The sequence below is a fragment of the Legionellales bacterium genome, assembly GCA_026125385.1.
GTDB lineage: Bacteria > Pseudomonadota > Gammaproteobacteria > JAHCLG01 > JAHCLG01 > JAHCLG01.
Genome location: JAHCLG010000002.1, coordinates 57,672 through 115,342 on the forward strand (window position 1 = coordinate 57,672; position 57,671 = coordinate 115,342).

Genomic DNA, 57,671 nt, shown 5'->3' on the forward strand with positions numbered 1-57,671 from the left:
CACCTGGGAAGGTTTAATTTTAACTCAACGTCAAGGTGACTATGGATTTGGTTACGATCCGATTTTTTGGGTACCCTCTCATGAGTGTTCTGCCGCAGAATTATCGCCCGAAATTAAAAATGCCATCAGCCATCGCGCTCAAGCATTACAACAGTTAAAATGCCACTTGGATCGGATGTAGCCTGGAACGGAGCGCAGACGTAGCCTGGAACTTCGCTGCGCGGAGATCCAGGATCGGAGTTTTAAAATTTCACCGATCCTGGATCTCCGCTGCGCTCCGTTCCAGGCTACAACGCTCCGTTCCAGGCTACAACGCTGCGTTCCAGGCTACAGTTAGAGTGAAATAACATTGACTAACCCTGCTCAACAGATTTTACAAGATGCGCTGTATTTTCATCAAATTGGTGATTATGAAAATGCGCGTGCGAGTTATCACACGTTTTTAGCACACTACCCAGAAAAAATAACGAGTGAGGTTTATCATTATCTCGCCAATATTTATTTTCGCTTGCACGATTATTCCGCGGCTTTTAATTATTCCCAAGAAGCATTAAAAAAAGAACCTCTGCGCACCGAAATTTTATACAACCATGCACTTATTTTACAAAAATTAAATCGATGTGATGAAGCCTGCAACACCTTCAAACAAATTTTAAGCATTCAACCGAATAATACTGCCACTTTGCATCAATTGGGCAATTTGATGATGCAACAAAATGATTTACTTTCAGCCCGTGACTATTATCATCAATTAATCGCTCTCCATACCAATGATTTTTTTGGATGGTATAATTTAGCCATGTGTTATCTTCGTCTAAATGAAAAGTTAATCGCACTGGACTATTTAAATCAAGCACAGTCAATAAAACCCAATGACCTAGACTGCTTATATAATTTAGGCGTTTTACACTTAGAATTTAATAATTATGAAAAAGCGATTGATTATTTTCAATTATTATTAACAATAAATCCCGAACACTTAGCAAGCTTAGTCAATCTTGCCGTGGTTTTTATTCGTCAACAAAATCCTCAATCAGCATTACCCTATATTAAACGCGGTCTTGCTCTTCAGCCACACCAGCCTACTTTATTATTTTTACAGTCTGTTTTTAGCAATCATCCGCCACCCGCACAAGCGCCCAACGATTATTTAATCGAATTATTCGATTATTATGCAGAACACTACGATCAGCATTTACACCTGCATTTAAATTATCAACTGCCTCAACAAATTCATGACGTAGTTGTATCCTTGCCCAACGTTGCGTTGGCACGGGTTATCGATTTAGGCTGTGGTACGGGTTTATGTGGCGAGAAGTTGCGTCCACTTGTCAAGCAGTTAACCGGCGTAGATTTATCAGTCAACATGCTCGCACAAGCACGCCAAAAAAATTGTTATGATGAATTAATTCATACCGATATCCTGAATTATCTTTCTACTCAACCCGCAGCGTTTACTTTAATGTTAGCCGCTGATGTAGTCGTCTATCAGGGCGATTTAGCGGAATTTTTAAAACACTGTTATCACGCGTTAGCGCATCAAGGTTACGTGATTTTTAATTACGAGCTTAGCAAACATTATCCTTATCAACTGGATAATACCGCGCGTTACTCCCATCATCCGAATTATATTAAAACCTTATTACAACAAACAGGATTCCAACTTCGCCAATGCACGTCGATTATTCCTCGCTTACAACAAGCACAAGCCGTGAAGTGTCATTTAATCCTAGCCCAAAAAAAGGCGACATTTTGAAGAAATTTTTCGAGGAAGACTTGCCTAGCGCAAAGACTTGCTCTAAGGTTGAAAACCATGACAACTCATTCATAAGGTACGGGTGTGAAACGCTTAATCTCATTGATATTCTTGGCGTTATTATTAACGGGCTGTTGGCATCGTCCCCTCGATACCAATATCGCTGCTAATCATACTTATGCAACATTACCTACTTTTTCACAGGTAGTCGTGCAAGGTGCGGTGCGAGTTAATATTACTGATGGTTTAAAACATCAATTTGTTAGCGTGCAAAGTAATAGCGCGACCATGGCTGGCTTAAAACTTTATGTAAAAAATTCTACGTTATTTATTATCAGCCCCTCGCAAGGTAATCCGAATAATAGGATAGTGAATGTTGAAATGGAGCGGTTGCAACAATTGCAGCAATTAAATAATGCGCTGATTAGCGTGCGCAAACTTAACTCACAGCCCTGGGATCTTTCTTCTCGTTTTGCGTCAGGATTAACTGTCACGGGTAAAAAAGTGGCTTTACATAATATCAGTATTAGCGCGAGCGCAACCCCGATAATGATTAATAATCTTACGACGGATAATCTCAATATCACTGTGAATGATGATCAAGCGGTTACGTTGCAAGGTAATAACATCAATGCTGCAATGATTTTGCATGCGGGTAAAGGCAATTTAACCCTACTCGGCTTAAGCAATCGTAATCATTTAGTGGTGAATAATTCAGCCAGTGGCAATACACTGTTACGTGGCAAAAAAATCAATTTACATCAACTCATTACCAATGGCATCGGGCATATTGATATCAATAATATCGTGACGGATTATTTAGATGTCACCAATAATTCGATCGGCCAAACGCAATTAGTGGGAGATATGGATCTTCATCACCTGACGAATGGCAATGGCACATTAATTATGAAAGGGGTAAATAGTAGCGGTTTGATGTTAACAGCGCCTTATGGAAAAGGCATTATTCATTTATCAGGTAATATTACGTTACAAAATTTAAGTGCAGGCGGTTTTGAAACCGTTTACCTTGCGGGCATTAATAGCGGTGAAGCGATGATCGATTTATCGGCACACGCTAAAGCCCATTTACAGGGTCAAGCAAGCATTGTAAACGCTCGCCTAAGCAATCAGGCCATGCTGGATGCGTATTATTTTAAGGTCAATAAATTTTACGTAAAAACCCTGAATAATTCACAAGCCAATGTGCGTGCGCTCGATACGTTAATTGCCAACGCCACCGGCAATAGTAATATTTATTATTATCAACAACCAAAATTTATTGCGCCTTATATGTCGGATGCAGGCAGTGTCTTACCCATTTTCAAGCAAGCACCGCCTTATCCCATCTTTTGGCGAAATGCCAGCGACTATGGAAATCCGCCATTGTTGGTTCGCTAAAGAAGTTTGGCTAATAACAGGGCAAAAGTTGATTTTATTGATTATTAGTATTAATATAATTAATACTAATTAGCTTGAAAACCAACATTCCATGAGCTTTGAATCATTTTTTAAAAAATATCCCTTATTTCACTATAACGAACTAGTGGCATATTTATCGTCTTCAGGTAATTTCAATAAAAATACACTAAAAGCAGCTTTGCACTATCATCTTTCCAAAAAGCACCTGGCCCGCATACGACGCGGTTATTATCTAGTAACAAATGATTATTTGCCTGGCACTCATATAGAAAGTGATTATTTACTCATTGCAGGCCGGATGACAGATGATGCTGTTATTAGTTATCACACAGCAATGGAATTTCATGCCCTCGCTTATTCGGTTGCTTCAATCGTTTACTTCAATTCAGATGAAAGAATTGGCCTTTTAGTTTGTGAACAAGGACAATATCAGCAACTAAACCATCCAACTCAATTAAAACCAGATAACCTATTCTTAGAAACCAAATTGCATGACCGTATGGGGATAGATATACGAGTAACAAGCATAGAACGCACGTTAGTTGATTGTCTTCATCGTCCGGAGCTATCAGGTGGTTGGGAAGAAATATGGCGATCTTTTGAATCCATTAATTTTTTAGACATTAAACGCGTCATAAATTATGTCGTACAACTAGGGAATGCCACAACGGTAGCAAAGGTAGGATTTTTTTTAGAACAGCACCAAGAGCAATTTGCTGTCAAAGAAGAACAACTTAACCAGCTTGCGCACCATAAACCCAAATCGCGGCACTATATGGAAAAAGCTCATAAAGGTCCGGTTAAAAGTTTACAACGGTGGAACTTAGTTGTTCCTCTTGCCGTGATCAATAAAATCTGGGAGGAACCCAGTAATGATACTCTCTAAAGAACGCTTATTAAAAGAAAAACAAATCTCTGGCTATCGACAAGAAATTATTGAAAAAGTCATTTGGCTCATGGAGATCTTAAATGCAATTGCAAATGATAGCTATTTGTCAACACGATTGGCGTTAAAAGGTGGTACCGCACTCAATCTTTTCCACTTTGGTTTACCAAGGTTATCTGTAGACGCTGACTTAAACTACATTGGTGCTATTGACCGCAGCACCATGTTGAGTGAAAGACCTGAAGTAGAAAATAGGATCAGAAGTTTATTTGAACGCATGAAGTTAAAAATGTTAAGAAACCCAAAAGAACATGCCGGTGGGAAAATGGTTTGGCGTTATCCAAGCGCATTAGGAAATCAGGGAAACATCGAAGTTGATATCAATTTCATGTATCGAGTCCCACTACTGTCAACTGAAAAACGAGATAGTATTACCATAGCAGGCAAAAGAATCACGAATTTGCAAATCCTGGATATTCATGAACTTGCCGCTGGAAAATTAACGGCATTACTTGAGCGCCAAACCGGCAGAGATTTTTTCGACGCCAATGAGTTGTTTCAATACGCTAAAATAAATCAAAAAAAACTTCGTATCATTTTCGTTTTATATTCGGCAATGTGTTCTAAAAAAGACATGCTAAGCTTAACTATCGATGATATTACAGTCAATCACAGCGACTTGAAAAATAAATTAATCCCTGTGCTGAAAAATAATTTCTGCGATGGATTTAGCTCTACTGAGGAATGGACAGCAACAATTATCAAAAATGTTCAAAAAGGATTTAATGCTTTATTGCCTTATACTCCATCGGAAACTGAATTTATTCGTTCTGTTATAAATGGCACGGGTGTCAATCCTGAATTATTTATCGATAACGAGAACTTGTTAGATTTTAGTTTGATTAAAAAACATCCTGCGCTATTATGGGCTAAAATGAGAATAAAAAAGTAGTCACGAATGAAACTCCCAGAAAAATTCTTTTTTATTTGATTCAAACTTGATATTTTTTCATAATTAATTAACTATCCTGTTCATATTGCCAAACCTGCTTTTTCGTGAGAAATTGCGCGAGTGCGGGGCAATTAGCAAAACGCGTGATATTAGGGTTGGTGGTAATTTCGATCATACGATTATGAAAACTTCCCATCACATAACGATTACTCGCTAACTGATCCGTTTCTCCATAGGCGCTAGGATATAAACGCCACGCATTAACACCTTGACGATATAAATAAGAGGCCACACGTTCTGCTTGTCTTGAAGTTAATAAGGCATTATCGTTTGCTCCACCAATATCATCGGTACTCACCGCGACTTTAATCGCAGACTGACCGTATTTATTTAATAAACGCGCGGTTAAATTTAAAATAGGTTCACGCCCATAAAGTAACTCATATTTGAGTAAATCATTTTTAGGATTAAAAACATAATCGGCGGGAATTAATATCGACGTGGTGTCACCCACTTGCACGATCTGCGCCCCCATCGCTTGCAAACGCGATGCTAAAAAGGTTTTGCTATTGGCATAACCACCCACAATTCCACCAAGCACAGCACCAGGCGGATTTCCCAAAGCGGTTGCAGCACCTGCTAACGTACCGCCCGCGCCACCGCTGACCAGCGACGCCGTCGTTTCACTATTGGTGATCACCGGATGATTAACACTTTGCGCGCACGCACTCAATAATAATCCACTGGTTAACCATAACATATGATTAGCAAATGATTTAAAAATTCCTTTTAACACCTGACACCTCTTACTCTTTATCATCTTCTGCGGGCGAAGATAAATACTCTTTAACAGCTTCTTTGGTTAATGATTTTAATTCTAGCACTTGGGCTTTGAACAATTGCCAAGATTCAATTTGATTGTGTTGCTCTTGAATAAAAAAATCAACCATTGCGGCAAGATGATCGACATATTGTTGCAAATTTTCAGAACCCTGCAGTTCTGCAACGATTTTACTTAACTCTTCGGGATTCGCCTTATCGGGATCGGCCAACATTTTGGCTTTATTCAATACGTTTGCCATGCCCATTTTTTGGGATAATTCATTCAATTTCTTTTTGAATGACATAATCAATTGTCCTGTTGGTGACTCAGGGGTGAAAATTCATCGATGACAGAAAATTCTCGTTTTTCATCCAGCCTGATGCTATAGTGCGTAAAAATCCTATAGTACTACATTAATCCCTTTAATGAAAAAATTAAGCTGGTCTCTCATCCTATTATTATTACTCGGGGTAATTTGGGGTTCGGGGTATTCCATTGCACGCTTTGCAATGACGCATGGTGTATCCCCACTCGGTTATTCCTTTTGGCAAGCACTCGGGCCTGCTTTCTTAACCTTAATCTTGGCATTGCCTAAACGACTCCACCACCTGCAAAACAACAATACGATTTTATTTTTCTTAATTTGTGGCCTTATTGGCATAGCCTTACCTAACGTTAATATGTATTACGCTGCCGCGCACTTACCCGCTGGAATTTTAGCGGTTATCGTCAACACCGTTCCTCTTCTTATTTATCCCTTAGCACTCGTCTTTCGTTTAGAAATTTTTCAACCGCTGCGCATGATGGGGGTTTTATTGGGATTTGCGGGATTAATGTGTTTGCTACTTCCCCACTCTGCATTACCCACTCCGAACATGATGGGGCACGTACTATTTGCCTTATTATCGCCGCTGTGTTTTGCTTTATGCGCACTATACTGTTCACGCTATCAACCGCAAGATTGCGACTCACTCTTAGCCGCAGCTGGCATGTTATTTTTTGCAGCCGTGCTGTTAACGCCCATCATAATCATTACGCATGAGTTTTATTTTTTTCATTGGCCGTTGATAAATACCGATTATGCGATTTTATTAGAAATTGTATTATCAAGTATTGGATACGTGATTTTCTTTAAATTAATTCATCTCGCTGGCGCGGTATTTTATAGTTTAGTCAGCGGAGTCGTGGCCCTAACAGGCCTGGTCTGGGGAAAATTCATTTTTCATGAAGTGTTGACCACTTGGGAATTCACCGCCATTAGTTTTATTTTAAGTGGTATTGTGCTGGTTACGCTAAAACAACCCTAATCATTCTAGGGCGTGTTGACAATTCGCTATGCTGAGACGTAGCTTGTTGATTTTTGAGCACTAGCGCGGCAGTTTACACGAAGTAAATGAGCAGCGGAGCACAAAAAATCAACGAGATACGGCCAGCAGAGTAGAATTGTCAACACGCCCTATTCTACCGTCACCGATTTGGCTAAATTACGGGGTTGATCAACATCCGTTCCTTTTATTACCGCTGCATGATAGGCTAATAATTGTAAGGGTACAGTATAAACAATGGGAGCAATTGCATAGCCTACCGTGGGCATTTCTAAAATATGAATGCCTTTACCATTACTCAAATTGGCATGATGATCAGCAAACACATAAAGCTCGCCACCCCGCGCACGCACTTCTTGTAAATTGGATTTTAATTTTTCTAATAATTCATCATTAGGCGCTACTGTCACCACAGGCATGTCATTATCCACCAACGCCAATGGCCCATGTTTTAACTCACCCGCTGGATACGCTTCGGCATGAATATAAGAAATTTCTTTTAATTTTAATGCGCCCTCTAAAGCAATGGGATATTGCACACCACGTCCTAAAAATAAGGCATGATGTTTATCGGCAAAATGATTGGCGATTTTTTCAATCTGTGGATTTAATTCTAAAACATGATTGATTGCTGCCGGTAAGCTCGTTAATTGTTGAATTAATTCTGCCTCTAAAGTTTCATTAATATTTTTTTTACGTCCAAGCACAATCGTTAACATTAATAATGCCGTTAATTGTGTGGTAAACGCTTTCGTAGAGGCAACCCCAATTTCGCGTCCCGCCCGCGTCATAAAAACTAAATCGGCTTCTCGTACTAAAGAACTTTCTGGCACATTACAAATTGCTAAACTTGCTAAAAAGGGTTGTTGTTTTGAAGCACGTAAGGCCGCTAACGTATCGGCGGTTTCTCCTGATTGAGAAATACACACTAAGAGAGTGCCCTCTTCAATCACGGCTTTGCGATAACGAAACTCACTGGCAATTTCCACATTACAAGGAATGCCAGCAATACTTTCTAACCAACAACGCGCCACCATTCCTGCATGATAACTGGTTCCACAGGCAATAATTAAGACGCGCCTTACTGCTTGAAAAAGAGACTCTGCTTGTTCGCCAAATATTTGCGGAAAAATATGTTGTTTATTTAAACGTCCTTCGATGGTTTGTAAAATCGCTTCTGGTTGAGCATAAATTTCTTTTTCCATAAAGTGACGATATTTTCCCCGATCGGATTCGTCTTGCGTTAATTGTGACTCAATCACATTCCGCGTAATCACCTGGCCTTCTAGATCGTAAATTGTAAAGCCATCGCGACGAATATCGGCGATATCACCTTCTTCTAAAAAAATAAATCGTTGGGTAACGGGCAATAAGGCAAGATGATCGGACGCGAGAAAATGTTCATCAATTCCAATCCCAATCACTAATGGACTGCCCCGCCGAATAGCGATAATGTGTTCAGGTTCTTCGCTGTTTAAAATGGCTAAGGCAAATGCGCCGTGTAAACTTTCTGCTGTGGTAAATGCCGCTTGCATGGGATCATGCGATTGTTGATACGCGTGATGATATAGATGAGCAATCACCTCGGTATCTGTATCGGATTCGAATTGATAACCCTGTTGAATTAATTGTTTTTTTAAGGCATCGTGATTTTCAATAATGCCGTTATGAACGACGGCTAAGGTATTTTTAGAAATATGCGGATGCGCATTGCCTTCATTGGGTTCGCCATGCGTAGCCCAACGCGTGTGGGCAATTCCCACACTGCCCGCTAAAAAGTTTTTTTGTAAATTTTCTTCGATATTGCGAACTTTCCCTTTAGCGCGAATACGTTGCAGTTGGTGGTGATTTAAAATTGCAATACCTGCGGAATCATAACCCCGATATTCTAATCGCTTTAAACCTTCGACTAAAATATTAGCGACATCCCGTTGCGCAATTGCACCGACTATTCCGCACATACTGATCCCCTCATTCTTTTTTCTCGTCGTTGAGTTTACCAGGACGTTGCCAATCTTCAATGACGGTTTGCTTAATCGAATTAATAGTAAGCTTGTGAGCGGGCGCATCTTTGGTAATCGTACTACCCGCACCAATGGTTGCTCCTTCACCAATTCTGACCGGTGCTATTAATTGTGAATTGGAACCAATAAAAGCCTCATTACCAATCACCGTACGATGTTTATTCGCGCCATCGTAATTACAGGTAATCGTACCAGCACCAATATTAACTTTTTTACCTAATGTGGCATCGCCCACATAACTTAAATGCGGGACTTTACTACCTTCACCAATTTCAGTGTTTTTAATTTCCACAAAATTACCTATTCGTGCGCCTTTGGCTAAATGTGTGCCAGGGCGGATGCGGGCAAAAGGCCCCACATGACAATCACTATCAATGATGGCATCTTCAATCACCGAGTTTGCTTTAATTTCAACATTTTCGCCAATGCGAACATTCCGTAATAGCGTATTAGGGCCAATATAGGTATTATTCCCAATAATAACCTCACCTTCAATGACGACATTGACATCGATGACGACATCATGACCCACCTCAATATGACCTCGCACATCAAAGCGCGCGGGATCTCGCAAACTTGCTCCCGCTAACATCACGCGTTGCGCCATTTGCGCTTGGTAATAACGTTCTAAATCGGCGAGTTGAAAACGATCGTTCACACCTTCCACTTCGCGCGAGCACGGTGCAATCACCGCGATGACGGGACATTTTTCTTTGACGGCGAGATGAATGACTTCGGTAAGATAATATTCTTTTTGCGCATTATTATTTTTTAACCGCGGTAACCAAATTTCTAATGAGTGCGCAGGAATAGTGAGAATTCCACTGAAAATTTCGGTGATTTGTAATTCTTTTTCATTGGCATCACGGTGTTCGACAATCCCTAAAATATTTCCACTGTGATCGCGTAGCACCCGCCCAAGACCTGTAGGATCGGGAAATTCTGCCGAAATAATTCCAACGCCATTGGTGGGTGTGCTTTCTAATAAATTTTGTAACGTATTAAGTGAGATTAAAGGAACATCACCATATAACACGAGAATTTGATCTTGTGGGTTAATATGGGGAAGCGCTTGCATTACCGCGTGTCCCGTACCCAAGCGTTGACTTTGTTCCACCCAATTCACATCTAAATGCTGCAAATTACCCCGCACTAAATCACCGCCGTGCCCATAAACAATGTGAATATTCACTGGATTTAATGCTTTTGCGGTTTTCACCACATGTTCTAAGAGTGCCGTTCCCGCTAAACGATGCAATACTTTGGGAATGGCGGAATTCATGCGTTTGCCTTCACCTGCAGCTAAGATAACGACGTGTAATCCCATGCTATGACCTTCCTTGGCTGATTATTTATTTTTTAATTTGCGAATTGCACGTAATTGGGCGACGGCTTCCGCAAGTTCTGCTGCAGCTCTGGTATAATCCATTTTTGATTTTTGATCTAATAAGGCGCGTTCCGCTTGATTTTTTGCTTCGAGTGCAGCCGCTTCATCGATATCGCCAGCCCGCATTGCGGTATCGGCCAGCACATTCACTTCACTCGGTTGAATTTCGAGAAGTCCGCCTGAAATATAAAAAACCTCTTCCTGATTATTTTCTTTCAGCGCTCGCACTTGTCCTGGTTTTAAGGTGGTAAGCAATGGCGTGTGTCCTGGATAAACACCCAATTCGCCTTGGCTACCGGTCACAAATACCGCTTGCACGCGCCCGTGGAAAATCGATTCTTCCGCACTAACGATGTGTAATTCAATTGTGTTCATGCGTTATTCCTATAATGATTTAGCGCGTTCCTCGACTTCTTCAATCGTACCCACCATGTAAAAAGCTTGTTCTGGAATATGATCATATTCACCATTAATAATGGCTTTGAATCCACGGATGGTTTCTTTTAATGGCACATATTTACCCGATTGTCCTGTAAACACTTCGGCCACGAAGAACGGTTGCGACAAGAAGCGCTGAATTCTTCTTGCCCGCATCACGGTTAATTTATCTTCTTCCGATAATTCATCCATCCCTAAAATCGCAATAATATCTTTTAATTCTTTATTGCGTTGTAAAATGCCTTGAACTTTACGCGCTACATCGTAATGTTCTTGTCCAACGATTAATGGATCAAGCTGACGCGAGGTCGAGTCAAGCGGATCGATTGCCGGATAAATTCCCAACTCAGCAATTTGACGTGAAAGCACGACCGTTGCATCTAAGTGAGCAAACGTAGTAGCCGGAGAAGGATCGGTTAAATCGTCAGCAGGCACATAAACCGCTTGCACCGAAGTAATCGAACCAGTTTTAGTCGAGGTGATACGCTCTTGCAATGCCCCCATTTCATCGGCCAATGTAGGCTGATAACCCACAGCCGAAGGCATGCGCCCTAATAATGCCGAAACTTCAGTTCCGGCTAAGGTATAACGATAAATATTATCGATAAATAATAATACGTCGCGTCCTTCATCGCGGAAATTTTCGGCGATGGTTAATCCGGTTAAGGCGACTCGTAAACGGTTACCTGGGGGCTCATTCATTTGTCCGTAAACTAAGGACACTTTATCTAGCACGTTAGAGTCTTTCATTTCGTGATAAAAGTCATTGCCTTCACGAGTCCGCTCGCCGACCCCGGCAAACACAGAATAGCCACTATGTTCAATCGCGATGTTACGAATTAATTCCAACATGTTAACGGTTTTGCCCACACCAGCACCACCAAATAATCCAACTTTACCGCCTTTAGCAAAGGGGCAAATTAAGTCGATCACTTTAATACCGGTTTCTAATAAATCATTATTGGCTGCTTGTTCAGCATAACTGGGTGCTTTACGGTGAATTGGCATCATTTGTTTGGCTTCAATCGCGCCAGCTTCATCAATGGGATTGCCAAGCACATCCATGATTCGCCCTAAGGTTTCTTTACCCACGGGGACAGTAATGGGATGCCCGGTATTTTCCACTTGCATACCACGTTTACAACCATCGGTGGAACCCATGGCAATACAACGCACAATGCCATCACCTAATTGTTGTTGCACTTCTAAAATTAAACCCGTGTCGTTAACACGTAAGGCATCGTAAACTTTAGGAACGTGATCGCGTGGAAATTCAACGTCAACCACTGCACCAATAATTTCAATAATTTCACCCAATTTCATACCTTTTCCTCATTCCACGCGTGTTATACAGCAGCAGCACCGGCAACGATTTCGGCTAATTCTTGCGTAATCGAAGCTTGGCGTGCTTTGTTATAAATTAATTGGAGACGTTCGATTAAATCACCGGCATTTTCCGTTGCACTCTTCATGGCGACCATGCGTGATGCATGTTCGGAGGCAATATTTTCAACTATGGCTTGATACGCTTGTGATTCAACATAACGACGTAATAAAAAATCAATTAACATTTTAGCATCGGGTTCGTAAATATAATCCCAATGATGTTTGGCCATTTGGTGCTCGCCTGGCTCAATTGGCAATAATTTTTTTATGGTAGGTCGTTGCACCATGGTATTTTCAAAGGTGTTATAAGCAATATTTAATTCATCAATTTTTTCAGATTGATATAAATCAAACATGACTTTCACCGCACCAATAATATCTTTAACGCCAGGATTATCGCCAAGATGTGTGGCTTGCGCGATAACTTTACCTTGCACGCGATGAAAAAAACTCGTGGATTTTTGTCCTAGTGTGCAAAAATCCACTTCCACGTTTTGTTCATGGTAACGTTTGGCTTCTTGCATGACTTTTTTAAATAAACCGTTATTCAACGCACCACACAAACCACGATCGGTACTCACGATAATGTAGGCCGCACGTTTAACCGGTCTGACGTCTAAAAAAGCCGGTTTATATTCTGGATTCGCTTCACCTAAATGCGCAATCACCGCTAAAATTTGCTCGGCATAAGGACGAGTTTTTAACATGCGATCTTGTGCTTTTCGCACTTTCGATGCCGATACCATTTCCATTGCCCGCGTAATTTTTTGCGTTTGTTTAATGCTTTGGATTTTGGTACGAATTTCTTTTGCGTTACCCATGTGAATTTACCACGTTTGTGTTTGTTTAAATTCTTCGATCATGGCTTTTAATGCGTGATCAATTTTTTCATTAAATTGACCTTCGCGATTAATTTCGTTCACCAAATCACGATATTTTGCTAAGGCAAATCCATGTAATTCTTTTTCAAACGACGAAATTTTTATCACATCGACATCATCCAAATGACCTTTATCCACGGCATATAAAGAAATAATCATGAGGGCTACACTTAATGGCGCATATTGTTTTTGCTTCATGATTTCCACAAAACGTTTTCCGCGCTCGAGTTGCCGACGCGTAACATCGTCTAGATCAGAAGCAAATTGAGCAAACGCTTCCAGTTCACGATATTGCGCCAGTGAAATTCGCACGCTACCCGCTAATCGCTTCATGATTTTCGTTTGCGCAGCACCACCCACGCGCGATACAGAAAGCCCCGCATTCACTGCAGGACGAATACCCGCATTGAATAAATCGGTTTCTAGATAAATTTGGCCATCGGTAATTGAAATCACGTTAGTGGGAACGAATGCCGAGACGTCGCCAGCTTGCGTTTCAATGATAGGCAGCGCAGTTAAAGAACCACATTTTCCTTTCACTGCTCCATTGGTTTTTTTCTCGACGTATTCCTCATTCACACAAGAAGCTCGTTCTAATAAGCGAGAATGTAAATAAAATACGTCTCCAGGATAAGCTTCACGACCTGGTGGGCGACGTAGTAACAAAGAAATTTGGCGATAAGCCCACGCTTGTTTGGTTAAGTCATCATAAATAATCAATGCATCTTCACCACGGTCACGGAAATATTCACCCATCGCACAGCCAGCGTAGGGAGCAATAAATTGTAATGAAGCAGAATCAGAAGCACTGGCGGCGACAATAATGGTGTGATTTAAGGCATCGTGCTCTTCAAGTTTACGCACCACACCAGCAATTGACGAGGCTTTTTGTCCAATAGCAACGTAAATACACTTCACGCCGGTATCACGTTGATTAATAATCGTATCAATCGCCAATGCAGTTTTACCGACTTGACGATCGCCGATAATTAATTCACGCTGACCACAGCCTACTGGCACCATCGAATCTACCGCTTTCATCCCCGTTTGCATGGGTTTACTGACGGATTGACGCGTGATAACCCCGGGTGCTACTTTTTCAATCGGCTCATAGCCTGCGGCTTCAATAGCGCCGCGGCCGTCAATGGGATTTCCCAACGCATCCACTACACGACCGAGTAAGTTTGGTCCCACGGGAACTTCTAAAATTCGGCCCGTACAACGAACTTTGTCGCCTTCGGATAAATCTTCATAAGGACCGAGCACCACCGCACCGACAGAATCACGTTCCAAATTTAAAGCTAGACCTACCGCGCCATTGCTAAAAGAAAGCATTTCACCATACATGACTTCGGTTAAACCATGGATACGCACGATTCCGTCTTTCAACGAAACAATCGTGCCTTCGTTACTCATTTCGGCGGTAGTTGCAAAATCGCTGATGCGATTTTTAATAATTTCACTAATTTCTGATGGACTTAATCCCATAACTTCGTTCCTATTTAAGCTATTAATTCAGCATGCATGCGTTGCAGTTGGCTGCGCACCGAACCATCAATCACGAAATCTCCAGCGCGAATGATCGCACCACCAATTAACTCAGCGTCGACTGAGCAACGTAAAAAAACGCCTAATTGCAAACGACGCTCGAGCGCTTGGCTGAGTTTGGCTTGCATGGATTCTGATAGCGGAAATGCGGAAGTCACCAACACATCAATCGTTTTTTCTTGTTGCGCAACGTATAAGGAAAATAATTGAGAAATCTCGGGCAATAATAATAAACGATGGTATTGCGCGAGCAATTGCACAAAATGGTGTAGTTCTTGGGTAAATTGTGCTCCCAAAACGTCTTGGATAATACCAAGAATCGCATTTAACTCAACAGCAGGAGAATTGACCACTTGCAACATGGTCGCATTACGCATTAAACAGCCTAATTGCAATAAACTTTTTTGCCAGTTCGGCAATTGCTTATGTTCATTAGCAAACTCAAAGGCGGCTTTTGCGTAAGGTCGTGCTAGGGTTAATTTTTCTGCCATAATTAAATCTCAGTGATGAGTTGATTGAGTAATTCATCATTAGCTGTTTGATCCATTCTTTTACGCAATAGTTTTTCCGTATTTTTAATGACAAGTTCAGCTAAATTTTCGCGTAATGCTTGCTTAGCTTGCTCGGTTTGTTGAGCAATTTCCGCGTTGGCGAGTTGAATTAAACGCTCACCTTCTAGACGTGCTTTGCCACGTGCTTCGTCAATAATATTACCTGCACGTTTATTCGCTTCATCAAGAATATCTGCCGATTTTATTTTGGTTGCACTTAATTCTTGATGCGCCTTGTGTTGCATGCTTTCTGCATCACGCACACGTTGTTCAGCATTGCTAATATCATGCGCAATTTTGCTTTGGCGTTCATCTAAAATTTTTGCAAACAATGGCCAAATATATTTGCAGGTGATCCAGATAAAGATCGCAAATGTAATCATTTGACCAAATAAAGTAGCATTAATATTCATTTAATGCGTTCCTCTTTAAAAATTAATGGGCTAATTGGGCGCCTTGTTTGGCTAATTCCAGCACCGCACTGACAAATGGGTTTGAGAAAATAAACCAAGCACTAATACCAATACCAATAAAGGTGACCGCGTCCACTAAACCGGCGACAAGAAACATACGTCCTTGCAACATCGAAGCCATTTCTGGTTGGCGTGCTGCACCTTCTAAAAATTTTCCACCTAGAATACCAAACCCGATAGCGGTTCCAAGTGCTCCCATACCAAGAATTAACGTCACACCTAATACGGTTAACCCTTGAATGTGGGCGATTAAACTAATAATTGAAGTTTCCATTGTTCCTCCGAAGATTTCACGTCGTTAAATTTACCCTAATGCGATTCATGAGCCATGCTTAGATAAACGATAGTTAATACCGTAAATACGTAAGCCTGGATCCAAATCACTAATATGTGAAAAATTGACCAAATTAATCCTGGAACTTGTTGGGTATACCAGGGCAATAGGGCAATTAACACAAAAATCAGTTCACCCGCAAAAATATTTCCAAATAACCGCAGCGAGAGTGATAATACTTTCGCAAATTCTTCGACAATCCGAAAAATTACGTTCACCGGAAATAACCAAACACCAAAGGGCGCAGTAAAAATTTCTTTCAAAAATCCACCCGCACCTTTTACTTTAAAACTATAAAAAATCACTAAAAAGAAAATGGTAATCGACATCGCAAAGGTAAGACCAGGATCGGTGGTGGGCACTACACGCAAATAGGGCACACCGGAATGCATCGCTGCAAGCGGAAGTAAATCCACCGGCACTAAGTCCATGCAGTTCATGATAAACACCCACATAAAAATGGTGAGCGCCAACGGTGCGATTAAGCGACTATCGCCATGAAAACAATCTTTCACTAAGGTACTAATAAAATCGTAAATGTATTCGATAAAATTTTGCAATTTACCCGGAACGCCACTGCTTGCTCGCACCCCAACCCACCGGAAAAGGATTAGAAAAATACTGCCTAAGACGATGGAAAAAATTAAAGTATCGAGATTGAGTGTCCAAAATCCACCATCGCCCAAAGTCATGGTGTGAAGATTTAATTGTAAATTCTGCAAGTGGTGACGAATATATTCTGCAGAGTTAGCGGGCATATGAACACTCATACCACTCTCCTTTTCGTCATCTGGTTATAAAACACTGGAGCAAGCCAAGAAAATTGTGTTGAAAGCATAAAGCTCAGCATAAATATAGGAATATTCACGGCGACACACTGCGCTATTAAAATTAATGAAAGTGTGATAGCGATAAGTTTTAACAGTTCGCCCAAGTAAAATCGTTTTAAAATAAGCGAAAGTTGGAATAGACCAGTTCTTGCAAAATAAAATTGCGCAAATAGGGCGTTTGGGATCACCCAAACTACGCCACCTAAAAAAATAGATAAAGCAATAGTCGATGACTGCAAAAAGCCACAAAATGTTGCACTGGCGATGATGATCAATTGCAATAAGGCAAATTGATATGCAGTGTTACGCATTGGGTGCTGGCGATATTTTCCCACGTTTTCCTTCCTGTCGTCGCACGAACAATGGTAGCTGAATAAATTAAAAATAATTTATTACAAAACCCCTCTCAACCCCTTGGCGGAGCGAAATGCGAGTATAATGATTATGAAGTCGCTTAGCAATCGTCAAGTGCAGGAATTTTTGCCGATTTATGCGCTAAATTTGACTAATAAAATACCTTGTATATACTATAAGCAATAATCATAATAAGAAGACCTAAAACATGCCAAGCCCTTTTACCACCTTCACTGAGCATTTCTTCACTTTGCCAAAGGAAACAGAAGAAACTAGTGCTAATAACACCCTCTTATTAAAATTGTATCGCGAGCACTTAGATAGGTCTGAAGCGGAATATGATCGTAAAGTCACTGCGGCGACTCCCGTGCAACCGCTTTACTTGTCTAAGACATCTTCCCATCAAGAAAAAAATGCCGTGATCGCACAAATGATTGCCTTATTAGAGGGATTAAAATCCATTAGTCAACAGCTATTTCCTGATGATGCGGAATATGATGTTATGTGGGATAGACTGGTGGAGTATGTTAGCAATCAGGGGTCATCTCGAGACAATCAAATCGTTTTATTATCGGACACCAAAAAAAGTCTTGAGAATGTGTATTTAGGTTTGGTCAGTGAGAATTTACCGGAAAGCACTAAAAAAATAACGTTAAGAAATTTGCGCAATCAAAATCACGACCATCAAGGAATTTGTGTTCCAGGACAGTTGAATAATATTTCTCTTGCCAGTTCGAGTATTAATGGCAGCTGGCAGGGGTTATTTCACGATTGGCGACGCACGGTGATTGCCAATTGCGCGCAGACCGTGGTAGCAAAAAACGGATATAGCGTTGAAACGCATTACACGGCTTGGCTCTGCAATTCCGTTCGATATGACTATAAAATCAAACCCTTTCCCGAAAATGGGATGGCCTGCTCGAACGAGGAATTGCAAGATTTTCTGACATTAATCGAACAAAATTTATCGATTAATTCTTTACTCGATCATCTTACTGGGGAAGTTATACTGCGCCTCGAAGACTGTGTGGGTTCGGCCAATTTAAATAAATTTAGCGAGTTCATGGCACAATTAGCACCTAACAACGAGGATGATCTTAATTGGTTAGAAAGATTAGCTGAAATTAAATATTCTGTTTCTGCTGATGATGATATTGATGAAACAACCGAAATAAGAATCACTCAAGTTAACTGCAAGCCAACACAAATTCGGTTTGAAATTCTTCAGCGACTACTAAAAACACATTATCTCCATGTACCGAATATCGTATTGCGTATTCCATTAAAGCGTAGTGAAACAGAGAACAATCCCTCAAATTCGTTAACACGTTCAACACTCCCGCAGCCCATTTCTTCATCTAATAATCACGTTTCTCCTGTAACGATAGGAAAAACTACGCGTTCCACCTTTCATGAGCTTATCATTCTAAATAATCATCCAGATTCAGCATTTGTGATCGATTATCTAGAGACAGAATCAGAGATTTATCGTAATAGTCAAAAAAGCACAAATTCACCATCTAACGACAACCCATCTACGCATACTGTTACTATTACGCGAAGCCATCAGCAACAAGTAGATTCACTGACTGATTATTTTGAAAAATTAGACGAGACACAACAAATCAATGTCTTTACTACGCTGAGTAAAGCTTTAGAAAAAAACAGTTATTTTTATTTTCTGATCTCATTACACCCTTATCTTAAACCATCCATCAAACCTCAATCCCTACGATGTTTTATCGAAAATCCTGTAAATTTTGCCTATTTTATTGAATTAATATTTGATGCGATGAATAATAATATTAATTTAGGAAAAATCCAGTTAGATATAGAGGTTGATTATGATAAAACTATTAAACAACTACCTGATTTAGAAAAAAATAAAATAGTAGATATTCTTTATCAGCTTGGCTGTTTAGATAGCAGTAATCAATATCTGAGAAAAATTATATTACCTGAAGAGCTTCGCTATACAGAACAAGTGAGTGTTTTATTTTGTAATAACAAGGGCGTTAACTTAGGGAAAATTTTAATCAAAACGGGCAGTGGTCCGTTGTGTTTTTTGCAAGATTACCTTAAGCAAAGAGCAGCAGCAACTTATCAGTCAACTCCCGCGCGTGAAAACTATGAATTTGATCAAAAACATAGCTCAGAAAAAGCCGAAGTCACCAATCATCAAACCTTAGAAAATTTTGCTAAAAATACATTTTTCACACCCTGTTCTCATCTGGGCTTAACGCAAAGAGAATGCGACAGAAGATTGTTAATTCATATTGCAAATGAAATTATTTACCCAGAATTTCTTAACGCAAAACAAAATTCTCAAGAAAAAAACACCCTGCAGGCAAACTATATTATCACCTTATGTTATGGTGTTTTGGGTGGATTATTTTCCGTGAATAAATTGTTTGAATCATTAAAAGACAACAGATTAAATCACGTCAAATCTTATGCGACTCGCTTTCTTATAAAGCACAAGCATAGAGATTTTAGAAATTTAAACTTAGCTCAGCTCGATCTAAGCTATGTTGATTTTTCTAATTGTGATTTTTCTAACACCGTATTTAAAAATATCAAGTTAGATTATGCTAAATTTTCAAACGCTAAGTTAACGGGGTGTCAGTTTAATGATATGCTGCTTTATAGTGTTAATTTTTCGCATGCGATTTTAGAGAGTGTTCAATTTAATAAGTGTTTAATCAGTTCTTCCATTTTTAATCACAGCAAAAAAATCACTTCAGTCACGTTAAATAAAACTACTGTCAAATGTGACAACCTTTTAAAGACCAGCTATCAGGATAATTTTGACACCATCCAGAAATCTTTATTTTCCCATACTCCCTATAAATATTTAGCAGATTTAATTAAACCAAGTACAACCGAATACCTCGCTGGTAGAATTTTTTTAGGCGATAATTTTATCACATCTCAATTTAATGGGCTTATTGTTACAATAACCCGCGCTGAGATAAACACAACACACGCGCAATGTTTGCAATTATTGTACTTTCAATTTTCAGGCGATCCACAAATTGATCCGATTCTCGATGGTTTAGCTAAATTATTAGGAACTTCATCTCAGCCGCTAGAAATCGATGTCATGAAAGAGTTTATAGAGCGCGTTCATCACCAGAACCCGGCATGGCTCGATAACCCAAACCATGCCAGCAGCCTAGAAGCCATCTTGAAGTTTTATCTCAGCGCGAAAGAAGAGATGAGTTATGAGGATTTGGATAATCCAGGATTGGTGGCGGGGATGATGGGTAGTTGGAGGACTAAAAAAGAGAACATCCTCACACTAACACATTGAAAATATTCAATAAAAATACAATTGGTAATTCCTATTTACTTCTCACATTATTATGATATAATCGCCGAAAAATAACCTACCGGATATATAGTCTATACTTAATACTATCCCGCGAACTGAATCCAAATAATTATAATAAAATTGAGAATACGTTATGAATTTTTCCAAAGATCAGATTATAAGTATTATTGAGGAAGCGCATTTTCCAGGGAGAGAACTTTCTGAAAATTATAAAAATAGTTTAGCAAATTTTATTGTGGTGACATTAAATAAAAACAAAAATCCATTATTAGAAAAACACCCTGAGGCGGTAAAACTTATTTTACTGGAGTTTATGGCATTATCTAATGAGGTTTACAAAGGATTTTATAACAATAATAACAATGTTATAAATGATTTAGATCGTAACCAACTAAAAAATAATTTAGATTCCATGTTAAATTGCTTTGAAATATCGGGAACATCCGCGTTTTATAAAAACTATTTTAATCTGGAGTTTCCAGGAACAACTTTAACCTCTACAGACGACAATCTTGATGACCTAAAAAGAATTGAATAATTTAGAACGGCAGAGAATATGAATCAAACATATGATATTTTTCAAAAAAATTTCGGATTAGAAAGTGATCATGCCAATCTTATAATACCATTTCTTAAACAAAACACAGGAGTTACTCTCCTTCACCACTTTACCGAAAAAATAATAAATGCAATTCAAGCTCGAAATTATGAATTTCTTAAAATGCCCACACCAGCTAACAATCACCTAATAACATTAGACAATAATAATGGCATCATCAATTTAACATTTCATGGGTTAATCTGTAATAACAATACTCCCGCTTTTTATTTCTCACAATCTTATTCTATTAACAGCAAAAAGAAATCTATCTGCGCTAACGAAACCACCCTACTTACTTCACAGAAAATTGCTAATCAAATATCACAAAAATACAAAAATGAATCCTATGTGGGTCAGATATTAAATTCTTATAATCAATACTCTGCTTCTAAACAGATAGCATTATCAGTATGCTATTTGCTAGCTATCATTGTTGCCTCAGTCTTAGACTCGTTTAAGTTTGGATCACCGCATCCCAAACTAGCACCCCAGCTATTAGAAAATGAAAAACATCGTCGTCGCCCTTCCTTTGGCGGCATGTAACCCATCGCGCGCCCTTGCCCCCACCCCAAAAATCCCGTATCCTCGCGATTCATTATTATATTTTAAGCGGAGACGCCACATGTCTAAAAAACCACTCGCAAAAAAACACCTGCCAGAAGAATTACCTGAATTTGATTTGTCCGATTTCTTTCAGAATGATATGCCGGAAGAGGAAGAAATGTTCAATATGATGAGCGGATTGGTGCAATTGCAACAACATCAACACAATATTGCGATTGAGCTGACTAAATTGGTTACCGCTAACAAAGCGGGTGCCAGCATGACGGAAAGTGAAATTTTTTCCATCTTCAAGCGCGCGATTCAAACCGTCAATGAAGTCACGCCACTCAATGCCCTTTTTGAAAAAATGCAGGAAATATAATTTACCGCTGTGGAAAAGTTTAGCAAGAGAGATCACTCACGCTGAGGCTTAGTTCACTCAGTGTTGCGTAATCAATAATAAGTTACGCGGAGCGCGGCTAAGTTGTGAACCAAAAAAATATTGAAAAACAAAATAGGGCGTGTTGACACTTCGCGATGGCTTAACGGGGCTTGTTGATGTTTGAGCACTAGCGCGCAGTTTACACGAAGTCAATGAGCAGCGGAGCAGAATTGTCAACACGCCCTACTCTTCACTCTTGCATGGTAGGCATTGGTGCTGTGCTAAAGCTACAAATGGATCTCAATATACTCCTTCCCATGTTTAACTCGGCGCTGCGCTTAATGATCATAAATACTGGTTTTTATGAAAGCACACGCCGCCCATTGATCAGCACTCCTTGAATTCAGCTCCACAGCAACTAAACTTAAAGTGTCAAAGATTTCAGTCTACGTTCATTTTTCTTTCATGTTAACCGAGTGTAAATTCTATGTTCAAAACAATGTTAGCTAGAAGACACTGTCCCAAACTAGCGCCAAAATTTGCAACCAATAAAGCCACCGCGGCCAATAACGATTATTATTATTCACCCTCACGTCAACCCCGCGTAAAATTAGTTGCAAACACTCCCGAATTAGAGTTACAAAAAGGTGATCATCTTTACGTTTATAAATCGTTTGGAACTTATACACACCATGCTTTATATATTGGTGGTGGGCATGTAGTGCAATATTCTGGATTTGCCAAAGAAATGAGTAGCGCGCCAGTGGAAATTGTCTCGCTCAAAGAATTTTCACAAGGCCATAAAATTTATTGTAAAAAACACGCTAAACGCTTTTACACCTTTTCACGGGAAGAAGCCATTCAACGTGGACTATCGCGCGTCGGCGAAAATGATTATTCTTTAATGAACAATAATTGCGAACATTTCGTGCAATGGTGTTTATCAGGTAAACATTATAGCCCACAAGTGCAATTGACGGTATTTAGTCTAAATACCAATTTAGCATTGTATTTAATTCATCATTTAGTAGGTGAAATTACCAGCGGATTTTCATTAACTGAAATTATTTTTCAGAATTTATTGTTAGCGATGTGTTTAGTTTTAGGATTAACGCTTAGCATGCAATTGGCCACTCATTTATTGAACCGAACTTTATTATCCTTTCGTCACGCTGATGTGGCTGGTGTTTGCGCCAGACATTTAAGCCGAACCGCCGCCATGATAGCGGGATTAATTGTTACTTTGTTGGTGGTTATTATGATTAATTTTTTTGCAAGCCAAATGGGCAACCCCACGCAGTCACTGTATTATGGTTTGGAATATTTAGGAAATTATTTTTCCAGTGATTATAAATTAGGAATTGTGCTATGTTTATGTTTACCCTTTATTGCCATTTTAGCCACAGGCAGTGCCTGTTATTATAGTTTACGAAATTATTTTAAATTCCAAAAACCAAAATCGCTTAAGACTAAAACCCCATCCGTAGTTAAGCGTTACGCGTTAAAAACCACAATAATACTCGCACCCTTTTCGATGATTTTAATTATGTATCAAACCATCGCTCAAATACTCTAATTAAAATTCGGCAGTTAAGCACGATTATCGATAATTATCGCCTAGAAATGATCACAAAACGTTTTGTCTATTTTTGTGATCAATTTCTTAGGTTAATAATCTCGCCAAACTTAAATGTCGATATTTTCGGCTTCTAACGCATTGGCTTCAATAAAGTTTCGTCGTGGATCGACTTGATCGCCCATGAGCGTAGTAAAAATCTCGTCTGCGGCAACGGCATCTTCAATCGTGACTTGCAGTAAACGCCGATTTTCAGGATCCATGGTAGTTTCCCACAATTGCGCAGGGTTCATTTCTCCTAATCCTTTATAACGCTGCAACGATAAGCCACGACGTGCTTCGTTATAAAGCCACTCTAAGGCTAAATCAAATTTATTCAGACCAAATTTTTTCTCGCCGCGTTGAATATAAGCGCCGCTTTGGATTAACCCCATTAATTTACTGCCCAATTTATTGATTTGTTCATACTCTTTCGATTCAAAAAATTCTTGGGTAAATAAATAGCGTTTAGCCATGCCGTGTTCAAGATGGGTGACAACGGGTAATAATAAGTGTTTTTCTTCAGCTTCGCCTAACGTCAGGGTAAAAGAACTACCATCGTTTAATTCACTACGAATTTGTTCTTCTAACAATACAATCCAGTTGGCCATAAATGTTCGATCGTTTAATTTTTCAACGGGTAATTTAGGAACGTAGGTTAAGGCTGATAGCGCATGTTTCGGGTAGCGCTTACTGAGGCGAGAAATAATTTTTTGCGTCAGACGAAATTCGCGAACCAATTGTTCCAAAGCCTGTGGACTGATGGCTGGCGCGTGCTCATTTGGGTACAACTCCGCACCATCCAACGCAATTGATAATAAGAATACATCCATAGCGTCATCGTCTTTGATGTATTGTTCTTGTTTACCTTTTTTAACTTTATACAAAGGAGGTTGAGCAATGTATATATGCCCCTTTTCAATGAGTTCTGGCATTTGGCGATAAAAAAAGGTTAATAATAATGTACGAATGTGAGCACCATCCACATCGGCGTCGGTCATGATGATAATTCGGTAATAGCGAATTTTAGTGGGATCGTATTCTTCTTTTCCAATTCCACACCCTAATGCCGTGATCAACGTTCCCACTTCTGCTGAAGACAACATTTTATCAAAACGCGCTTTTTCTACGTTTAAAATTTTTCCTTTTAAGGGCAAAATGGCTTGGAAGCGACGGTCGCGACCTTGTTTTGCCGAACCTCCTGCCGAATCTCCCTCGACGATAAATAATTCGGATAACGCTGGATCTTTTTCTTGGCAATCAGCCAATTTTCCAGGCAACCCCGCCATATCGAGCGCACCTTTGCGCCGTGTCATATCGCGCGCTTTACGAGCCGCTTCGCGCGCCCGCGCTGCATCCAACACTTTAGTAACGATGGCTTTGGCTTGTTGAGGTTTTTCTAATAAAAAATCTTGTAATTTTTCTGCAACAATCGATTCCACGATGGGTTTAACTTCCGATGAAACTAGTTTATCTTTAGTTTGCGATGAGAATTTGGGATCGGGCACTTTCACCGACAATACCGTGGTTAAGCCTTCGCGCACATCATCTCCGGTTAAAGCGATTTTATGTTTTTTCGTGTAACCTTCCTTTTCTAAATAAGTATTGATAGTTCGCGTGAGAGCGCCGCGAAAACCAGCTAAATGAGCTCCACCGTCACGTTGCGGAATATTGTTGGTAAAACAAAAAATATTTTCTTGGAATGAGTCATTCCACTGCATGGCGACTTCCACGGTAATATCATTTTTGGCCAGCGAAAAACTGATGACATTTTTATGAACAGGAATTTTATTGCGATTTAAGTGCTCAACAAATGCTTGGATCCCTCCTTCATATTGAAAGGTATCGCTCTTGCCGCTACGCTCATCCTCTAAATGAATGCAAACCCCAGAATTTAGAAAAGATAATTCACGTAAACGTTTGGCTAAAATATCGTAATGAAATTCTACATCGGTGAAAATCACCGGACTGGGCTTAAAGCGTACTTCCGTGCCGGTTTGCGTGGTATCGCCGGTAATCGCTAAAGGTTTTTCGGGCACACCGAGTTGATACACTTGTTCGTGAACTTTACCATCGCGACGAATGAGCAGCTTTAACTTTTCGGACAAGGCATTGACCACGGAAACCCCGACGCCATGCAAGCCACCGGATACTTTATAGGAGTTATCATCAAACTTACCCCCGGCATGCAGCACTGTCATAATCACTTCGGCAGCAGAGCAACCTTCTTCGGGGTGAATATCAACCGGTATCCCACGTCCATCGTCTTTAACAGTGACGGAGCCGTCGCTATGAATGGTTACGTGAACGTTTTTACAATATCCCGCTAACGCTTCGTCTATAGAATTATCGACGACTTCAAATACCATGTGATGAAGCCCCGTACCATCATCCGTGTCCCCAATATACATTCCAGGACGTTTGCGCACGGCATCTAGACCACGAAGAACTTTAATATTCGAGGAATCGTAAGTGGGTTGCGTACTCATGGGGTGTTATCGCTCCGTTATTAGTAATATGCAGAATTTCAACCCCACGATGATTAGGGTTGAACGCTAAACCAGGCGCACATTATAGCATTTTCTAGGCCAAATACGCCAAAATTAATCCGTATTCTGCAAGCCATTATTAGGGATTAGACAGAAAGTAGGGAAAAGTAAATTGTAAACAATTGTTTCATACTCACCCTTCTTATGCACAACCACAGGAGAAACTAAGTAATTGAATCATAACGCGCACTTAGGAAACAATAGCCCCTTGTTTCACGTGAAACGTTGTATAATTTTCGCGAGCAAGCGCCGTTATTTGTGGTAGATTCACGCTAGTTATAAACGCTTGCCCACCCAATTCATAAATAACCTCTAATAAAAATGCTTGATGATGGCTATCCAGTTCAGCAATTAAATCATCTAATAAATAGATGGCTGACAATGATTTTTCGCTTTGCAGTAGCTTACCTTGCGTTAATCGCAACACATTGATCAATACCTTCTGTTGCCCTCGCGACAGTATTTGATAGGCAGGAACATCATCGACTAAAATCGCAATGTCCGCTCGATGCGGTCCTAAGCGAGTATATCCGCATTCACAGTCTGTTTTGTAGTTGAGTTGTAAACACTCGTTAAAGTTTTGATCTTTAGGCCAGCCTTGGCGATAAGACAAGCTAAGATTGATCGTACTAAGCCATAGCGATTGGAAAGTTTGAAAGTATGTTAGAAATTTTGCAAAATACGCTTCACGATACTGATGAATAGCATTAGCATGAAAGGCCATCGCTTCATCCCAACCTTGCAATTGCGAGTAAGGTAACTGTTGCTTTAAACCGCTATTACGCTGATTAAGCGCCTTTTGATAACTCTGCCAATGATGGATAAAATTAGGTTCCACGTGAAACACTCCCCAATCCAAAAATTGGCGACGAAATTTTGGCCCATCATTGAGCAACTGATAACTATCTTGATTGATTAGTAATAAGGGTAATAGTTTTGCTGTTTCGATATTTGAACGTTGGTTAACGCCATTAATTTTAATGACAGACGCTTTTTCCGCTAACGCATATTGATAACCTAAGCGGTAATTCATTTGATTAATATTCACTTCGGCAAATAAAGTTAATTGACTAGCGTTAAAATTCACTAAACGCTTCGTTAAATGATGGCGAAACGAACGTCCAAAGGCTAATAAATAAATCGCTTCAAGAATACTGGATTTACCACTGCCATTATCACCATAAAAAAAATTAAACTGGGGGTGACATTCAATAAGAGTCTGTTGAATATTTCGCAGAGATTGAATATTGACTGAAGTAATCGTCATCGCATCTAACCCGCCTAAGGGTTTAAATTGTCATGGGCATCACTACAAAATAGCATTGTCTAGCTGATTCTATTTCTTTAACCAATAAACTACTGTTCGCATCGGCGAATAAAAAAGTAACTTGTTCACTGGGAAGGGTATTTAAAATATCGAGCAAATAATTAACGTTAAATGCAATATCCAAATCATCTCCCTCATAAAGCGCTTCCAGCTGTTCTTCTGCTTCTTCTTGTTCAGGATTGTGCGCAATGACGTTAATAAAACCCTGGCGAAGCTGTAAACACACGCCACGAAATTTCTCATTGGATAAAATTGCAGTGCGCATTAACGCCTCTTTAAATTTTTCGCGATCGACGGTTAAGGGTTTATTGCAATGTGCTGGAATAGCTGCATTATAATCGGGAAAACGTCCATCAATTAATTTGGAAATAAAAGAATAGTTATCGACTTGAATTTTTATGTGATTATTACTAATACAGATGTCGAGGGTATCGTCGTTGTCTTGTAAAAAGCGCATTAGTTCTAAAACCCCTTTACGAGGAATGATAATGCGATAATTTGTTAATTGCGGTTGTTTAGGCAAGGTATACTGAGAAATAGACATACGATGACCATCTGTTGCCGCAATAATGAGTTCCTGATCACGAATTTCAAAAAGCAACCCATTTAAAAAATAGCGGACATCTTGTTGCGCCATAGCAAAATACGTGTATTGAATTAACGAGTGCAATTGATGTTGCATAAGCTTAAACTCCACTAACCCAACCTCTTCTTCCACACGCGGGAAATCTTCAGCTGGCAAAGTCAGTAAAGTGAACTTGCTTTTCTCTGAGCGAATATTTAAACGTTGATCATCCGCTTGAAATTCAATTTGCGCTACTTCGGGTAGCGCGCGACAAATATCAAATAGTTTTCTTCCAGGAACGGTAATCGCCCCTTCCTCGCAATCACCGATTAATGTTAAGTTTGCATCCAATTCAATTTCAGTATCGGTTGCTACTAAACACAAACGCTTAGCATTCACTTGAATTAAGATATTCGCTAAAATGGGTAACGATTTTCGACGCTCAACCACCCCCGCAATAACTTGCAAGGGTTTAAGTAGTGTTTCGCGATCGATAGTAAAACGCATAGATGATTTCCTTTAAGTCGATAAAATCCTCAATAAATTTTTATAATCTTCAGAGGTATCTATACTTGTTTGAACTAATTCTTTAATTTTACGACACGCATGCAATACCGTGGTGTGATCTCGACCACCAAAAGCATCTCCAATTTCCGGCAAGCTGTGATTAGTTAGCTCTTTAGCTATCGCCATAGCCATTTGACGAGGTCTCGCCACAGAGCGACTGCGACGTTTTGACAAAAGATCGGCTACTTTAACTTTATAATATTCTGCAACCGTTTTTTGAATATTTTCGATGGTCACTAATTTATCTTGTAGTGCTAATAAGTCTTTTAGTGCTTCGCGGACAAAATCAAGTGTGATAGGTTTGCCGGTGAAGTGAGCATTAGCAATCACTCGTTTTAATGCGCCTTCTAATTCACGCACATTGGAACGGATGCGTTTAGCAATAAAAAAAGCCACTTCGTAAGGTAAATTAATTCCAGCCAGTTCTGCTTTCGTCATTAAAATTGCCACTCGGGTTTCTAATTCAGGAGGTTCTACTGCGACAGTAAGCCCCCAGCCAAAACGTGAGCGCAAACGTTCTTCGAGTCCGCTAATTTCTTTGGGATAGCGATCGCAGGTTAAAATCATTTGTTTTTGACCTTCCAACAAGGCGTTAAACGTATGAAAAAATTCTTCTTGTGAGCGATCTTTACCCGCAAAAAATTGAATATCATCGATAAGTAATGCATCAACACTACGATAATAACGTTTAAAGGTATTCATAGAATTAGTTTGTAACGCTTTTACCATATCAGCAACAAACCGTTCGGAATGTAAATATAACACTTTGGCATTACGATTTTTCGTTTGAATCAAATTTCCCACCGCATGCATTAAATGAGTTTTACCTAATCCTACGCCACCATAAAGAAATAAAGGATTATAAGCACCACCAGGATTTTCGGCGACTTGCATTGACGCGGCTCGTGCTAACTGATTGGATTTACCTTCGACAAAATTTTCAAAGGTAAACATTTTATTTAAATTACTTTGATGCGAAATGGATTCCACAGAATTGGCTTTATGAATTTGCGGTGCCGTTTTTATTTCGCCATGAGAAGAAGAGGACGCATATCCCTCACTTGCCGTATTTTGTGGTAACACCGCTTTAACATCACTCACAATTGTGCGTGATCCAATTTGCAAATTGACTTGTACCGGATCTTCACCACTAAACTGCGTCACCAATTCATTAATTCGATTTAAAAAACGTTGTTCGATCCACTCAAGAACAAAACGATTTGGTGCCAGTAATATTAATTGATTATCTTGATATTCTGCCTGCAATGGCAAAATCCAAGTATTAAATTGATGAGGTGAATATTCCTTTTTTAAACTACTTAAGCATTCATTCCAAATTGAAAATTTCACTGTTACTCTCCAACCTCATTTTATGCTTCATCTTTCAAAGGCTGCCCATTCTATACCCCTTTATCTAAGTTATCCACACCCTTAAATAATTATTTTAAAAAAAATAAAAAGCAATAAATTTAAAAAATTATTGCAAAAATTGAAAGCACAATATTTAAAAAAATAATTAAAAATAAACACAACATATAGATTATTAACGGAATAGGATGTTTGTCTTTGGTAATACTTAAAACGTAAGCTATAAATTTTAACGTGCTGTTCAGCGCTCGCGTCGCCATCATCACGCACCTATATTAAAAAACAACAAAGAACTAACGAACTTTCAGTTGTTTTAATTTAGAAAAAAAAACAGTAACACCCTAGTTTTTATTGGTAATCGAAATTATTCATAACCCCGATCAAGAAAATCGCAGCTTTAAACGCTCATCACTCTCAAGAATAACTTTGTTACAACCTGTGTTCGAAGCTACGTTAAACCATTAGACTAAATGTGGATAAAAAGCCCTATTTCTAAAAAGCCCCCATTCCATACATTTCCGTAAACAGGAGTTCGGCATCTAACCCCAAAGATATTCACAAATTATATATTTTGTAACTTATTGAAAATAAATAAATAATAAGATTAATCCACAGAAATTTTGCACTTAATAACAATAAAAAAAATCTTAATATAAAATATTTATTTTATTATTATGTTATAAAGATAATTTTGTAAAAAACTGGAAGGTGAAATATTTAACTTATTGATTTATTTAGTTTTTTAATGGATTTTAGAGGTATTTCATTGATTTAATTGACTTTACCGATTAAGTTGTCTAATATTCCCGCCCCTAGAGTAATATTTAACTAAAGTGCATTGCTATGAAAAGAACCTATCAACCTAGTAAATTAAAACGCCAAAGAACTCATGGTTTTCGTGCGCGCATGGCGACTAAAAATGGTCAAGCGGTGATCAAACGTCGTCGTGCCAAAGGTCGTAAACGTCTTACAGCCTAAAATCATTGGTCGCGTTTAATTACCCGAAACAAAATCGTTTACAAGCATTTCGTGAATATCGAAATGTAATGCATTGTGGAAAAAAAATAATTTCTTCTTGTTTTGTAATTTATTCTAAACAAAATTTCCAACAACCTAAGTTGGGAATTATTGTTGCTAAAAAACAAGTAAAATTATCCGTGAAACGCAATGGAATTAAACGTATAATCCGCGAAAGTTTTCGTCATGCTATAAATTCATTACCACATCATGATTTTGTAGTGATTGTACGTCACCGAGTCTTAACCAAAGACAGCAGCGAAGTAAGAGTTGAGTTAAATCGATTATGGGAAAAATTAGCCAACGTGGTTTAATCAAATTGATTCAATTATACCGTTTATTTTTAAGTCCATTATTAGGACCTCGCTGTCGTTTTTATCCCACCTGTTCTGAATATGCCATCACCGCATTAACAGAGTATGGAATATTAAAAGGTTTTTGGTTAATACTAAAACGTCTATTACGCTGTCATCCCTTTCATCGTGGGGGTATTGATTTCGTCCCTGAAAAAAATTCAAAAGGTAACAATACATAATGGATTACAAACGTTTATTTTTATATATCGCTTTAACCTTAGTGCTATTACAACTTTATACCGCATGGCAAATGGATTATGGGCAACCTAAAACTATTCCGGTGAGCACTACATCACCCACTAATACAGACAGTGCTATCCCTTCTATCCCCGATAGGCTTAATCATACTCAATCCTCCTCTAATCCAGTTGCATTAAAAGAAAGTATTCCAGAAAATCGTTTAATTCAAATTAAAACCGATGTTTTGCACGTTAGCATTGATTTAAAAGGCGGAAATTTAGTCGGTTCACAACTTTTGAATTATCCTAAAACACTTAAAAATAAAAACGATCCTTTCGTCTTATTAAACAATACCCCCGAAAGTTATTACGTGGCACAAAGTGGTTTAATTGGCAAAATGGGACCCGATAGTGAACAAGGACAAATTATTTTTAAATCGTCTCAAACTCACTATCAACTAAATGCCGATCAAGATACCTTAACCGTTAATTTAACTTGGCAAGGTGATAACGGTTTAGCGATCACAAAATCTTATATTTTTAAACGCGGACAATATTTAATTGATGTGCAATATCAAATCCATAACCTGAATTCGTCACCGTGGGAAGGATTTTTTTACACACAATTATCACGCACACCGCAAGCCTCAACACACACGGGGTTTTTATCCCATCATTTAACGTTTACGGGTGCGGCAATTTCTAGTCCAGAGGATTTATTTCAAAAAATATCATTCGATGAAATGAATAAAAGTAATCTCGATACCACGACCAAAGGTGGTTGGGCTGCAATGATCCAACATTATTTTTTAAGTGCATGGATACCGCCACAAGATCAAAATCATCACTATTACAGTAAAGTGAATAATAATATTTACACCATAGGAATGTTAAGTCCCGCAATAACGGTTAATCCTAATCAACAAAAAACTATTTCCGCACAATTTTATACAGGGCCTGAAGTTACCTCAGTGTTAAAACAGATTGCGCCTGGTTTAGATTTAACCGTGGACTATGGAAAACTATGGTTTATTTCTATAGCAATTTTTTGGTTAATGAAACACATTTACGATGTGATTGGTAATTGGGGATTTGCGATTATTTTCGTTACTCTATTAATTAAATTAGCCTTTTATAAATTATCGGCCACCAGTTATAAATCAATGGCAAAAATGCGACGGTTACAACCTCAAATAAAAACTTTAAAAGATCGTTGTGGCACCGATAAACAAAAATTTAGTAAAAGTTTAATGGAATTATATAAACGCGAAAAAGTGAATCCCTTAGGTGGTTGTTTACCGATTATCGTGCAAATTCCGGTATTTTTAGGATTATATTGGGTGCTAATTGAAAGTGTGGAATTACGCCAAGCGCCATTTATTTTATGGATACACGATTTATCGGCATTTGATCCGTATTATATTTTACCGTTGTTAATGGCACTCAGTATGTTTTTACAACAAAAAATGAGCCCAACCCCGCCCGATCCTACTCAGGCGAAAGTAATGATGTTAATGCCAGTGATGTTTGGATTTTTATTTGCAGCATTTCCCGCAGGCTTAGTGTTATATTGGCTCGTTAATAATATTTTATCGATCTTGCAACAATGGTATGTTACCCGTCAGGTTGAGCGCGATGGAGCACTTAGTAAAAAATAATCCTGAGACTATCGTTGCAAGAGCGACGCCACCTGGCCTGGGTGGCGTAGGGGTCATTCGCATTTCGGGTACCCATGTTAAAACCATTGCTAAAAATCTCTTAGGTTTTATTCCTAAACCGCGTTATGCGACCTATGCAAAATTTTTAGCAACAGATCGCGAAGTGCTTGATATAGGACTTGCGATATTTTTTCCTAACCCGCACTCATTCACGGGAGAAGATGTTTTAGAATTACAGGGGCATGGTGGAGTAGTTGTTCTCGATCGCGTCATCAACCGGGTAATTGAGTTAGGTGCGCGCCTTGCACGCCCAGGTGAATTTTCAGAACGCGCCTTTTTGAATAATAAAATCGATTTAACTCAAGCTGAAGCGATTGCTGATTTAATTTCCAGCAGCACCGAACAAGCTGCGCGCTCTGCTATTCATTCTTTACAAGGCGAATTTGCTGCCGCGATTACAGCCTTACAAGAACGTTTTACTCATCTTAGAATGTATATTGAAGCGGCCATTGATTTTCCCGAAGAAGAAGTGGATTTTTTAGGGGATGAAATTGTTTTATCCTCACTAGAAACCCTCCAACATCAGTTAGAAACAATTTTTCAAACAGCGCGTCAGGGTGTATTGTTGCGCGATGGCATGAATATGGTGATTGGCGGACCACCTAACGCTGGTAAATCGAGTTTATTAAATGCGTTGAGCGGAGAAGAGATAGCGATTGTCACCGATATACCAGGCACCACTCGCGATGTGATTAAACAATCCATTCAACTGGACGGCGTGCCCCTTCATATCATCGATACCGCAGGTATTCGTCACACTCAGGATATTATCGAACAAGAAGGTATTAAACGCTCCCAAACGATGATAGAGCACGCAGACGCTGTTCTACTCATTGTCGACGCCTCGCGCTACGCCGCTGTTGATATTGAGCTTCTGTGGCAAGAATTAGCGATACCAAGCCCTGTCCCTCAACAATTAATTCTAATCCGCAATAAAATTGATTTAACTCAAGAATCACCCACTGTTATTCATCATGCTACTCACACCGAAATTGCACTATCCGTCCAATCGCGTTTAGGTATGGAGTTACTCCATCAAGAATTAAAAAGACTCATGGGATATCAAGATAGTCATGCGGGCAGTTTTATTGCGCGACGCCGCCATTTAGAGGCGTTAACCCGTGCTGAGCACTATTTACGCCATGCCAAACATCAATTGCAATCGTCGCGCGCCGGCGAATTAGTTGCGGAAGAATTACGTCAAGCACAATTGCACTTAAGCGAGATTACTGGAGAATTTACCAGTGATGATTTGTTAGGAAAAATATTTTCAAGTTTTTGTATTGGTAAATAACCTGATGTCTAGAGGGGGATGGGTTTATCTTCCGTGGCTTGATTATTATAGTTATAAAGCGTTAACAGTATTTATACACAAGCTTTGATTCCTGTGAACGAATTCGTAAAAACAAAAAATACCGCGGGGCAAACCCACGGTATTTTATTTAAGGAGAAAACGCCTGATTAATACGCCATGTCGTGTGAACGTTGTTGCTGACGTTCTCGTGCAAATTTTACAAACAACTTGCGATTTTCAAGCATTTGCCCGCCCATTACTAACGAATTACGAGCTTCATCGCGATTGGAAAAGGTAATAAAGCCAAAACCCCGTGATTCCCCAGTGTCACGATCTTTGACCACTTTCACATCGATGATTTCCCCAAACTGGGCAAAGGCTGCTTGTAATGCGGATTCATCGAGTTGATATGGCAAATTGCCAACGTAAATTTTATTTGTCATAAATTAAGCCCCATAAAGTCATGTGCAAAAAAATCCATTTTGTTATGAGATGAGATAAAATGACTTGCATGTAGACACAATCTTTGTAAATAAAGCATTACTTACCCCCAGATTGCACCTAACACGTGAATCCCCCAAATCTTAACGCTTTCATCATAAAGACTGCCAACTGTTTTTTCAATACTTTCAAGGGGTAATAATGGGATATTTGTCGAGTCGTGAGCATGATGTAACAAGAGTAATAACCTGTTGTGAGACAAAATAGCGATAAGAGCTGAACGAAGTAAACCTGGTTGTGTGGATAAACGGTGGTAATAATTCATAGAAGAAAATAATTAGTGCAATTTTGTATTTTATATGTATAATAGCAGCTTTATTTCTACTAACAAAAATAATGAGGTGTTTGTATGTTTACCCGTCTCTTCGGTTTCTTTAAACCAGGTGCTTCCACCAGATCTCTCGATGAACATGTGGATGAAATTATCAAGTTACTCAAAACAAAACTTAGAAAGTTTCAAGTAGGTTTAAATTTAACACAAGATATTACTGAAACTTTGAAAAGTGTTGATATTAATGATCTAGGAATAGCATCGACGAGCTGTAGCGACAGTATTGGAAAAGCAGAGATAAGAAAATTAAAAAATATCATCAAGGAAATTAAGGAAACCAGTGCAGATAAATTGGGTACTATATTGTTTTCAAAAGAGGAGCTTGAGCTTCTTCAAGATTATTTAAATAGTACTGGAAGTATAAAATTTAATTTATTAACTTCAATTAAATCAATTAAATTTTGCCATAATTTTATTAAAGGTATGAATAAAATTCACGGAGACATATGTTTAGAGTTAGAAGAAAATTTAAATGAAATTTTAAGTGATTTAACAGCGTTTAATCAAAACACCACACCAGAGCAGCGGGAAAATTTTAGAGAAGATGTTGCTAATTATATTTTTAAGAATACCGTATATGATGGAAATACTTTTACTTTTCCTGAAATTTCTGGAAAATTAAAGGAACTTGTTAAAAAAATTAATTTACCAGAAAACGGAAATCATATTGCTATGAGAGTTTTGGGAAAGCAATGATTTATTTTTAAGTAACATCAGGATTTTATTGTATGGAATAAATAGGAAAAATAAAGTGCCGTGAAATTTAAATTTTTTTGCGTTTAGAAGGTGGTGTTAAAATTTCATTATCTCTTAGATTTCCACGAGCGGCATTGGTTAATAATGAAATACTTTAACAAGATAACCTAGTTTTACTAAGAAAATTTTGTAATTAGATAAACTATTTATTGGTTAATACTCAATTTTCTCAGTCACCTTCCCACGAAAGGTATAATACGCATAGCCCGTATAAAGTAATAATATGGGTAACAGTATGAACGCGCCGATGGCCATAAAGAGTAGCGTATTGGTATTGGCGGCAGCTTGGAGGTAGGTGAGGTAGCGTGGAACTAAATACGGATAAACACTGATCACAAAACCACTAAAACACAGTAAAAAAATGCCAATTGTTGCTAAAAAGGGTAAATGTTCATCGTGTTTTTTTAAGGCAATCCATTCAGTGAGAAATAATAATAACGTGGTGAGTGGGAGAAAAGCTAAGTAAAACATCGTATGTGGATTAAACCAAATGCTTTTTAAATCGGGATCGCTAATAGGGCTTAAAATACTGACTAACATCACAAAAAATAATAGAAGGTAGAGTAATCGATGGGCCAACGTGAAAAATAGGTTTTGCAAAGGTGGGATGGTTTTCATAATTAACCAAGTGGCTGCTAGTAAGCAATAGCCGGTGATTAATCCGCCAATACACACCAGCGAAAAAGGATGTGTGTAATTTATTTTACTGATCAACTCATTGTCTTGATTAAATTCAAACCCCATCACAAACACACTCAAAATAAAACCCTGCATAATCGTAGCAATCAGTGATCCTAAAAAAAACGACCACTGCCAAATTCGTTTGGTTTTTCGCGCTTTTAAGTGAAATTCAAAGGCCACGCCACGAAAAATTAATGCAATCACCATGATTAATATGGGTAAATAGAGTGCTGGTAAAATACGACTAAAGGCTAAAGGAAATGCCCCATAAAGACTTGCGCCACCAAAGACGAGCCAAGTTTGATTACCATCCCAGACCGGTAAAATGGATGCCATCATGATATCGCGATGGTTTTCTTCGTGAATAAAAATACTTAAAATACCAATCCCTAAATCAAATCCGTCTAAAATAATATACATGGCAATTCCACAGGCAATGAGAATAAGCCAAATAAGCGGTAAATGATGTATCATGATTTTTCTCCCATTTCACCTTGCATATATGCGAAGCTTCGATCTGTAATTAAGTCTTGGGGTGAAACATCGTGTGGTCCTTTTTGTAAAATGCGATGAAGAAAATACGTGTAAAAAATGCCAAAAATAATTCCGTAAACGAGGATCATCAAGACAAAAATACTGATGGTTGTTGTGATAGGAACTTGTGATACCGCGTCTTTTGTTCTCACTAAACCATAGACTATCCACGGTTGTCGTCCTAATTCTGCGGTGATCCACCCTGCCCACAAGGCAATGAATCCTAATGGAGATGAAAAAACACACGTTTTTAAAAACCATGTGGTAGTTAATAATCGTTTACGAATTCTTAAATAGAAAGACGTAAGCGCTAAAAATAAGATCAGAAAACCAATACCCACCATCAAACGAAAACTAAAAAAAACAGGTAAGACGTTGGGTTGTTCGGATTTATCCACCGAATTTAATCCCACCATTTTTCCATTCCACTGGTGTGTATTAATCAATGAAGCAAGATGGGGGATTTTAATGACAAATTCATTCTGTTGTTTGTCTTGATTGGGAATAGCAAATAATAATAACGGTTGGCCAGTACCTGTTTGCCAAATACCTTCCATTGCTGCCGTTTTTAAAGGCTGATATTTAAATACATTTAATCCAGTACTATCGCCTAAAAAAATTTGGATAGGTATGAGAAATAAAATTAACCACCAAATCCACGAAAAACAGGTTTTAGCAAAATTAAGATGACGATGTTTTAATAAATAATACGCACTCACACTGCTGATAACGAGTGCAGCGGCCAAGTACGCTGCAAGTAACATGTGAAAAAAACGTGGAAATAAATCGCTATTGGTTAAAATGGTTTTCCAACTCGCCACATCAAATGTGCCATTAGGATTTTGCACATAACCCACCGGATGTTGCATCCAGGTATTAGCACACATGATCCAATACGTCGATAAAGTCGTACCAATTAATACAATCACCGTCGCAAGAAAATGCAAACTCGGTTTTACCTTGTTAAACCCGAGTACCATAATGCCAATAAATCCCGCTTCCACAAAAAAGGCTGTTAATACTTCATAAGTGAATAATGCACCCAACACGCCACCCACGTCACGCGTGAATCCAGACCAATTAGTTCCCAGTTGATATTCCATGACAATTCCAGACACCACGCCCATACCAAATGTGAGCGCAAATATTTTTGTCCAAAATTTACAAATCGTCAGGTAAAGCGTATTTTTAGTGATGAGCCACTGTAATTCGATGAGCGTAATAAATAAAATTAATCCAATACTGAATGCAGGAAATAAAATGTGAAAACTAATGGTAAAAGCAAATTGCAAACGAGAAATAATTTCTGTGGTAATCATAAGCGTAACCTCTTTGAATTTTATCAATAAATTAGGTTTACTCGATGAAAAATGTCAGAAAAGAAAAAATGGTGAATTTTGAAGTTAGCGTATGATAGCAAAAAAAAGGAATGGAATAAAACTAATTGAATCGGAGCCTGTAGCCTGGAACGGAGCGCAGCCTGTAGCCTGGAACGCAGCGGAGCGTAGCCTGGAACGGAGCGCAGCGGAGATCCAGGATCATAGCATCTTTAGAATTCCGATCCTGGATCTCCGCTGCGCTCCGTTCCAGGCTACGCTGCGCTTCGTTCCAGGCTACGTTAGATTCCGATCCCGGCGGTTTATCGTATTGACCGTAGTAGCCTTCAAACTAGAATAGTCAGCTCATGAGATTGATGCATAATATCAATCAACCCGCTATAATAACGGACTTATTTTTACATTGAAGAAATTACCATGGATTTTCCAACTCATTATGATGTTATTGTGATAGGTGGTGGCCACGCGGGTACGGAAGCGGCGCTCGCCAGTGCGCGATCGGGAGCGAATACGTTATTATTGTCACATAATATCGAAACCTTAGGGCAAATGTCGTGTAATCCCGCGATTGGTGGTATTGGAAAAAGTCATTTAGTCAAAGAAATCGATGCCTTAGGTGGTATTATGGCGGAGGCCATTGATCATGCGGGTATTCAATTTCGGGTGTTAAATTCCAGTAAAGGCCCCGCGGTACGTGCCACCCGTGCGCAAGCCGATCGTAATTTATATAAACAATTTGTGCGTCACGCGCTGGAAAATCAACCAAATTTAACGTTGTTTCAACAAGGTGTGGTCGATTTAATATTAAAAAACCATAAAGTGGTGGGTGTGGTCACCCAAATGGGACTCACGTTTTATACTAAAAGTGTGGTGCTAACCGCGGGCACATTTCTCGGTGGAAAAATTCACATTGGATTTTCAAACTATCAGGGCGGACGCGCAGGCGATCCTCCCGCGAATGAGTTAGCCAAAACATTACGTGCCCTGCCTTTTCGCGTTGATCGTTTAAAAACCGGCACACCACCGCGCATCGATGGTCGTACTATTAATTATCAACATTTAACCCCGCAACACTCCGATAATCCCTTACCAGTATTTTCCTATTTAGGTAAAACAGAACAACACCCCACGCAAATTCCTTGTCATATTACTTATACCAATGAAAAAACCCATGCAGTGATTCGCAATGGCTTAGATCGCTCACCCTTATTCACCGGAAAAATTGAAGGCATCGGTCCACGATATTGTCCTTCGATTGAAGATAAAGTCGTGCGTTTTGCTGAAAAATCTTCCCATCAAATTTTTATTGAACCCGAAGGATTACACACCCACGAAATTTATCCGAATGGGATTTCCACAAGCTTACCCTTCGATGTGCAATATCAATTCGTGCGCTCGATTCCGGGATTTGAAAACGCTCACATTACGCGCCCAGGTTATGCGATTGAATACGATTTTTTTGATCCGCGTGATTTAAAACCGTCACTAGAAACGCAATTCATTGAAGGATTATTTTTTGCCGGACAAATTAATGGCACCACGGGTTACGAAGAAGCCGCCGCGCAAGGCATTATTGCTGGACTCAATGCAGCGCGCTATGTATTTAATTTACCCGCGTGGACGCCACGTCGCGATCAAGCTTATATTGGCGTATTAATTGACGATTTAATTACCCGCGGCACCCAAGAACCGTATCGCATGTTTACCTCACGTGCCGAATATCGCTTATTATTACGCGAAGACAATGCTGATTTACGCTTAACAGAAATCGGACGTGATTTAAATTTAATTGCCGATCACCGCTGGCGCGCTTTTCTTGAGAAAAAAAATGCCATTCATCAAGAACAACAACGTTTACAAAACATTTGGATACGCCCCAATACTCCCGATGCTGAGATAATGGAACAATTAACCGGACAACCTTTAAAACGCGAATATCGTTTAAGCGATTTATTACAACGACCAGAATGCGATTATCAATTATTAACGCAATTACCTAGTTTTGGCGAATCGCTCACAGAGCAAAGCGTCATTGAACAAATTAATATTCAAGCGCATTACTCAGGTTATATTGACAGACAACACGATGAAATCGAAAAACAACGTCGATATGAAGACGCGATGATACCGGATGGATTTAATTACGATCAAATCAGCAGTTTTTCAACGGAAGTGCGCGAAAAATTAAAACGCATTCGCCCTGCTAATATTGGGATGGCCGCACGCATTCCTGGAGTAACCCCGGCTGCAATTTCGTTATTATTAGTTTATTTGAAAAAAAATCGTGGTATAGAAGTGGTGAATGAATAAATGGAAAAATGGGATATTCTAAAAAAACAATTACAGCAAATGTTGCTTTTGCTAAATTTGGATTTTAACGCCGATACCATTAATCAATTCATGGCTTATTTAAGCCTTTTACACAAATGGCAGCGCGCTTATAATTTAGTAGGTTATGAATTAAATGATTATGTCGCACATATTTTATTAGAAAATTTAATTTTATTTCCTTTTATTGAAAATCAATATGATCGCATTATCGATGTGGGCACGGGTGCTGGCTTGCCCGGATTAATTTTAGCGATGGCATGTCCTCACCAACATTTTACTTTACTCGATAGTAACGGTAAAAAAATAAATTTTTTAACTCAAGCCGTGCGCGAACTTGGGTTGCGGAATGTTGCGCTTGTCCAATCTCGCGTAGAAGGTTATAGTGAAGCGCAATGGTTTCCGTGTTTAGTCAGTCGGGCTTTTGCTTCGTTAAATGATATTGTGGAAAAATCTCATCATTTATTAGCGCCACAAGGGCGCATGTTATTATTAAAAGGCGATCACGTCGATCATGAAATTGCAGAATTAGCAGCGGAAGTTGGGGTTACTAAACAGCGTGTGCAAATTCCAGGGATCGATCGAGAGCGGTATTTAGTCACCTTGCAATGGAGTTAGGATCTTGGGTAGTGTAATTGCGATAGCCAATCAAAAAGGTGGTGTGGGAAAAACCACGACGAGTATCAACTTATGCGCGGGTTTAAGCGCCTGCGATCGGCGTGTGTTGTTGGTTGATCTCGATCCGCAAGGTAATGCCACAATGGGCGCTGGAGTGAATAAAGCAACGTTAAGCAATACCATCAACGAAGCATTACTTGATGAAATTTCACCACAAGATGCGTTAGTAACAAGCCCAAATGGATTTGATGTCTTGCCCGCCAATAAAAGTTTAACGGTAGCCGAAGTAAAATTATTGCAAATGCCGCGTCGCGAATTACGACTCCGCCAAGTATTATCTCGTTTTAAAGATTCTTACGATTACGTTATCATCGATTGTCCCCCTTCATTGAATATGTTAACGGTCAATGCCCTCGTGGCCGCCGATGGGGTGATTATTACCATGCAGTGCGAATATTATGCGTTAGAAGGTTTATCAGGATTAATCGATACAATTCAGCAAATCAGTGCCAGTTTAAATCCACGTTTACATGTTTATGGAATTTTACGAACCATGTATGATGGCCGCAGTTGTTTAACGCAAGACGTTTCTAAACAATTAGTGGATCATTTTGGCGATCGAGTGTATCGCACGGTGATCCCACGCAATATTCGTTTAGCGGAAGCACCGAGTTACGGTTTATCCGTGATTGCCTACGATAAACGCTCTAACGGCGCGCAAGCCTATTTGAATTTAGCCCAAGAAATTATTGAAAAACCTTTACAAACATTTGCACCAGTAGTGGCTGAAACAGCAATCAGTTAAAGTGAGAAACCCATGAATATGAAACGTCGCGGCTTAGGTCGAAATTTAGATGCGTTATTAGGTAGTTCTTTAGAAATAACTACGCCAACCTCGGCTGAAACATCGGGAGAGGAATATCGTTTAATTCCCATTGAACGCATTCAACGCAGCCCGTTTCAACCACGGCGTGAATTTGATCAACAAGCATTAGAAGAATTAGCGCAATCTATACGTGCGCAAGGATTAATTCAACCAATCATATTACGTCGCTTAATTACCGGCGATTATGAATTAGTGGCAGGCGAACGGCGCTGGCGTGCTTCGCAATTAGCTGGATTAAACGAAATTCCCGCGTTAATTCGTGATCTTCCCGACAATGCGGTGATGGCCATGGCCTTAATTGAAAATATTCAACGCGAAAATTTAAATCCCATCGAAGAAGCGCAAGCCATATCACGATTAATTCATGAGTTAGACATGACACATCAACAAGCCGCCGATGCCTTAGGCAAATCGCGCACAGCGATCACTAATTTATTACGCTTATTAAATTTACACGCCGATGTTCGCATCCTGTTGGAACGTGGTGATATTGAAATGGGACATGCGCGCGCCTTGTTAGCATTAGAAAATCGTGAGCAATTATCAACAGCGCGACATATTGTGGAAAAATCACTTTCGGTGCGTGAGACGGAAAAATTAATTCGTCGATTATTAGAAGGGATCACTAACACGGCTGCTGAAAAAAATAATATGAATATCGATCCTGATATTAAAGCCTTAGAAAATAAATTATCGGAAAAATTAGGCGCTAAAATTGAAATTAAATTCGATCGCTCTGGGAAAGGAAATTTAATTATTTCATATAATAGTTTAGCTGAATTAGATGGTATTCTAGCACACATACATTAGTAGCCTGGAACGTAGCGCAGCCGTAGCCTGGAACGGAGCGCAGCCGTAGCCTGGAACGTAGCGTAGCGAAGATCCAGGATCTTAGCATCTTTAGAACTTCGATCCTGGATCTTCGCTGCGCTACGTTCCAGGCTACGGGCTTTCCAGGCTACATCCAAATTAAATCAACAAGGATCAAAAAATCATGGCCTGGGGAAATTCCGCAACACAATATTTTTATCAACTCACGCCTGAGTGTATTTTAGATCACATAGAACAATCGACAGGATTACAATGCACGGGACGCGTGCAAGCGTTAAATAGTTTAGAAAATCGTGTTTATGAAATAGAAATTATTAATGACGAAGCGCAACATCCTTACGATAATTTTATTATTGCCAAATTTTATCGTCCTGGTCGTTGGAGCGAACAACAAATTTTAGCGGAGCATCAATTTTTACACGAATTGCAGCAAGCCGATATTCCTGTTGTAGCACCTCGCTTTTTTATCGATAAAAAAACGTTGCACTATGCCAATTCCATTTATTACACTACTTTTCCTAAAATGAGTGGCCGCAATCCCGAAGAATTAAGTTTCGATGAATTAGCCATTATCGGGCGATTGTTGGCGCGCTTACATACCGTTGGCGCAACGCAAAAATCGATTTCACGGATCAATTTAACACCCGATACTTATGGTCGTGCCAATTTACATTATTTAATTGAAAATGATTTTTTACCACCGGAAATTAAACAAGATTATATTCAAATGGTGAATGCCATTTGTGATAAAAGCGATCCGTGGTTTAAGTGCGTGAAGATGCAACGCATTCATGGCGATTGCCATTTAGGCAATTTATTACAAGGTCAACACGGATTTTATTGGGTGGATTTCGATGATATGGTAATAGGTCCTCCCGTGCAAGATGTATGGTTAATTGTGCCAGGGCGAGATGAAGAATCGCAAATTCGTTTGCGCCATTTATTAGACGCCTATCTTAGTTTTTGCGATTTTGATAGGAAGAGTTTACGCTTAATCGAACCCTTACGTGCATTGCGTTATATCAATTTCAGCGCCTGGATCGCCAAACGCCGCGATGATCCTGCTTTTTTACACGCATTCCCCGATTTTGGCACCCCTCGCTATTGGCTACAACAATTAACCGATTTACAACAACAATGGGCATTAATGGCGTAGCTTGTAGCCTGGAACGGAGCGCAGCCGTAGCCTGGAACTTCGCTGTGCTGCGATCCAGAACCGGAATTCTAAAGATGCTAGGATCCTGGATCGCAGCGCAGCGAAGTTCCAGGCTACGGCTCCCCAGGCTACGTTAAGGAATAAATTCAAGTAGTTAACTATAATAAAGTAATTTTATATGTACTTCTGGTTAAAAATTGTATAGAATAAAATCTGCTATACTTAGCTTGAGAATAGCAAACTATAAATAATTCGGTGGAGATGATAACGATGAAAAAGATTTCTAAAATGTTGGGTTCGATTGCATTGGGTGTTAGCTCGATTTTTTTGGGATTTAGCGGTACTGCGTTTGCGGATATTACTTTACAGCTGTCTAATGCGCCTGGAAATTGGTGTGGTAGCGTGCGTCATGGATGGGAATTTTCATTTGTAGGTTACACCAGTAACGGTACTCAAGTAAAAGATTTTGGTACCGTCACTTTAAATGCTGCCAATTCTACTCCAAAACCTATTATAGTTCCGACGAGTGATATTGCTAACGTTGCTTATGTGCGAATTTACGGGTATTTTTCATACCCGGATACTCCACTTACTACGTGCCCTAAACCCGCTGTGCAGCCAGAAGGAATTATTTCAGGCACAACAAATTATGCGTTTTATACAAAATGCCTCAAAGCCATTCCCGATAACACCGTCATCACGATAACTGATGGTGAGACGGATACACAGGATTCACATATTCTTGATAATGCTCCGACGGGTTGTACACCTTAAGGAAACCTATATATATTATCCAACAACGCACTCCTTTACGAGTGCGTTGTCGTTTTATAAAATTGAGAAAGCAGATTAAAAAATAGTTTAATCATCTCTGGATTAATTTTTTGCTGATGCAGCGTTTTAGCTCCCAACGTTTGCACCAAAACTTCCCCCGAATTCAAAAAACTCAAGATGTAATCTTTCGTCACCAATCCCATATAACTATAACTGCCCACAATTAAATACGGTTGTAATTTTTGAATAAATAAATTTTCACCGATGCTGTAATCATTTGTTGGATTGCGACAGTGAAATACATCTTGTAATAACGTGGGGACAATATCGTAATGAGAAGTGGGGTAATTAATTGTATCAGCATTTTTTCCCGGCCAATGGATCACTAACGGCACTTGTATTTGATAGCGCGTAAAATTGCTGGCATGTTCCCAATAATTTAAATGATTGTCATTAAATTCTTGTCCGTGATCGCTAGTAATAATAATGATCGAATTATCCCACAAACCTTGTGCTTTAATTGCCGCTAAATCTTTGGCAACTTCGCCGTCAATAAAATGCAAAGCGTTACGATAGCGATTTAAATATGGGATAAGATTGGTATCATTATTTAACAATAAGCGATTGCAGTGTTGAATGGCGGGTTGAAACGGTTGCGGATAATCTTGCAAGGTGCAATAAGCGTGAGCAGAATCATAAAATAAAAAGGCAAACTTGGGTTGTGGATGCTTCTGTAAAAATGTTTGAAATTCTTGAGTAATTTTTCGATCGCGATCGACTGCATAATTACCTGGCGTAATACGTTGCAAATGTTTAATCTTAACAAAAATATTTTCATAAAGTGGGGGAACATATAAATTAGCGCTGGCAAAAATGCCAATGGAATAGTGAAATTGTTGTAATATATCGATCAACACAGGGCTGGTTTTGGATGCTGTCATCGCTGTCCAATATTGGCTAGGGATACTGTAAAATAACGAAAATAATCCCGGTAGTGTGGCATTTCCTCCGCTAAAATGCTGTTTAAACTCAATCGACTGTTGGGCAAAGCGAGCAATATTTGGTGTAATCTCAGGAGTTAAACTATCAAAGCGCCAAGCATCGATGCCAATAATAAAAATATTCGGTAATTTTTCATTAGGCTTAATGATTAAAGGATGTTGGGGATAATTTAAGGGCGCTGAGTTTTGTGCTAATTGCGAATAACGCGTTTCACTTTCGCGTTGTAAAAACTGTGCCATATTTTTGGGAAAGACTACGTTAATGAAAATATCATAACCAGGAAAAATCACATTTTGTTTACTAAACTGATTAATACCTGTGCTAGCACCTAAAATTAATAAAATAAACGATAGGATTAAACATCCACCATTCACTATCGCGTAGCGTTTAATCATGCGGAGGGAAAATCGCTTGCTGCAATAAGCTGCGAGAAAATGCACGCAGATTTGCGCACTCATCATCAACCCAATCATAAAGAACAACATCAGGTTTTCACGCGATGAAAAATTTAATACATCATTCCCCATACTGCCGGAAATAAACATGGAAAAAATCATGCTATTTAAATGAAAGCGATAAAGATTAAAAATATAAGTGTCAGTGTACAATAATAATAATGCAAGGCTAAATAACATTGAACTTAATAAAAAAATTAGCCGTCGCCAGGGTAATATGATACTAATCACCATCATCAACAGACTTGGCAGGAATGCGAGTAATGCAAAATAACTGCAATAGGTTATCAATAAATAAAAATAGACGAGAATTTTTCCGAAGATATTAATAGGGCCTAAATACGGGCCTAAAAAATACAAATTCAGTGGTAAGACATTAAATAAATAGTGTGACGCGATTAACCACATCAGTACAGTATTGAATAACCATATCCATAATAACAATTTAAGCAAAGAAAAACGCGCAGTAGAATTAAATCGTCGCATGATGTGGGTTTTTTTCCTGAGAATGGATGAGCCGTTGCAATTCTTGATGAATGGCTAATAAATCAATCCAGGCTTTGGCTTTATCGCTGGGAGATCGTAATAAATACGCCGGATGAAATGTCACGCGCAACGGTATGCCTTGAAAATCGAATTGCTGCCCGCGCAATTGATTTAAAGGTGTTGTGGTTTTTAATAAAAAATGCGCGGCGATGCGTCCCACGGCGACAATCATTTTAGGTTGTAGTAATTCAATTTGTTGAATTAAAAAAGGCGTGCAGGAAGTAACTTCTTCGGGTTTGGGATCGCGATTATTCGGCGGGCGACATTTTAAAATATTGGCAATAAAAACCGTTTGACGATTTAAGCCAATCGCTTTCAACATATTATCCAGCAATTGCCCAGCACGTCCCACAAACGGTTCGCCTTGTTGATCTTCATGAAATCCGGGAGCTTCACCTACAATCAATAAATCCGCTTGGCGATTACCCACACCAAACACAGTTTGGGTACGGGTTTTTTCTAATCCACAGGCTTGGCAATTCTTGATTTTGTGATTCAACGCTTCCCAAGGATTCGCCAAATCTTGATTTTCCGCTGATGCAATAGTGCACTCTCGCGACTGCCACACCGTCACGCCCATTTGTTGTAAATAAAAAATTCGTTGCTGCTCGTTCATGGGCGCTATTTTATCCTGTTTTTACCCGCTGATGCGACATATTTAGAGTGGCTGGATAGTCAATCATGTCTATGTCTATAATGCTTAATTGGCAATCGAGTATGCTCACCTAGGCGCTTGCAGCCAACTGCTGGGGATCAATTTAATACTTGCGTATTCTCAGTAGGTAACAGATTTAATGAGGAGTATAGATAACATGATGTATGGTGAACTTTGCACAGAATTTTATAATGCAGATAAGTTATTTGCTGCTGCAGAAGAATTAACGTTTTATCAGGAATTATTTTCAAAGCAAGATAAGTTGCTCGAGCCGATGTGTGGTTCAGGAAGATTATTAATTCCGCTCGTACAACAGGGTTTCACCGTGGATGGGTTTGATGCTTCAGCAGCCATGTTACACAGTTGCAAGCAACGCGCACAAGCGTCAAACGTTACCGCCTTCGTCACTGAAAATACCATTGATACTTTTGAAGCGGCAATTTTATATCAAGGTATTATTATTCCACTCGGATCATTCCAATTATTGTATCCTCATCAAAAAGCTTACCAAGCGTTAACACAATTTTATGATTGGTTAGTTCCTGCGGGAAAATTAGTAATGGATTTATTTATCCCATGGGATGCGTTATACGAACATGCAGAAGTCGATGCCAGCACTCGCAAAGTGAAGTTATCCGCTACCGATTCTATCACCCTCACTAATCAAACGTTTGTTAATAAATTTGAACAATATTTAATTTCCAAATCGCATTATGCCAAATATTCCGGTGATGCGCTTATTCAAGAAGAATACGAAGAAATGAATATATTATGGTATTATCGGCATGAAATGGGATTGATGTTAGAAAAATTTGGTTTTAAAAACATCCAATATCGAAAACGTTTTTTAAATGGCAGTGATCATTTAACCTTTATTGCCGAAAAATAATTTATTTTGTATCGCAAAATTCAGGTGCTGATTGATCTAATACCCTGTTCAGGCTTGAATTTTAGGCTTTGTTACCCAACTAATTAGTAATGCGTTGCGACTTTTAATCTTTGTTAGTTACCTTCGATGATTCAGACGACGACTTAACATAAAATTCTTGTCCAACGCGCTGAATATGTGCCAATAGTTCAGGATTTTCGATGTGATGATAAATCGACAGATCAATTGTGTAGGGTAACAACAAATCATCTAAGGCGAGGTCAATCGCCACCAAATCGGTATAGGTGAGTTGTTCTCCTTGCAGCGTTAAATCGATATCCGATGCGTGGCGATAATTTGCTTTAGCTCGCGAACCATACAAAATAGCTTTTTCAATGTGCGGATAGCATCGCAATACGGTTTGAATCGCTGCAATATCCTTATCATTTAAACCATATTTTTTTTTATCGGGGGAGTTCATGATTTTAGTTTTTCCATGGTATGACAGAACTCAAGAAATGCTGAGTAATAAACACTTAGGATTTTTTCGACAATTTCTTTTGCAATGGCTTTGTTATACGTGTGAGTGGTTTGATGGCGACTTTTAATCATTTCCATCCACATGTCACCGTCTTTAATCAGTCCTATTTTAAATCCCTCCCGACTGGCATCACGCGATCCTGCAATCGTGGCGTTACCTTGGAAATAGGCATAATCTTTTAAGACATTCCATGCTAGCTCATGCGTAAACTCAAAAGCCTGAATTAAGCCTTGTTGTTCTAACGAGGATAATTCACGCGATTGAGCTAAATTAACTCCCTCGGTTAATTGTTCCAGCGCTGCATTTAAGTTATTGAGTCATTGTTGCCAACGAATATCTGTCGACATCGCTCTCTACCTCAGTCACCAAATCTTAAGTGTAACAGATGAGGTTAAAAACGGAATCTAAAGTGTTATTTCAGAATGAGCGGCATCTTGACTTCACCCTCAGAATGTAGATAATAATGATTCTCATTTAGATTAAGAGCTAATGGATAAATTATGGCAGGTCTGGTGGATTTAAATATTGGGGAATGTGGTAAAATTTTGGGTTTCCAAGAATGTCCCAAACCCTATCGGCAAAAATTATTGGCCATGGGATTAACGCGTGGGGCTAAATTTACCGTGGTACGACGCGCGCCATTGGGCGATCCTATCCAAATATCATTGCGCGGTTTTGCTTTAAGTTTGCGTCAACACGAAGCCAGCGCCCTCATGATTGAGCGAATTAATGAATGGAAAAAATAACCGTCGCGTTAATTGGTAATCCCAATTGTGGAAAAACCACGTTAATCAATGCCCTAACCGGTAGTCAATTGCGTGTCGGTAACTGGCCGGGTGTTACCGTCGAGCGGAAAAGTGGTTTTTTTAATGACGGTCATTATCAGGTAGAAGTGATTGATTTGCCTGGCACCTATTCGTTAACATCTGCTTCCAGTAAATCAGCAATGGATGAAGCGATTGCTACGCGATTTATCAGCGAAGATAAAGTTGATATTTATATTAATGTGATTGAAGCGACTAATTTAGAACGCAATTTATTTTTAACCTCACAACTGCTTGATACGCAATTACCGATGATCATCGCAGTAACTATGATGGATGAATTAACACAAACAAGGCAGCAGCTTGACGTTGAAAAATTAAATCAATTATTAAATGTACCCGTTATTCCAGTTACTGCCATTAAAAAACAAGGCATCCAGCAATTAAAAAAGGCTATTGTCGAATATAGCCAGGCTAAAAAATCCAATCATCACCAAATTGCTTACTCACCACCCATAGAAAACGCCATTCAAGCACTCATTCCACAGCTGAATAACTCTTTTAAAAATTATAATGGTAATCATAGAATTTGGGCGTTACGTTTATTAGAAGATGATCAATTTGCTAAAAATATTATTAGCGAAGATTTAAAGCTAGCACTTCACCAACAACAAGCAAACATTGCAGCGTGCGAAGATGATGCCGATATTTTAATTGCCGATGCCAGATATGAGTTTTCGCATCAAATTGCCAATAGCGTCTTAAACAAAGAACAGAGTAAAAATACCAATTTTACTACACGTTTAGATCACTTCGTGCTGAATCGTTTTCTCGGTATCCCATTATTTTTTGCCATGATGTATTGCATGTTTTTATTTGCGATTAATATTGGCGGAGCATTTCAAGATTTTTTTGATATCAGCACCGACACCATTTTTGTCCAAGGATTTGCGCATTTGTTGCAGAGTATCTCAACTCCTTCGTGGCTCATCGCTATTTTAGCCAGTGGTGCTGGCAAAGGAATTAATACTACCGTAACCTTTATTCCAGTTATTGGCGGCATGTTTTTATTTTTATCCTTTTTAGAAAGTTCAGGTTACATGGCGCGCGCTGCGTTTGTGATGGATCGATTCATGCGAGCATTGGGATTGCCTGGAAAATCGTTTGTCCCATTAATCGTAGGATTTGGTTGTAATGTTCCCGCGATTATGGCTGCCCGCACGCTTGATTCTAAACGCGATCGTATTCTAACCATTATGATGAGTCCTTTTATGTCTTGCGGAGCACGCTTGGCGATTTTCGCCGTGTTTACTGCAGCATTTTTTCCACGAGGGGGTCAAAATATTGTTTTTCTCTTGTATTTAATTGGTATCCTGATGGCGATTTTTACCGGATTATTATTACGTAAAACCGTACTCCAAGGTGAACCTGCTCCATTTATTTTAGAATTACCGCCCTATCGTCTTCCCACAGTGCGCGCAGTATTAAGACAAACTTGGGCACGGTTAAAACGATTTTTAATTAAAGCTGGAAAATTAATTATCCCAATTTGTATTTTAATCGGCGCGCTTAATTCTTTAAGTGTCAGTGGCCATTTAATCACGGGAGATGCGAATCAAGATTCTTTATTATCTGCTCTTGGCCGTTTCTTAACACCTCTTTTTCATCCGATGGGGATACAAGATAATAATTGGCCTGCTACAGTGGGTTTGATTACGGGAACGTTGGCTAAAGAAGTGGTGATTGCAACGTTAAACACGCTTTACATGCAAGTCGGTCATCTGGGATTAGCGTCGCAAACGCATTTTCAATTTTGGGAAAATTTACGCGCGGCACTGGTCTCAATCCCTACTAATTTAGCACAAATCCCGCACGCTTTGGGTAATCCAATTTTAGCGGCTGCACCCGATCACAGCGTGAATCCAGGTGTTTATGGCATTATGTATCAACGTTTTGGTGGACAAGTTGGCGCATTCGCTTATTTATTATTTGTTTTATTATATATACCTTGCATTTCTACTACCGCAGTCATGGCGCGCGAATTAAATAAATCGTGGACGGTATTTTCAACACTGTGGGCATTGGGTTTAGCTTATGGAACGGCGGTGGTTTTTTATCAAGCATGCACGTTTTCGCATCATCCTTTTTATTCCTTCAGTTGGTTAATTGGAATTTTTTGCGGATTTACTGTAATTATTTTTATGATGCGTTATCTTGCTCATCAGAAAACGTCACTCGAATTTAATTCACTCATGGCGAAGGGATAAAGCGATGCGTTTATTGGCGGTTAAAAAATTTATTCACGAACAACGCAGCGTTCCTTTATTAACATTATGTAAACACTTCAGTGCCTCACCTGAAGTCATGCGAGACATGTTAAATAAATGGATCAATAAAGGTAAAATTAAACGCGAGCCACCACTTGCTGGCTGTGGTTCCTCGTGCAGTAAATGCAATCCATTATTAATGGAAATTTATACGGTTGTGGAATAGGGTATGTTGATCATTCTACTCTGCTGGCCGTGTCTAATTGATTTTTTGTCATTCGCTGCTCATTGACTCCATCTACGCTAAGCCATAGCAAATTATCAACATGTCTTAAGCTTATGCGCATTCTCTCTTTTCCTATGTTATCATTTTATTTTAAGGAAAAATGCCGCGAGGAAAAATGATGTTGGGACGAAAAATAGCCTTTGTGTTGGGAATGGGATTATTCATTGTGAATGTTTTTGCAGATAATCAATATCTCATCAAATTTGCCACCTTATTGCCAAACCTTGCAGTGACTTTAGAATGGAAAGATCCCTCAGGCACTATTCATACTCCAACCCTCAAAATAGGAAAAAATACGCCAGTCACGCAAGCGCTTTCAATATTGCCCGATCCTAAACCGCAATTGCAGATCACTAAAATTGTCGATTTAGATACAAATAAAGAAAATACCGATGTGTTATGTAAAGTCATTTTAGAAGATGAAAATAAACAAAATGTCAATCAACAATTATCTTCTTCCTCATCCGCGTCGGTGAAATTACCTAAAGAAGTAAAAGTCTTGGATTATGTTAATAAAAAATCGTCCAGCGCTAAGGATACCCACGAAAAAAATAATTCTGCCAATACCAATGCCCTCCCATCTCAGCAATCTGCGCCCATCAAACAGTATACGTTGGTGGTGGTCAAAGAAAATTATTTTGGGGTGGAGCGTTATGGGTGTGTCATCATGCATTGAGTGACCGCTCGTTTGATTTTTTTAATGTCAGACAAAAGCCAAGACCTTGAAAAATAATCGAATTAAAAAGGTGGTAAAATGGGTTACAAAGTAATGAAAAAATAAGATTAAAATTTTTTTTTATTTTAATAACAGGCAGTTAGTGATAAATAAAGTCTTTTCAAAAATTGCAAGTCTTGAATTTTTTACTAGGAAGCATATAGTAATTTTGTGTTTTCAATAAAGCTAAATCATTCTGAGCCGAATGAAATAAACGTGAGTGAATGAATCGCTAAATCGGTGAGCACGCTGGCCTTGCGCTAAGAAGCCTAATGTTTTAGCTGAATTCACAACCTGGTTCTCCCACTGGGTTCAGTTTATGAATGCTTTATGAAGACACGCGTGTTAATTTCTCCTGAATATTTAGCCGGTTTTCTTAGCTTTTGAGTTAAGAAAACCGTTTTTATTTGTGTCTAAAAAAGCATATTATCCCTTGTGCGCTTGCAGAGGCGCTAGAACGAAATGATCACTACGCTCCCGCTAAGTTGTGATAAGATTTTTCCTGAAGATTTTAGAGCCTGTTCACAATCTCCGAGCTTGAGTCAGAAAACTGGCAGTTTACGATCAAGAGTGGAGATTCGACCAGGCTGTTGTTATAACAGGGAGTCCTAGCGTTATATGACGTTATTTATTTTCGCAGTCTTGGGAAGCTTGGTGGTATTGGTGTGGAGCGCTCATCGTTTCGTCGATGGCTCAGCAGCACTGGCGCAATATCTGGGTATGCCATCTCTCATCATCGGCATGGTGATTGTAGGGTTTGGTACTTCTTCGCCAGAAATGGCGGTTTCCGTGTCGGCCACTTTGCAACATAACGTAGGAATCGCACTTGGCAATGCCTATGGTTCTAACATCGTCAATATAGGTTTAATTTTAGGACTCACGGCCTTGATTAGCCCTATCAAGGTGCACTCTCAAGTATTACGTAAAGAATTACCGATCCTTATCGCAGTAACTGCGCTCGCGTTATATCAAGCGTGGGATGGTCACGTGACCCGTCTTGAGGCGGCTACGTTATTATTGGTTTTTTCAGGCTTAATTGCCTGGACTGTTTGGGTGAGTTTACAAAAGAAAGCGGATGTATTAGCCAATCAAATCGAGCAAGAGTTAAAAATTCACGCTATGACAATGCGTCAAGCGATTTTTTGGATCGTTATTGGGCTTATGCTCTTAATCATCAGCTCTAAAATATTAGTTTTTGGCGCGGTAGGTATTGCGCGTAGCCTAGGAGTGAGCGATTTAATCATCGGCTTAACGATTGTTGCCATTGGCACCTCCTTGCCCGAGTTAGCTTCATCCTTAATTGCGATCCGCAAAGGCGAACATGATATTGCACTGGGCAATGTGCTGGGGTCCAATTTGTTTAACACGTTAGCGGTGGTGGGGATTGCAGGGATCATTCATCCGCTCAGTGTGGAACACCAATTACTGCATCGTGACATGTTGGTGATGGCGCTCTTGACCGTTTTTTTATTTGTATTTTGTTATGGTCTGAGCAAGCCACGCAGCCTTAATCGTTGCAAAGGACTGCTCCTTTTAATCAGTTATGGTGTTTACTTGTATTATCTAATCCAAGGTAGCACAGGCTCTTAAGGCCAGCTATTTCCAATTACCATCGTTAAATTTAATTCACTATTTGCAAACCTTAACCCATCCACTTTACAATGCGCTACTTTTTGGTGCTGGATCTGGGGCGTGTTAACAATTTTACGCTGGCCTAATCTATACTCAAAACAATTGGATTTTAGGCGAGGCGTCGAGTTAAAGATACGAAGGAGTGTATACTGAATACATGACTGAGTAACTTTAGCTCGACAACAAAGCCTAAAATTCAAGTGTGAAGAGTATATCTCGTTAGCGAATTGTCAACAGGCTCTAATCCAGATAATCGGGAAACTGGTGCAAAACCAGTACTGCCCCCGCAGCGGTAAACAGTTCATCGAACCTTCGATGAAGTTGGAAACATCACTGTGAAATAATATTCACGGGAAGAGCCAAACTCTGTAAGTCCGAAGACCGGCCAAAAATAATGAATCAATCGAACAGGTTGCGGAGGGCGACTTGCAGAATACGCTTATTTCTGCATTTTGCTCTAAAAAAATTTAAGGATCGGCATGAGCAAAACGTTGAGTATTATTTTATTATTGGTAATGAACAGTTCATTTGCACTAACCATCCCCACGATTTTAGTGATCGCCAAAAAAAATCATCAGCCAACAGTAAAAACGACAGTGCCAGCCAACATAATTTCTGCAAATACCATTCAACAAATGGGGGCTGCGACACTTTCACAAGTGTTGCAAACAGAACCCACGCTTACATTGCAAGATTTATACGGTGAGGGCAGTCAAACCAGTATCTCATTACGCGGATTTGGCGATAATGCCTTACAAAATACCTTGATACTGTTAAATGGTCAACCGTGGTTAAATCCTGATCTGGGGCAATTTAATTTAAATACTATTCCTCTTGATACGATTCAACAAATTGAAATATTGCCTGGCAGCGGCAGTGTGCTCTATGGCGATCAGGCGGTAGGTGGAATCATTAATATTGTGACGCAACCAACGTTAAAAAAAATGAATCAGGCCAGTGTTAAAATCGGTAGTTATGATTTACGCCAATATCATATCTTAACGAGTCAAGCGTATCGTAATGGTTGGTTTTATCAGTTGCAGGCAAATTATAAATCAACAAACAATTACCGTGATCATAATAAACTACGCAATGGTAATGTTGGATTTTTATTGAATTATCATCACCATCGTCAGGCGTTGGCAATTAGCTGGAATACTCTCGTCAATCATATTCAATATCCCGGCGCCCTCACCTTGCAACAAGCACAGAGCAATCCCACGCAAGCGTTGAATCAATCGGATTATAATCACGAGACTACTCATATTTTACAAGCGACAGTTCATTATTTTTTAAATAGCAATTGGAAATTCGTGCTAGCCAATACACTCAATAGCATGCGCGGTAACGGGGTTTTATCGTTAGGTCAGCAACCCTATCGTTTCACCGAGGCTCGAAATATTATTAATATCTCGCCAACGTTACATGGATTATTTTATGTTAATAATTTAGCGATTGGCAGTATTACGGGTATTAATTTGGAAACGGGCGATTATCATTTTCATGCCACCAATTTTACCACTGGCGCTAAACAAATTGAAAAAGCTTTGTATCAACAATTCGATATTCCGTTTAATTCGACTTGGGAATTATTAATGGGTGCACGCTTAGCAACAGCGGCCAATCAATTAACAACGAATCAACTTACGCCAGCACATAATCGTGCTTGGGTTAATAATATGGGATTACTATTTCATGCTAATCACTATCTGAGCGTTTATTTTGAGCGATCAACGAATTATCGTTTTCCCAAAGCTGACGAAGATTCCTTTACCAATACTGGCTTACCACTTAAAACCCAAACGGGAGAATCGTATGAAACGGGCATTAAATTCAAACAATCAACGTGGAAAACACAGATTAATCTTTACCAGTTAAATTTACACAATGAAATTATGTTTATTCCTGATATTAATAATAATGGTTTTGGAATTAATCAAAATCTCGATCCAACGCGGCGGTTTGGCGGCAGTATTGCTGTGGATAATAACATTAACTCACAATGGCGTGTGGGTGGGGCAATAAACTATGTCAATGCTAAATTCCATTCAGGAATGTTCAAAGGAAATGATATTCCTTTAGTTCCTCATAAAACAGTTTCTTTACATAGCGTTGTCAATTTGACCGAACATTGGCAATGGTACTGTGCAGGAATATTGTTGGGAAAGCGCTTCAGTGGCGGAGATTTTTTAAATCAAACAACACCTCTGCCGACTTATTTTTTAATAAACAGTCATTTAAATTATCATTGGCAAGACTGGCAAGTGGGCGTGAGTGTTTATAATCTTCTGAATAAACATTATTTTTCGTATGCCACGACCCAAAATGATTTGAGCTCAACGCCTATCACCTACTACTATCCAGCTGTTGGTCGAACCATCCTGCTCAGTTTTAGCGTTCAAGCTAAATAATATTTCTCATT

At 39.2% G+C, this 57,671-nt stretch carries 53 protein-coding genes, 1 pseudogene and 1 riboswitch (1 of these 55 only partly in view); of the genes and pseudogenes, 30 read left to right on the plus strand and 24 right to left on the minus strand.

Annotated elements, in window-relative coordinates; genetic code table 11:
• The 5 genes from rdgB to KIT27_01250 form a co-directional block, all read left to right on the plus strand.
• Positions 1 to 181 carry the 3' end of an RdgB/HAM1 family non-canonical purine NTP pyrophosphatase gene (gene rdgB, locus KIT27_01230; GenBank protein MCW5588261.1) on the plus strand. 407 nt of this gene lie to the left of the window's left edge, so only the last 181 of its 588 coding nucleotides appear in the window; its start codon lies beyond the left edge, outside the window; its stop codon occupies positions 179 to 181.
• A 168-nt stretch (positions 182 to 349) separates the two neighbouring features.
• The gene (locus KIT27_01235) at positions 350 to 1,756 is read left to right on the plus strand and encodes a tetratricopeptide repeat protein (GenBank protein MCW5588262.1); all 1,407 of its coding nucleotides are present in this window, start codon (positions 350 to 352) and stop codon (positions 1,754 to 1,756) included.
• An 84-nt stretch (positions 1,757 to 1,840) separates the two neighbouring features.
• Positions 1,841 to 3,157 carry a DUF2807 domain-containing protein gene (locus KIT27_01240; protein MCW5588263.1) on the plus strand — a complete coding sequence of 439 codons (1,317 nt, stop codon included), beginning with the start codon at positions 1,841 to 1,843 and terminating at the stop codon, positions 3,155 to 3,157.
• Between the two features lie 91 nt (positions 3,158 to 3,248).
• Positions 3,249 to 4,064 (plus strand): hypothetical protein, encoded by an 816-nt coding sequence (locus KIT27_01245; GenBank protein MCW5588264.1) that lies wholly within the window; start codon positions 3,249 to 3,251, stop codon positions 4,062 to 4,064.
• Positions 4,051 to 5,016: a nucleotidyl transferase AbiEii/AbiGii toxin family protein gene (locus KIT27_01250; GenBank protein ID MCW5588265.1), complete on the plus strand. Its 966-nt coding sequence runs from the start codon at positions 4,051 to 4,053 to the stop codon at positions 5,014 to 5,016. The genes KIT27_01245 and KIT27_01250 overlap by 14 nt, the downstream gene beginning before the upstream one ends.
• A gap of 67 nt (positions 5,017 to 5,083) precedes the next feature.
• On the opposite strand, the gene KIT27_01255 is transcribed toward KIT27_01250, so the two are convergent.
• On the minus strand, positions 5,084 to 5,812 hold the full coding sequence (locus KIT27_01255) for an OmpA family protein (GenBank protein MCW5588266.1): 729 nt from the start codon (positions 5,810 to 5,812) through the stop codon (positions 5,084 to 5,086).
• 10 nt (positions 5,813 to 5,822) lie between these two features.
• Positions 5,823 to 6,143, minus strand: a complete 321-nt coding sequence (locus KIT27_01260) for a hypothetical protein (protein MCW5588267.1) — start codon at positions 6,141 to 6,143, stop codon at positions 5,823 to 5,825.
• Positions 6,144 to 6,264: 121 nt separating this feature from the next.
• Between KIT27_01260 and KIT27_01265 the strand changes: the two genes are divergently transcribed.
• Positions 6,265 to 7,146, plus strand: coding sequence for a DMT family transporter (locus tag KIT27_01265; GenBank protein ID MCW5588268.1), 882 nt, complete (start codon positions 6,265 to 6,267; stop codon positions 7,144 to 7,146).
• Between the two features lie 149 nt (positions 7,147 to 7,295).
• Here KIT27_01265 and glmS read toward each other — a convergent pair whose 3' ends face one another.
• Genes glmS through KIT27_01320 form a run of 11 tightly spaced genes read right to left on the minus strand, consistent with a single transcriptional unit; the run spans position 7,296 to position 17,351 of the window.
• Complete coding sequence (gene glmS, locus KIT27_01270) at positions 7,296 to 9,125, minus strand: glutamine--fructose-6-phosphate transaminase (isomerizing) (GenBank protein ID MCW5588269.1); 1,830 nt, start codon at positions 9,123 to 9,125, stop codon at positions 7,296 to 7,298.
• A gap of 10 nt (positions 9,126 to 9,135) precedes the next feature.
• Positions 9,136 to 10,515, minus strand: coding sequence for a bifunctional UDP-N-acetylglucosamine diphosphorylase/glucosamine-1-phosphate N-acetyltransferase GlmU (gene glmU, locus KIT27_01275; GenBank protein ID MCW5588270.1), 1,380 nt, complete (start codon positions 10,513 to 10,515; stop codon positions 9,136 to 9,138).
• A gap of 21 nt (positions 10,516 to 10,536) precedes the next feature.
• Positions 10,537 to 10,950, minus strand: a complete 414-nt coding sequence (locus KIT27_01280) for a F0F1 ATP synthase subunit epsilon (GenBank protein MCW5588271.1) — start codon at positions 10,948 to 10,950, stop codon at positions 10,537 to 10,539.
• A 9-nt stretch (positions 10,951 to 10,959) separates the two neighbouring features.
• Positions 10,960 to 12,336 (minus strand): F0F1 ATP synthase subunit beta, encoded by a 1,377-nt coding sequence (gene atpD, locus KIT27_01285; GenBank protein ID MCW5588272.1) that lies wholly within the window; start codon positions 12,334 to 12,336, stop codon positions 10,960 to 10,962.
• A 23-nt stretch (positions 12,337 to 12,359) separates the two neighbouring features.
• Positions 12,360 to 13,220 (minus strand): F0F1 ATP synthase subunit gamma, encoded by an 861-nt coding sequence (gene atpG / locus KIT27_01290; protein ID MCW5588273.1) that lies wholly within the window; start codon positions 13,218 to 13,220, stop codon positions 12,360 to 12,362.
• A gap of 6 nt (positions 13,221 to 13,226) precedes the next feature.
• Positions 13,227 to 14,768 carry a F0F1 ATP synthase subunit alpha gene (atpA, locus tag KIT27_01295; protein ID MCW5588274.1) on the minus strand — a complete coding sequence of 514 codons (1,542 nt, stop codon included), beginning with the start codon at positions 14,766 to 14,768 and terminating at the stop codon, positions 13,227 to 13,229.
• A 14-nt stretch (positions 14,769 to 14,782) separates the two neighbouring features.
• Entirely contained in the window at positions 14,783 to 15,319 is a 537-nt protein-coding gene (locus KIT27_01300; GenBank protein MCW5588275.1) for a F0F1 ATP synthase subunit delta, read from the minus strand.
• A 2-nt stretch (positions 15,320 to 15,321) separates the two neighbouring features.
• Positions 15,322 to 15,792: a F0F1 ATP synthase subunit B gene (locus tag KIT27_01305; GenBank protein MCW5588276.1), complete on the minus strand. Its 471-nt coding sequence runs from the start codon at positions 15,790 to 15,792 to the stop codon at positions 15,322 to 15,324.
• A gap of 22 nt (positions 15,793 to 15,814) precedes the next feature.
• Entirely contained in the window at positions 15,815 to 16,126 is a 312-nt protein-coding gene (atpE, locus tag KIT27_01310) for a F0F1 ATP synthase subunit C (GenBank protein ID MCW5588277.1), read from the minus strand.
• Positions 16,127 to 16,161: 35 nt separating this feature from the next.
• Positions 16,162 to 16,956, minus strand: coding sequence for a F0F1 ATP synthase subunit A (gene atpB / locus KIT27_01315; GenBank protein ID MCW5588278.1), 795 nt, complete (start codon positions 16,954 to 16,956; stop codon positions 16,162 to 16,164).
• A complete protein-coding gene (locus tag KIT27_01320; GenBank protein MCW5588279.1) occupies positions 16,953 to 17,351 on the minus strand; it encodes an ATP synthase subunit I in 399 nt (132 codons plus the stop codon). The genes atpB and KIT27_01320 overlap by 4 nt, the downstream gene beginning before the upstream one ends.
• 227 nt (positions 17,352 to 17,578) lie before the next feature.
• Between KIT27_01320 and KIT27_01325 the strand changes: the two genes are divergently transcribed.
• The 5 genes from KIT27_01325 (at position 17,579) to KIT27_01345 (ending at position 23,806) form a co-directional block, all read left to right on the plus strand.
• Positions 17,579 to 20,683, plus strand: a complete 3,105-nt coding sequence (locus KIT27_01325; protein MCW5588280.1) for a pentapeptide repeat-containing protein — start codon at positions 17,579 to 17,581, stop codon at positions 20,681 to 20,683.
• 154 nt (positions 20,684 to 20,837) lie between these two features.
• Positions 20,838 to 21,242 (plus strand): hypothetical protein, encoded by a 405-nt coding sequence (locus KIT27_01330; protein MCW5588281.1) that lies wholly within the window; start codon positions 20,838 to 20,840, stop codon positions 21,240 to 21,242.
• 18 nt (positions 21,243 to 21,260) lie between these two features.
• A complete protein-coding gene (locus tag KIT27_01335; GenBank protein MCW5588282.1) occupies positions 21,261 to 21,848 on the plus strand; it encodes a hypothetical protein in 588 nt (195 codons plus the stop codon).
• Positions 21,849 to 21,927: 79 nt separating this feature from the next.
• The gene (locus KIT27_01340; GenBank protein MCW5588283.1) at positions 21,928 to 22,230 is read left to right on the plus strand and encodes a hypothetical protein; all 303 of its coding nucleotides are present in this window, start codon (positions 21,928 to 21,930) and stop codon (positions 22,228 to 22,230) included.
• Between the two features lie 487 nt (positions 22,231 to 22,717).
• On the plus strand, positions 22,718 to 23,806 hold the full coding sequence (locus KIT27_01345) for a lecithin retinol acyltransferase family protein (protein MCW5588284.1): 1,089 nt from the start codon (positions 22,718 to 22,720) through the stop codon (positions 23,804 to 23,806).
• 110 nt (positions 23,807 to 23,916) lie between these two features.
• Here the strand turns inward: KIT27_01345 and gyrB are convergent, their stop codons facing one another.
• The 4 genes from gyrB to dnaA form a co-directional block, all read right to left on the minus strand.
• Entirely contained in the window at positions 23,917 to 26,334 is a 2,418-nt protein-coding gene (gene gyrB, locus KIT27_01350) for a DNA topoisomerase (ATP-hydrolyzing) subunit B (GenBank protein ID MCW5588285.1), read from the minus strand.
• Between the two features lie 250 nt (positions 26,335 to 26,584).
• Positions 26,585 to 27,661, minus strand: a complete 1,077-nt coding sequence (recF, locus tag KIT27_01355; protein MCW5588286.1) for a DNA replication/repair protein RecF — start codon at positions 27,659 to 27,661, stop codon at positions 26,585 to 26,587.
• A gap of 22 nt (positions 27,662 to 27,683) precedes the next feature.
• Positions 27,684 to 28,793 (minus strand): DNA polymerase III subunit beta, encoded by a 1,110-nt coding sequence (gene dnaN / locus KIT27_01360; GenBank protein MCW5588287.1) that lies wholly within the window; start codon positions 28,791 to 28,793, stop codon positions 27,684 to 27,686.
• A 12-nt stretch (positions 28,794 to 28,805) separates the two neighbouring features.
• On the minus strand, positions 28,806 to 30,203 hold the full coding sequence (dnaA, locus tag KIT27_01365) for a chromosomal replication initiator protein DnaA (protein MCW5588288.1): 1,398 nt from the start codon (positions 30,201 to 30,203) through the stop codon (positions 28,806 to 28,808).
• Between the two features lie 861 nt (positions 30,204 to 31,064).
• On the opposite strand from dnaA, the gene rpmH reads away from it, so the two are divergent.
• Genes rpmH through mnmE form a run of 5 tightly spaced genes read left to right on the plus strand, consistent with a single transcriptional unit; the run spans position 31,065 to position 34,785 of the window.
• Positions 31,065 to 31,199 carry a 50S ribosomal protein L34 gene (gene rpmH, locus KIT27_01370; protein MCW5588289.1) on the plus strand — a complete coding sequence of 45 codons (135 nt, stop codon included), beginning with the start codon at positions 31,065 to 31,067 and terminating at the stop codon, positions 31,197 to 31,199.
• 5 nt (positions 31,200 to 31,204) lie between these two features.
• On the plus strand, positions 31,205 to 31,552 hold the full coding sequence (gene rnpA, locus KIT27_01375) for a ribonuclease P protein component (protein MCW5588290.1): 348 nt from the start codon (positions 31,205 to 31,207) through the stop codon (positions 31,550 to 31,552).
• Positions 31,525 to 31,773 (plus strand): membrane protein insertion efficiency factor YidD, encoded by a 249-nt coding sequence (yidD, locus tag KIT27_01380; GenBank protein ID MCW5588291.1) that lies wholly within the window; start codon positions 31,525 to 31,527, stop codon positions 31,771 to 31,773. The genes rnpA and yidD overlap by 28 nt, the downstream gene beginning before the upstream one ends.
• On the plus strand, positions 31,773 to 33,431 hold the full coding sequence (gene yidC, locus KIT27_01385) for a membrane protein insertase YidC (GenBank protein ID MCW5588292.1): 1,659 nt from the start codon (positions 31,773 to 31,775) through the stop codon (positions 33,429 to 33,431). The genes yidD and yidC overlap by 1 nt, the downstream gene beginning before the upstream one ends.
• A complete protein-coding gene (gene mnmE / locus KIT27_01390; GenBank protein ID MCW5588293.1) occupies positions 33,409 to 34,785 on the plus strand; it encodes a tRNA uridine-5-carboxymethylaminomethyl(34) synthesis GTPase MnmE in 1,377 nt (458 codons plus the stop codon). Before yidC ends, mnmE begins: the two co-directional genes overlap by 23 nt.
• A 167-nt stretch (positions 34,786 to 34,952) precedes the next feature.
• On the opposite strand, the gene KIT27_01395 is transcribed toward mnmE, so the two are convergent.
• The gene (locus KIT27_01395) at positions 34,953 to 35,228 is read right to left on the minus strand and encodes an RNA-binding protein (GenBank protein MCW5588294.1); all 276 of its coding nucleotides are present in this window, start codon (positions 35,226 to 35,228) and stop codon (positions 34,953 to 34,955) included.
• A gap of 407 nt (positions 35,229 to 35,635) precedes the next feature.
• Between KIT27_01395 and KIT27_01400 the strand changes: the two genes are divergently transcribed.
• On the plus strand, positions 35,636 to 36,313 hold the full coding sequence (locus tag KIT27_01400; GenBank protein MCW5588295.1) for a hypothetical protein: 678 nt from the start codon (positions 35,636 to 35,638) through the stop codon (positions 36,311 to 36,313).
• Positions 36,314 to 36,526: 213 nt separating this feature from the next.
• Here the strand turns inward: KIT27_01400 and cydB are convergent, their stop codons facing one another.
• Both cydB and KIT27_01410 read right to left on the minus strand, forming a co-directional pair.
• The gene (gene cydB / locus KIT27_01405) at positions 36,527 to 37,528 is read right to left on the minus strand and encodes a cytochrome d ubiquinol oxidase subunit II (GenBank protein ID MCW5588296.1); all 1,002 of its coding nucleotides are present in this window, start codon (positions 37,526 to 37,528) and stop codon (positions 36,527 to 36,529) included.
• Positions 37,525 to 38,904, minus strand: coding sequence for a cytochrome ubiquinol oxidase subunit I (locus KIT27_01410; protein ID MCW5588297.1), 1,380 nt, complete (start codon positions 38,902 to 38,904; stop codon positions 37,525 to 37,527). Before KIT27_01410 ends, cydB begins: the two co-directional genes overlap by 4 nt.
• A 438-nt stretch (positions 38,905 to 39,342) precedes the next feature.
• Between KIT27_01410 and mnmG the strand changes: the two genes are divergently transcribed.
• The 6 genes from mnmG (at position 39,343) to KIT27_01440 (ending at position 45,518) form a co-directional block, all read left to right on the plus strand.
• Complete coding sequence (gene mnmG / locus KIT27_01415) at positions 39,343 to 41,235, plus strand: tRNA uridine-5-carboxymethylaminomethyl(34) synthesis enzyme MnmG (protein MCW5588298.1); 1,893 nt, start codon at positions 39,343 to 39,345, stop codon at positions 41,233 to 41,235.
• Positions 41,236 to 41,871, plus strand: a complete 636-nt coding sequence (gene rsmG, locus KIT27_01420; protein MCW5588299.1) for a 16S rRNA (guanine(527)-N(7))-methyltransferase RsmG — start codon at positions 41,236 to 41,238, stop codon at positions 41,869 to 41,871.
• Between the two features lie 4 nt (positions 41,872 to 41,875).
• Complete coding sequence (locus tag KIT27_01425) at positions 41,876 to 42,676, plus strand: ParA family protein (GenBank protein MCW5588300.1); 801 nt, start codon at positions 41,876 to 41,878, stop codon at positions 42,674 to 42,676.
• Between the two features lie 12 nt (positions 42,677 to 42,688).
• Positions 42,689 to 43,567, plus strand: a complete 879-nt coding sequence (locus KIT27_01430; protein ID MCW5588301.1) for a ParB/RepB/Spo0J family partition protein — start codon at positions 42,689 to 42,691, stop codon at positions 43,565 to 43,567.
• Positions 43,568 to 43,751: 184 nt separating this feature from the next.
• A complete protein-coding gene (locus KIT27_01435) occupies positions 43,752 to 44,744 on the plus strand; it encodes a serine/threonine protein kinase (GenBank protein ID MCW5588302.1) in 993 nt (330 codons plus the stop codon).
• A 270-nt stretch (positions 44,745 to 45,014) separates the two neighbouring features.
• Complete coding sequence (locus KIT27_01440; protein MCW5588303.1) at positions 45,015 to 45,518, plus strand: hypothetical protein; 504 nt, start codon at positions 45,015 to 45,017, stop codon at positions 45,516 to 45,518.
• 35 nt (positions 45,519 to 45,553) lie between these two features.
• Here the strand turns inward: KIT27_01440 and KIT27_01445 are convergent, their stop codons facing one another.
• Both KIT27_01445 and KIT27_01450 read right to left on the minus strand, forming a co-directional pair.
• A complete protein-coding gene (locus KIT27_01445; protein ID MCW5588304.1) occupies positions 45,554 to 47,461 on the minus strand; it encodes a sulfatase-like hydrolase/transferase in 1,908 nt (635 codons plus the stop codon).
• Positions 47,448 to 48,137 (minus strand): uracil-DNA glycosylase, encoded by a 690-nt coding sequence (locus tag KIT27_01450; GenBank protein ID MCW5588305.1) that lies wholly within the window; start codon positions 48,135 to 48,137, stop codon positions 47,448 to 47,450. Before KIT27_01450 ends, KIT27_01445 begins: the two co-directional genes overlap by 14 nt.
• A gap of 196 nt (positions 48,138 to 48,333) precedes the next feature.
• Here KIT27_01450 and KIT27_01455 point away from each other — a divergent pair, with 196 nt between their 5' ends.
• A complete protein-coding gene (locus KIT27_01455; protein ID MCW5588306.1) occupies positions 48,334 to 49,065 on the plus strand; it encodes a class I SAM-dependent methyltransferase in 732 nt (243 codons plus the stop codon).
• 103 nt (positions 49,066 to 49,168) lie between these two features.
• Here KIT27_01455 and KIT27_01460 read toward each other — a convergent pair whose 3' ends face one another.
• Together KIT27_01460 and KIT27_01465 are read right to left on the minus strand one after the other, a co-directional pair.
• Positions 49,169 to 49,525 (minus strand): nucleotidyltransferase domain-containing protein, encoded by a 357-nt coding sequence (locus tag KIT27_01460; GenBank protein MCW5588307.1) that lies wholly within the window; start codon positions 49,523 to 49,525, stop codon positions 49,169 to 49,171.
• Positions 49,522 to 49,932, minus strand: a pseudogene (locus KIT27_01465) (nucleotidyltransferase substrate binding protein). The gene KIT27_01460 and the pseudogene KIT27_01465 overlap by 4 nt, the downstream one beginning before the upstream one ends.
• A 153-nt stretch (positions 49,933 to 50,085) precedes the next feature.
• Between KIT27_01465 and KIT27_01470 the strand changes: the two are divergent.
• From KIT27_01470 to KIT27_01495, 6 genes are all read left to right on the plus strand, one after another.
• Positions 50,086 to 50,331, plus strand: a complete 246-nt coding sequence (locus KIT27_01470) for a ferrous iron transport protein A (GenBank protein ID MCW5588308.1) — start codon at positions 50,086 to 50,088, stop codon at positions 50,329 to 50,331.
• Entirely contained in the window at positions 50,319 to 52,616 is a 2,298-nt protein-coding gene (feoB, locus tag KIT27_01475; GenBank protein MCW5588309.1) for a Fe(2+) transporter permease subunit FeoB, read from the plus strand. Before KIT27_01470 ends, feoB begins: the two co-directional genes overlap by 13 nt.
• Positions 52,617 to 52,620: 4 nt before the next feature.
• Positions 52,621 to 52,842 carry a FeoC-like transcriptional regulator gene (locus tag KIT27_01480; protein MCW5588310.1) on the plus strand — a complete coding sequence of 74 codons (222 nt, stop codon included), beginning with the start codon at positions 52,621 to 52,623 and terminating at the stop codon, positions 52,840 to 52,842.
• Between the two features lie 160 nt (positions 52,843 to 53,002).
• Positions 53,003 to 53,578 (plus strand): hypothetical protein, encoded by a 576-nt coding sequence (locus tag KIT27_01485; protein ID MCW5588311.1) that lies wholly within the window; start codon positions 53,003 to 53,005, stop codon positions 53,576 to 53,578.
• A 657-nt stretch (positions 53,579 to 54,235) separates the two neighbouring features.
• A complete protein-coding gene (locus tag KIT27_01490) occupies positions 54,236 to 55,207 on the plus strand; it encodes a calcium/sodium antiporter (protein MCW5588312.1) in 972 nt (323 codons plus the stop codon).
• Between the two features lie 260 nt (positions 55,208 to 55,467).
• A riboswitch (cobalamin riboswitch) is annotated at positions 55,468 to 55,654 on the plus strand.
• 74 nt (positions 55,655 to 55,728) lie between these two features.
• A complete protein-coding gene (locus tag KIT27_01495) occupies positions 55,729 to 57,660 on the plus strand; it encodes a TonB-dependent receptor (GenBank protein ID MCW5588313.1) in 1,932 nt (643 codons plus the stop codon).
• Positions 57,661 to 57,671: the final 11 nt, after the last annotated feature.

Excerpts from the sequence above, each read along its gene's own strand:
- KIT27_01245 (MCW5588264.1), top strand. The coding sequence starts at position 3,249 with ATGAGCTTTGAATCATTTTTTAAAAAATATCCCTTATTTCACTATAAC.
- KIT27_01250 (MCW5588265.1), top strand. The coding sequence starts at position 4,051 with ATGATACTCTCTAAAGAACGCTTATTAAAAGAAAAACAAATCTCTGGC.
- KIT27_01260 (MCW5588267.1), bottom strand. The coding sequence starts at position 6,143 with ATGTCATTCAAAAAGAAATTGAATGAATTATCCCAAAAAATGGGCATG.
- KIT27_01265 (MCW5588268.1), top strand. The coding sequence starts at position 6,265 with ATGAAAAAATTAAGCTGGTCTCTCATCCTATTATTATTACTCGGGGTA.
- glmS (MCW5588269.1), bottom strand. The coding sequence starts at position 9,125 with ATGTGCGGAATAGTCGGTGCAATTGCGCAACGGGATGTCGCTAATATT.
- glmU (MCW5588270.1), bottom strand. The coding sequence starts at position 10,515 with ATGGGATTACACGTCGTTATCTTAGCTGCAGGTGAAGGCAAACGCATG.
- KIT27_01280 (MCW5588271.1), bottom strand. The coding sequence starts at position 10,950 with ATGAACACAATTGAATTACACATCGTTAGTGCGGAAGAATCGATTTTC.
- atpD (MCW5588272.1), bottom strand. The coding sequence starts at position 12,336 with ATGAAATTGGGTGAAATTATTGAAATTATTGGTGCAGTGGTTGACGTT.
- atpG (MCW5588273.1), bottom strand. The coding sequence starts at position 13,220 with ATGGGTAACGCAAAAGAAATTCGTACCAAAATCCAAAGCATTAAACAA.
- atpA (MCW5588274.1), bottom strand. The coding sequence starts at position 14,768 with ATGGGATTAAGTCCATCAGAAATTAGTGAAATTATTAAAAATCGCATC.
- KIT27_01300 (MCW5588275.1), bottom strand. The coding sequence starts at position 15,319 with ATGGCAGAAAAATTAACCCTAGCACGACCTTACGCAAAAGCCGCCTTT.
- KIT27_01305 (MCW5588276.1), bottom strand. The coding sequence starts at position 15,792 with ATGAATATTAATGCTACTTTATTTGGTCAAATGATTACATTTGCGATC.
- atpE (MCW5588277.1), bottom strand. The coding sequence starts at position 16,126 with ATGGAAACTTCAATTATTAGTTTAATCGCCCACATTCAAGGGTTAACC.
- atpB (MCW5588278.1), bottom strand. The coding sequence starts at position 16,956 with ATGAGTGTTCATATGCCCGCTAACTCTGCAGAATATATTCGTCACCAC.
- KIT27_01325 (MCW5588280.1), top strand. The coding sequence starts at position 17,579 with ATGCCAAGCCCTTTTACCACCTTCACTGAGCATTTCTTCACTTTGCCA.
- KIT27_01330 (MCW5588281.1), top strand. The coding sequence starts at position 20,838 with ATGAATTTTTCCAAAGATCAGATTATAAGTATTATTGAGGAAGCGCAT.
- KIT27_01335 (MCW5588282.1), top strand. The coding sequence starts at position 21,261 with ATGAATCAAACATATGATATTTTTCAAAAAAATTTCGGATTAGAAAGT.
- KIT27_01340 (MCW5588283.1), top strand. The coding sequence starts at position 21,928 with ATGTCTAAAAAACCACTCGCAAAAAAACACCTGCCAGAAGAATTACCT.
- KIT27_01345 (MCW5588284.1), top strand. The coding sequence starts at position 22,718 with ATGTTCAAAACAATGTTAGCTAGAAGACACTGTCCCAAACTAGCGCCA.
- gyrB (MCW5588285.1), bottom strand. The coding sequence starts at position 26,334 with ATGAGTACGCAACCCACTTACGATTCCTCGAATATTAAAGTTCTTCGT.
- recF (MCW5588286.1), bottom strand. The coding sequence starts at position 27,661 with ATGACGATTACTTCAGTCAATATTCAATCTCTGCGAAATATTCAACAG.
- dnaN (MCW5588287.1), bottom strand. The coding sequence starts at position 28,793 with ATGCGTTTTACTATCGATCGCGAAACACTACTTAAACCCTTGCAAGTT.
- rpmH (MCW5588289.1), top strand. The coding sequence starts at position 31,065 with ATGAAAAGAACCTATCAACCTAGTAAATTAAAACGCCAAAGAACTCAT.
- yidD (MCW5588291.1), top strand. The coding sequence starts at position 31,525 with ATGGGAAAAATTAGCCAACGTGGTTTAATCAAATTGATTCAATTATAC.
- yidC (MCW5588292.1), top strand. The coding sequence starts at position 31,773 with ATGGATTACAAACGTTTATTTTTATATATCGCTTTAACCTTAGTGCTA.
- mnmE (MCW5588293.1), top strand. The coding sequence starts at position 33,409 with ATGGAGCACTTAGTAAAAAATAATCCTGAGACTATCGTTGCAAGAGCG.
- KIT27_01395 (MCW5588294.1), bottom strand. The coding sequence starts at position 35,228 with ATGACAAATAAAATTTACGTTGGCAATTTGCCATATCAACTCGATGAA.
- KIT27_01400 (MCW5588295.1), top strand. The coding sequence starts at position 35,636 with ATGTTTACCCGTCTCTTCGGTTTCTTTAAACCAGGTGCTTCCACCAGA.
- cydB (MCW5588296.1), bottom strand. The coding sequence starts at position 37,528 with ATGATACATCATTTACCGCTTATTTGGCTTATTCTCATTGCCTGTGGA.
- mnmG (MCW5588298.1), top strand. The coding sequence starts at position 39,343 with ATGGATTTTCCAACTCATTATGATGTTATTGTGATAGGTGGTGGCCAC.
- rsmG (MCW5588299.1), top strand. The coding sequence starts at position 41,236 with ATGGAAAAATGGGATATTCTAAAAAAACAATTACAGCAAATGTTGCTT.
- KIT27_01430 (MCW5588301.1), top strand. The coding sequence starts at position 42,689 with ATGAATATGAAACGTCGCGGCTTAGGTCGAAATTTAGATGCGTTATTA.
- KIT27_01435 (MCW5588302.1), top strand. The coding sequence starts at position 43,752 with ATGGCCTGGGGAAATTCCGCAACACAATATTTTTATCAACTCACGCCT.
- KIT27_01440 (MCW5588303.1), top strand. The coding sequence starts at position 45,015 with ATGAAAAAGATTTCTAAAATGTTGGGTTCGATTGCATTGGGTGTTAGC.
- KIT27_01445 (MCW5588304.1), bottom strand. The coding sequence starts at position 47,461 with ATGCGACGATTTAATTCTACTGCGCGTTTTTCTTTGCTTAAATTGTTA.
- KIT27_01450 (MCW5588305.1), bottom strand. The coding sequence starts at position 48,137 with ATGAACGAGCAGCAACGAATTTTTTATTTACAACAAATGGGCGTGACG.
- KIT27_01455 (MCW5588306.1), top strand. The coding sequence starts at position 48,334 with ATGATGTATGGTGAACTTTGCACAGAATTTTATAATGCAGATAAGTTA.
- KIT27_01460 (MCW5588307.1), bottom strand. The coding sequence starts at position 49,525 with ATGAACTCCCCCGATAAAAAAAAATATGGTTTAAATGATAAGGATATT.
- KIT27_01470 (MCW5588308.1), top strand. The coding sequence starts at position 50,086 with ATGGCAGGTCTGGTGGATTTAAATATTGGGGAATGTGGTAAAATTTTG.
- feoB (MCW5588309.1), top strand. The coding sequence starts at position 50,319 with ATGGAAAAAATAACCGTCGCGTTAATTGGTAATCCCAATTGTGGAAAA.
- KIT27_01480 (MCW5588310.1), top strand. The coding sequence starts at position 52,621 with ATGCGTTTATTGGCGGTTAAAAAATTTATTCACGAACAACGCAGCGTT.
- KIT27_01485 (MCW5588311.1), top strand. The coding sequence starts at position 53,003 with ATGCCGCGAGGAAAAATGATGTTGGGACGAAAAATAGCCTTTGTGTTG.
- KIT27_01490 (MCW5588312.1), top strand. The coding sequence starts at position 54,236 with ATGACGTTATTTATTTTCGCAGTCTTGGGAAGCTTGGTGGTATTGGTG.
- KIT27_01495 (MCW5588313.1), top strand. The coding sequence starts at position 55,729 with ATGAGCAAAACGTTGAGTATTATTTTATTATTGGTAATGAACAGTTCA.